A 57111-nucleotide genomic window follows, 5' to 3' on the forward strand; every position below is an offset into this window, starting at 1 on the left:
GGATTTAAATTGAACATTTGAAAAGCCAATTTATAATTGCCATCTCAAATGTTCAATTGGAATGCCCTCATGCATCAAATCCTCGATAGCCATAAGGAAGAGCAAATCGTCCCGCTGTTCCGCTTGGGGTTCCGACCCTTCTTCTTGTTCGGGGCTCTGTTTGCTGCCGTCGCCATGTTGCTCTGGCTGGGGCAGCTCAACGGTTGGCTAACCTTGCCAGGGATTGCCAACCCAATCTGGTGGCATGGTCATGAGATGCTGTTTGGTTTCGGGACTGCCATCGTCGCGGGTTTTCTGCTCACCGCGGTGCAGAACTGGACGGCCCATCCCGGTGTTCGGAGCTGGCCATTGGTAATGGTGGTGGGGGTGTGGATGTTGCCAAGGACCTTGTTACCCTGGCTGGGTGAAGAGAATATGCTTCTGATGTTGGCAGACCTGCTCTGGTTGCCGCTTTGCGCCTGGTTCCTTGCCAAGCCTATCTTGATAACCCGGCAATGGCGCAACCTCTTCTTCGTGCCCCTGTTGCTGATACTGACCTTGCTCAATGGTGCCAGCTGGTTATGGCAGGCCGATTGGACCACCGTTGAGCACATATTGATCACCACTGTGCTGTTGTTTACCACCCTGATCGCCGTGATGGGTGGAAGGGTGATTCCGTTCTTCACCGCCCGAACAACCGGTCAGGAGAAAGCTGCACCTCGACTCTGGCTAGAACGGACTGCGCTCGCGACACAGTGGCTTATCTTGCTCTGCTGGTTGCTGCTCCCCACCCAATGGGTCACCAGCATATATATAGTGCCTCTCTATATAGTGGCGGCGAGTTTGCATCTGTGGCGGCAACTACGTTGGCATCTGCCATCGACCCTTGCGCATCCCCTGCTGTGGTCACTCCATCTCGCCTATCTGTTTATCCCTCTTGGCCTGCTCTCCCTTGCGGCACATAGCGCGGGTCTGCCCATCACGTTGTCGATGGCCAGTCACCTGCTCAGCGCAGGCTGTATGGGCACCATGATCCTGGGCATGATTGCGCGAGTCTCCCTCGGCCATAGCGGTCGGGCCTTGCAGGTAGGACGCAGGATCACTGGCGCATTCGCCCTGGTTATCGCTGCCGCCACAATGCGGGTAGCGATTCCGCTGTTCTGGCCTGCTTATACACTGCATGGCTGGAACCTCAGCGCGCTTGCCTGGATCGCTGCCTATGGTCTGTTTGTCTGGGTCTATACCCCGATACTGATCCGCCCCAGAGCAGATGGTCGACCGGGTTGATGACTGCGGAACATGTTCAGGGTGTTGCCAGCGGATAGTGGATCAGGTTGTGGAAGATCGCCGGGGCTATGCCCAGATTCCGATAACCGTGGGGACGATCGGCAGCAAAACGCACCGCCTCCCCTTGCACCAGTGAGCGCCACTCCCCTTCCACCAGCACCTCCATCATGCCGCTGATGACGATGACATGCTCGGTCACTCCCGGCTCATGGGACTCGGACTCACGCTGGTAACCCGGCAACAGGGTCAGTTCAAGCAACTCGAAACCAAACCGGTTTTCATAAGGGAAGAGCGGCGCCACTTGCATGCCCTCTCCCGCAGGCTGCTGGCGAATGGCATCGGCGGTGCGATAGAGCACCTCTTCCTGCGTGGCGGGTGTGGGCTCAATAAAACTGGAAAATGAGACTCGAAAACCGGTGGCTATCTTCCATAGCGTCGCCACCGTCGGGCTGGACTCTCCCCGCTCAATCTGCCCCAGCATCGCTTTGCTGACACCCGTTTCGCGCGCGGCGGCATCCAGGCTCCAGCCTCGCTCGCTGCGCAGCTCCTTCAGTCGAGCAGCCAGATGCTGACTCATCTCTTGCATAACTGCCTCTTTATTACTCTTGCACGATGCACCTTGTGCGCTATAGCGCACAGCATTATAGTCAAAGCTGTATTGTACGTAATAACGCACAGCGCGTCACAACGCCAAGAGGAAGAGTCATGCCCTTCGCACTCCCCCATCTGGTCGCAGGCTTTATCGCCGTGATGGTCGGCTACACCAGCTCCGTCATCCTGATCATCCAGGCCGCCACGGCAGCAGGTGCTGATACTGCTCAAGTCGCCTCCTGGCTCTGGACGCTGGGGATCGGCATGGGGGTGAGCTGCATCGGCCTCTCTCTCTATTACCGCATACCCATACTAACCGCCTGGTCCACACCGGGCGCGGCACTGCTGATCACCACGTTGGGCAGCTTCACTCTGGCGGAAGCCATCGGCGCCTTTGTGATCTCCTCCCTGCTGATCACGCTGTGTGGCATCAGCGGCTGGTTCGACCGTTTGATGAAACATATCCCGGCTCCACTGGCCGCCGCCATGCTCGCTGGCGTGCTGCTCAGATTCGGATTGGATCTGTTCAAGGTCGCCCCGCAAGATCCCTTGCTGCTTGGCACCCTGCTGCTGACCTTCCTGCTGGGTCGTCATCTCTGGCCCCGCTATACCATGGTGCTGGTACTGGGAGTGGGGATGCTGATCTGCAGCGTGCGGGGGGATTTGCAACTGGGCACCCTTCACTGGCAACTCGCCAGCCCGGTCTGGACATGGCCAGCCTTCTCCCTTGATGCTCTGTTTGGTATCGCACTACCGCTGTTCATTGTCACCATGACATCGCAAAACATGCCGGGGATTGCCATCTTGCGAGCCCATGGCTATCAGCCTTCCACCTCCTCGCTAATCAGCTGGACCGGCCTGACCGGCCTGCTGCTCGCCCCTTTTGGCGGCTATGCCTTCAATCTGGCCGCCATCACTGCCGCCATCTGCATGGGAAAAGAGGTCGACCCGGATACCAAGCGCCGCTGGCCTGCTGCGGTTTGGGCGGGTTGCTTTTATCTCGTGACCGGCTGCTTCGGTGCGACCGTCACAGCCCTGTTTAGCGCCTTTCCGGCAGCCCTTGTCACCTGCGTCGCTGGTTTGGCCCTGCTAGGTACCATCGGCGGCAGCCTGCACTCTGCCTTGCAAGAGGATCAAGCGCGAGAAGCTGCGCTGCTCACCTTTATCATTACCGCGTCCGGGATCAGCCTGCTCGGCATCGCGGCAGCCTGCTGGGGTCTGCTGATTGGTCTGGCTATCTATCAGTTCCAATCATATCGACAAAGGAATCAATTGAACCTCAAATCGTGAGCCTCTGCACACTATCCAGATAAAATGATTCACAAGTGAAACTAATTTCCTTCTAGTGGTGCCAGGGCACCAATCTTCCCGGACGTGTTGCCCTGTCAGGTTCCATGCAACGGAGAATAAAAATGAAAAATCAGGCTGTCTTGTTACTACTGGCCATACTGGGTGCTACGAGCGTCCAGGCTGCCGATACGGATCGAGAGCTGGCTCGCCAGCTCGCACTTCAGCAGAAAAACCTGCTGCCCCTGCTGAGCAATCAGCAATACCAGAGCCCGCTTCCCAACCTGCTGCAAAAAGCCAGCCCGCGCCTTAAACGGCAGGCGAGCGATGCCAACCAGGCGGCCATCAGCCGGCAAGGTCTGGATGGCGAGGTCAAGCAACTGATGCAGTTGCGGCTGGCCAACACCGATCAGGCCGCCGCACTGCAGCAGGGCGTCGAACCGCTGGTCGCCTATGTTCCAAGTGGGGATGAGAAGAGCTGGAGCGCCATTGAAGCGTTCGACAGCGCTGGCAATCCCGTCTATCTGGATGTGGACAAGGCTCCGGCCCGGCCGGTTCTGGTAGTCGAAGCCGATCCCGTCAAAGCCAAAAACGCAGGCTTGAAGGTGATGCGCAAAGCGCTGGCCGATGCGGATCTGCAAAGCGCCCCGCGAGTGGCGGCCAGCACGGCGCCGCTCAAGACCAGTATCCTGAAAAAGATCAGACTGAAGGATGATCAGGAGCCCTGGCTGCTCGGCGCAGCCGAAGTGTATGCGGTGGTCGCAGGAGTCAATCCCAGTCGGGATGAGCCAGTGGTCGATATTGTCGACATGCCCTACCTCGACTATGACAACACAGACTACACCCCCAACCAGATCCTGGTTTACTGGGATCGCTATCGCTGGGGTGCCGTCGATGTGGTGATGATGGAGCAGGATGACAACGTCAACTATAAGGAGCTGAGCGCCATGCTGATTGAAGCTCTCAAACTCGGCTTTACTGCGGGTGGCGTGCCGGAAGCCCTGCCCTTCCTCGATCTCGGCGGTCGCATCGTCAAGGCGCTGCCCGACTCCTGGATGACCAATAACGACGACTATCTGGATACCTTCTATACACTGGAGCAGGATCAGGTCTATCACCAGTATCCGGGGGCTGCCGGTAATGCGGTTATCGATCTTGAGCCAAAAGAGATCGCCCCGACCAGACCTTGATAATCGGCCATAACGAAAAAGCCAATGAGCAACTCATTGGCTTTTTGCTTTTATCGCGGTGACCACCGGTCAACCCTTGGGACGAACCCCCAGAGTATGGCAGATGGCATAAGTCAGCTCGGAGCGGTTCAGGGTATAGAAGTGGAAATCCTTCACCCCTTCCTGACTCAGCACGCGCACCTGATCGATGGCGATGCTAGCCCCCACCAGATTGCGGGTCATCTGATCGTTATCCAGCCCCTCGAAACGCTGATGCATCCAACGCGGGATCTTCACGTTGGTAAAACCGGCAAACTTGGCCAGGGTCTGATAGTTGGAGACCGGCAGGATCCCCGGCACGATTTCAGCATCAATACCGATGGCGGCGCAGCGATCCCGAAAGCGCAAATACGTTTCCACATCGAAGAAGAACTGGGTGATAGCACGGTTGGCACCGGCATCGATCTTGCGCTTGAGGTTGAGCAGGTCGGATTGCGCACTCTTGGCCTCCGGGTGCCCTTCCGGATAGGCGGCAACCGAGATATCAAAGTCAGCCTCCGACTTGAGCAGGGCAACCAGATCGGTGGCATACATATCCGGCTTCTTCAACCCCTGCGGCAAATCACCGCGCAGAGCCACAATATGACGAATACCGCTATTCCAGTAGTCGCGGGCGATGGTGCGCAGCTCGTCGCGACTGGCATCGATACAGGTCAGGTGCGGCGCCGCAATCAGGCCGGTCCGTTCCTTGATGTCCTTGATCACCTTGTGGGTGCGATCACGGGTGCCAGAGTTGGCGCCATAGGTGACGGAGACGAACTTGGGTTCCAGCACTTTCAGCCGTTCGATGGACTGCCAGAGAGTATTCTCCATCCCTTCACTGTTGGGCGGAAAAAACTCGAAACTGACCGATATATCGCCATTCAAATCTGCCAAGCTCTGGTTGAGCGCCTCAACCTGACGTGCACTGTGAAATCCCATCTGCTCTTCTCCCTGTCCTGCAATCCATCTGCCTACGTCAAAACGGATGTTTGGACGTCTAAACGTCTTTATATTTATGAGTAAAACGACACAAAGTCAACAGGGATTTACCTCACATCCGATCTGACGAACTTCATATTTACAAAATTAACGGTACGTAACCGAAAAGTGCCCATCCCAAAATTGCCCCAGTCGAGTTATGATGGGGGCAGATCGTCCTGGACGTTCTGAATCTGCGTGTGATTGTTTGGCCGGAGGTTTCTCCGGCCCCTTTTCATCTATTTCCCACTCCTGCCGATAACAGAATGAGTCTTTGCAGGAGCACCATCATGGATACCCACCCCGGCTTTGCCACCGACTTGCTGTTTGATCGCTACCAGGGCGAGGTCATCCAGCATGAGCAGTTTTGGGCGGTTCGCACGCCGGATGCTCCCGACTACTACTTCGGCAACTACCTGCTACTCCCCACCCCGCCCAGCGACCATGACAAAGGCTGGCTGGAAGCCACATTTGATCAGCTGATCGGCCAGGATCCTCGAGTGCGCCACCGCACCTTCCAATGGCCACTAGCAGCCGGGCAAAACAGCCGGATCGCCGGTTTTGTCGCAACGGGATACCAATATATGGAGTGCGTGGTGCTGGCGCTGGATGAGCAGAGCTGCCCACCCCCTCACGACGACATGAACAAGGTTAAGGCGCGTACTTTCACCACTGCTGATTGGCCTGAGTGGCTCGACTTCGAACTCCATGAGCGGGATGAGGGACACTCGGAACAGAGCTATCTCCCCTATCTGCGATCCCGCCAGGCGCTCTATCAGGCCATGATTGCCGATGGTCTCGGGGACTGGTGGGGGATCTGGAAAGAGGGACAACTGGTCGCCAGCTGTGGCCTCTTCTTCTGCGGCACACTTGGGCGCTTCCAGTTGGTACGCACGCACCATGCGTGGCGCAACCAGGGGTTATGCCGCCAGCTGCTGAGTCAAGTGGCTCGCGCAGGATTATCCCGCGCCAAGCAGCTAATCATAGTGGCTGACGAGCATTACCATGCCCAGCGCATTTACCGCTCTCTGGGGTTTGCCCCGGTTGCCCGCATCGGCAGCCTCTGCCGCTGGCCCCACGAAGCACAATAAAGCGATACATGCTGGCCACGAGCCATAAAAAAAACGGGAGGCTGATACCTCCCGTTTTTATTGATGCCGATGACCTATTGCTGTGGCTGCTGTGGCGCCTCCAGCTCGTTGGAGAGCGCCTGCTCCACCTCATCCGACGGCGCCGGTAATGGGGCAGCGGCCGCTGCTGCGGGTTCTGCGGGAGTCACAGCCGGTGACACCACGGCCGATGTTTCACTGGTCGCGGGAGCTGCGGACACCTCAGTCGTCGGCGCCGAAACAGGAGCAGGGGCAACCGCATCACACTGACAATCCGCGCTCTTGGCCTTATTGCCCTGATGAGGGGCATACCACCCCTTCAAGCCACCTTCCAGTCGATCCGCGGCAGCCTTGGGCTCCATCTTGCCAAGCAGCACAGCCTGACTCACCTCGGCCAGCTCATCCCCCAACTTGGGCGTACCACGGGAGAGGATCTGGGTCGCCACCCGAATGGTCGAGTCACACTGATCGCGCCACTCCATCATCTCTTTGGCCGCCGGATTGGTGACATCGAAGAAGTGGTTGGAGAGGGAGAAGAATCCCGGCAGCGAGTTGGTATAGAGCTCGGCAAATTGCGGCGTCGTCAGCCACTGCAGGAAAGCCATTGCTCCCTCTTTATTCTTGCTGGCCGGATTCATCCCCATACCGATATCGGTGTGGTCGGTAAAGAAACAGCCATCACCCTGTTTGGCCACCGGCGGACGCATGACGCCAAAATCGACCTTGCCGGTGAAGGGGGCAATCTCCCAGGAGCCCGCCACGTAGAAGGCGGCCTTGCCCGAGGTGAACAGCTCGTTACTGGTCGCATAATCGCGGCTCTCGCCACCTTCACCGAGGTAGGAACGCCAGCGGGCCAGCTCATCGAACACCTTCACATATTGGGGGTTGTCCAACCGCTCCTGCCCGCCAATCAGAGCCAGACGACCATCTTCCCCTTTCCAGTAATTGGGACCAATGTTCTGGAACCCCAGTTCGGAGGCAACCCAGCTCTCGGAACCACTCATGGCCAGCGGCACATAGCGACCGTCGGCCTTGATCTTGTCCAGCACGGCGAAGAACTGATCGCGGGTTTGCGGCAAGGTGAGCCCCAACTCACTGAAAATCTTCTTGTTATAGAAGAAGCCATGGATCACCGAGGCCATGGGTACACAGAAGGTCTGGGCACCGGAATCCGTCTGCCAGGGTGACTGGGCAAAACTCGGGAAGTTCTCCATCCCCGCCATCTCGGTCAGCTCGGCCAGATGGCCCGCCTTGAACAGGGCGAGCGAGTCATCAAACGGACGACAAGTAATGAGATCCCCCGCTTTGTCCCCTTTCAGGCTCTCCCACAGGGTGGGCATGTAGTTGACGTTCTGCACCGGATGAAAACTCACCTTGATACCGGGATGCGCCGCTTCAAACGCAGGGATAATCTTCTGCTCCCACAACGCCTTGTCATCGGTTCGCCAGCTTTCAATCACCAGCTCGCTGGCCATCAGCTGGCCACACAACAGGAGACTCAGGGCTCCAATCCACTTTTTAGACATAAGCCCTCCTAGACCTTGAAATGTGCGATCAATTGCTGCTGTTTGGCGACCAGGTCGGCCAGCACTTCGCTGCTGCTGGCGGATTCCCGCGCCTCCCGCTCGGTCTCGTATGCCACATCGGCAATACCGGCGATATGACGAGCGACCCCCTGACTGACGGAGATCTGCTCCTGAGCGGCATGGGCCACCTGATCCGCCATCGACTTGATGGCACCCATCCGATCGGCAATGGATTGCAGCGCCACATCCATCTCGCGAGTCTGCTCGACACAGCTCTGGGTCTGCTCCTGGCTACGCCCCATCACTTCAACCACATGCTTGCTGGAGCTTTGAAGGTTCTCAATCATCCCTTGGATCTCTTCGGTCGAAGTCTGGGTGCGATTGGCCAGTGCCCGCACCTCATCGGCCACCACCGCAAAACCTCGACCTGCATCGCCAGCACGGGCCGCTTCGATGGCGGCGTTCAAGGCCAGCAGGTTGGTTTGCTCGGCAATACTGCGGATCACATCGAGAATGCTGCCGATGTTGTTGCTGAATTCGCCCAGCTTGTAGGTGATGCCGACCGCCTCTTCCATGGCGCCAGCCAGCTGCTCGGTGATCCGGCGAGTGGTGGCCACTTTCTGGCGACCATTGCGCGCCTCTTCATCGGCCAGATCCACTTCCCGCTTGGTGCCATCGGTAGAGCGGGCCACCTCGGTGGCGCTCACTTCCAGCTCGGTAATGGCGGCGGCCACCTGATCGGTCTGGCTCTTCTGCTCCTGTACCCGGGACATGGCCCGTTCGCTGATCTCGGCGGCGCGGCTCGCCTCATCCACCAGATGACGGGAGCCCGCATTGATTTGAGAGAGCAGCTCGCCGGTCTTGCCCGCCAGCGTATCGATAGAGCGAGAGAGACTGCCAAATTCGCAACTGCTGCGGTAGTTGATGCGGCGGGTCATGTCACCGGCCGCCATGTAATCGAGCTCCTTGTTGATCATCTGCAACGGGCGCTGAATGCTGCGCGCCGTGGTATAGCCGATCACCAGTGCGGCAGCGGCAGACATCGCGGCAACCACCAGGATCCAGAAGCTGGCGCTACTGACCGCTGCATCGGCATTGATCCGGCTATCGCTGGCGATGGCTCCGGCAGACTTGCCCATCTCATCGAGCAAATTGAGGCTGTTGACCAGACTGGCATCCAGCTGCTGATTTTGCGTGGCCAGCGACAGCGCCAGTTGCTGAGCCTGTCGCATGGTCGCCAGCAAGCCCTGAGCGCCGAGCGCCAGCTCCTGCATCCGATCCAGATTGGAGACAAAGCGCGCTTTCACATCATCGGGCACCAGCACCCGCTCCAACCGCTTGCGGGCCATCTCGATATCCTTGCTGAGTACCTTTTCCAGCTCGTTCAGGTCGGTTTTGGCATCGGCACGACGGATATTCTTCAGGTCGCGGGCGATACCCGAGGTAATAAGCTCCGCCTTGTTGCGCATGGAGCGTTTGCTGGCGGTCTGTTGCAGCAGCAAATCCGCCGCCCACTGGTAGGTATCCTCAAGGCGGATAAATTCCATCTCCAGCTTGTGGCGCTGATCCAGCGCACTGACCCACTGTCGATGCTGTGCCAACACCTGATCCGCCAAGCCATAAAATTGGGTGGTAGCACTCTCGACCTGCTGGAAGCGGGCACGAGCATCCGCTACGTCGGTAAATTTACCCATCTCCTGACTCAGCTGGGCGAAGCGGTTCTGCTGCTCCTTGAACTGATTGGCCAGCTGCGGCAACTGGGCGGCATCTTCACTGGTGCGGTAGACCAGCACCCAGCGGTTACTATCCTGCAGTGCCCCCTTGAGACCTGCGACAGCAACTACCAGCGGGGTTGCCCGGTCAGATACGGCAGAGAGGCCGTCATTTATACCCTTGATTTTAAAGGTACTGATCACACCAAGCAGGATCAGCAACAGCAGCATCAACACGAATCCGGCGATGATCCGCTGCACGATAGATAAACCCATGGAGACATCCTCACTCATTGGGGGAAGGTAAAGTGAACATAGTCACTATCGGCAGGGGTGGCGAATAACTGAAATAAAGCGGCAGGTATTTAATTGATTTGTATCGGGTTGGATCACAGTACAGACAAAATCAGCCATACGAAAAAAGCCCGGCACAAGCCGGGCTGAAAGAGACGTACTTTGCTATCTTCCGCGATCCGTTCAGAACCGCAGTCAGAATCATTAGAAGCGGTAGCCAACACCCACCATAAAGGCCATCGGGTCGACCTTGGTATTAATGGTGCCAATCGCTGTATGCACATCGGTATCGATATCCATGATCCAGGCTGAACCGTTGACAAACCAGCGGTCAGTGATCGCCATATCGATACCAACTTGTCCGGCAACACCCCAGGAGTCATCGACTTTGACATCGGTCCCGGCCAATGCACCACGGCCCTCTTCATCAAAGAAGGTGGTGTAGTTCACGCCAATACCAACATACGGGCGAACCTTGCTCTGGGCATCGCCAAAATAGTACTGACCCATCAGAGTCGGCGGCAGATGCTTGATCTTTGCAACTTCAGAGCCACCCAGTTTGACTGAATGAGAGAAAGGGGTTGCGGCCAGCAATTCGACACCCCAGTTATCAGTAATCATGTAAGAGAGAGTCAATCCCAATTGCATGTTGTCATTAATTTCCAGCTCTACAGGCGTGCTGCTTTCCTGCGGCGATACGAATGCCAAACCACCACGAACCAGAATATCACCAGCCTGATGGGCCATGGCGAATGGAGAGGTCACTGCAGCGGCAATCATCAGAGGAAGTAATTTTTTCATCACGTAATCCCTTTTTTTGTTTTCATTTGATGCTGTAAGCCCGCTGACTATATGCCCTTGTAAATGCAAAGTTATTGACTTGGAGCAAAGGTTGCACAGAAATAAATCGATTGGTGTGACATCTTTGCGCGCCATCCCAATCTCGTTGAGTCCCCAGACAACAAGCCGAAATACCTGTTTCGACAGGTTGTAACTACCCGCATCCAGCGCCAAAAGGTGCAAGCAAACCACATCTTATTGCACGGCAGTGCGGCTATTAATTGTTGTTTATATGGGTAAATCAGCGTATTTTTTGCGCCATACAAGTTACTGGGAAGTAATGGTTTATTTATGAAAAATGAGTCGAAATGGCAAAAGGTGGGGGCCTTTCTCGCGGCCGTGTGGGGAATCGGATCCTTTCTCTTTATCCTGCTCGGTTTTATTGTCGCCCTGGCCTATCTGGTATTGGTACGGCAGGGTTAATCCGGGTTGACAGAGTGCAGCAGGGTGATATTCCTCCCTTCGGCAAGCTGTTCCGGAGTCTGGCCCATTCCCTCCGCAGAGAGGGTACCAGCGTAGCCAAACCACCGATTTCGCCCACCGACTTTGGCCTGATACAGTGCCATGTCCGCCAGTTTGAAGCTGTGACTCCAGAATGAATCCGGACACTCCGGGTGCAACGGATAGCGGCAGAACCCCAGCGACACCGTCAACCAGAGTGGCGCATCCTCTCTGCCAAAGCGGTGCTGAGCGACACGCTGGCGCAGATATTCGACCCGCAGCGCCAACTCTTGCTCGTCATCCACTTGTAGCAGCAACAAGAACTCCTCCCCGCCCAACCGGATGATCGGCTCGCGCTCTCCTGTCACCACCTTGCGCAGCAGATCCGCCAGCTGTTTCAGCACCAGATCCCCGACGTCATGGCCAAGGCGGTCATTGATCCGCTTGAAATGATCCAGATCCAGCAGCAATAACAGACAAGGTTTGGCCCGGTTGGCCTGCAACCAACCATCGAGATAGCGACGATTGAAACAACGGGTCAAGGGGTCGGTGAATGCAGCCATCTCCATCAGGCTGGATTTTTCCAACAAATCATCGTGTTGCTGACTGACCTTGCTGGCCATCTCCTTGAACTTGCCGCTCAGGGTCGCCATCTCGGCGCTGCTGTCGATATAGGGGATCAAGGTGGCATCTGGCCGATCGCCAAAGCGTTGCAGCGCCGACACCAGCTGTTGCAACGGGGTGAGCACAATGCTGTTGAGCCGGTACATGGCGATCATGACGCAGATAAAACTGATAAACAGCATGCCGATAAAGGTCCAGAGCGCCCCCTCCATGACGCCACTCAAGATCTTTCTCTCCTCCTCAATCACCAGAGTCAGCACCGGCTGGTTATCGCTGTTGAGCAGTCGCACCTCTCCCCTGAGCCGGGTGAGCCCAAGGTCAATCAGGCGATACGTTATTTGCGGTTTCAGTGGTTTGAAGGTAGCGGTGACATCCAGATTGGCGTGGGAAATCGCCAGAGGCAGCGCGGTACGCTCCGATACCTGCTCGAGATAGGCCTTGTCGAGCCAACGTACAACCAGCAAGAAACCGTTGAACGGTGCCGACTCGTCACTGTTTCTGATCGGCTGCCACGAGTACATCAGCGGCCCCCACTGGGAAGCACGGATCCCGTGCAGATTGATGCCCCCTTGCGCCACCGAGCGTGCTCTTAACTGCTTTTTCAGTTCATCAAGGAAGTAGGGAAACTGATCCGGATTGATCCCCGGCGCATCGGGTAGCAGGGTGCGCGTCCAGATTTCGTAGCCGGTGAGATCCATAAAACTCATCATGTTGAGACTAAAATCCCGCATCGGCATATCACTGAACAAGTTGGATTCGATGTACGCCCTGCTTTTGTTGTCTATAAAACGGTGACTGTCATCCCAGATGCCCCAATCCCGACTGAATGCATCCAGAGCAGCCACATCCGCCTGCACCGCCTTGGTCACGCGCAGCAGATGCTCCTTCATTCGTTGCTCTTCAATCCGGCTGGCAGCCGGGATCTGGGCCCACGCCAGCAGGACCAGCAATAGCAGGATCGCCCCCAGCCAGATGGGGAACATGGAGTAAGCCAACTGATGATCAATCGTGCGCGGAGCCTGAGCCATAACCCGATATATCCATTACCATGACGCTAAGATGCCAAGCCTGCCCCACTTGACGAGCTTCCCCCTATGCTCCCGATTTTTATAACAAAAAGGGGCCAAAGGCCCCTCGATTATAACGGCTTATCGCGCCAATAGCGGTCGTAAAAAACGAGCTGTATGAGACTCTTTATTGGTGCAAATCTCTTCCGGCGTCCCTGTCACCAGAATGCGGCCACCACCGGCGCCTCCCTCCGGTCCCAGATCGACGATCCAGTCGGCAGTTTTTACCACATCAAGGTTGTGCTCGATGATGACGATGGTGTTACCGCGATCCCGCAGCTGGTGCAGCACCTTGAGCAATTGCTGGATATCGTGGAAGTGCAACCCGGTGGTCGGCTCGTCCAGAATATAGAGGGTCTGACCGGTATCCCGCTTGGAGAGCTCCCGCGCCAGCTTGACCCGCTGCGCCTCCCCGCCCGACAAGGTAGTAGCAGACTGGCCGAGACGGATATAGGAGAGGCCCACATCCATCAGGGTCTGCAGCTTGCGCGCAACTGCCGGCACCGGATCGAAGAACTCGCGGGCATCTTCCACCGTCATCTCGAGGATCTCGTGGATGTTCTTGCCCTTGTACTTCACCTCCAGGGTCTCGCGGTTGTAGCGCTTGCCCTTGCAGACATCGCACGGCACGTAGACATCCGGCAGGAAGTGCATCTCTACCTTGATGACCCCATCACCCTGGCACGCCTCGCAGCGCCCCCCTTTCACGTTGAAAGAGAAACGGCCCGGCTGGTAGCCGCGGGAACGCGCCTCCTGGGTGCCGGAGAGCAGCTCGCGGATCGGGGTAAACAGGCCGGTGTAGGTGGCCGGGTTGGAGCGCGGGGTACGACCGATGGGGCTCTGGTCGATATCCACTACCTTGTCCAGATGCTCCAGCCCCTCGACGCTGCGATAGGGTGCCGGGGTGGACTCGGTCGCCTTGTTAAGCTCGCGATGAGCGATGCGGAACAGGGTGTCGTTGATCAGGGTCGACTTGCCGGAGCCGGAGACGCCGGTGACGCAGGTCATCACCCCGATGGGCAGATCCAGGTTGACGTTGCGCAGGTTGTTGCCGCTTGCCCCCTTGAGTTTCAGCCACTTGCCGGTGAGCGGGGTGCGCTCGGCCGGAATGGCGATCTGCTTGCGACCGGAGAGGTAGTCACCGGTCAGCGATTCCGGATTGTCGATAATCTGCTGGGGGGTGCCCTGCGCAACAATCTCGCCACCGTGTACACCCGCCCCCGGGCCGATATCGAGCACGTGGTCGGCGAGTCGAATGGCATCCTCGTCGTGCTCCACCACGATCACCGTGTTGCCGAGATCGCGCAGATGGGTGAGGGTCTTGAGCAACCGCTCGTTGTCGCGCTGATGCAGACCGATGGAGGGCTCGTCCAGTACGTACATAACCCCCACCAGACCGGCACCAATCTGGCTGGCCAGCCGGATCCGCTGCGCTTCGCCGCCGGAGAGGGTCTCGGCACTGCGGGACAGGCTCAGGTAGTTGAGACCGACGTTCACCAGGAAGCCGAGCCGCTCGACGATCTCTTTCAAGATCTTCTCGGCAATCTGGGCGCGCTGGCCAGTGAGGTTAAGCCCCTCGAAGAAGGCGAGCGCATCGCCGATGGACTGCTCGGCAATGGCCGGCAGGTTGCGGTTGTCGACGAAGACGTGACGCGCCTCTTCCCGCAGTCGGCTGCCACCGCAGCTGGTACAGGATTTGTTGGCTATGTACTTGGAGAGCTCTTCACGCACCGAGTTGGACTCGGTTTCGCGGTAGCGCCGCTCCATGTTGTGCAGGATCCCCTCGAACGGGTGCTTGCGCACCACCACATCGCCGCGATCGTTCATGTAACGGAACTCGATCTCGGTACGACCCGAGCCGCGCAGGATCACCTCCTGGGTCTTGACCGGCAGATCCCCCCACGGCGTCTCCAGATCGAACTTGTAGTGTTCGGAGAGGGATTTCAGCATCTGGAAGTAGTAGAAGCTGCGCTTGTCCCAACCTCGGATGGCGCCGTTGGCCAGACTGATGGCCGGATCGCCGATCACCTTGGCCGGATCGAAATATTGCTGCACCCCGAGGCCGTCGCAGGTCGGGCAGGCACCGGCCGGATTGTTGAAGGAGAAGATGCGCGGCTCCAGCTCCGACATGGAGTAGCCACACTCCGGGCAGGCGAAGTTGGCGGAGAAGGTCATGGGGGCAACCCCCTCCTCCCCGTCCATTGGCACTACCAGCACGATGCCGCCGGAGAGGGTCAGCGCCGTCTCAAACGACTCGGCCAAACGCAGCGCCAGATCCTCGCGCACCTTGAAGCGATCCACTACCACCTCGATAGTGTGCTTCTTATGCAGCTCCAGAGTCGGAGGATCGGAGAGATCGCACACCTCGCCGTCGATACGGGCACGGATATAGCCCTGGGCCGCCAGATTCTCCAGAAGCTTGGTGTGTTCCCCCTTGCGATCGCGCACCACCGGGGCCAGCAGCATCAGCTTGCTCCCCTCCGGCTGAGCCAGCACCTGATCCACCATCTGGCTGATGGTCTGGGCGGCGAGCGGAATGGCGTGAGTCGGGCAGCGCGGCTCACCGACCCGGGCGAACAGCAGACGCAGGTAGTCGTAGATCTCGGTGATGGTACCGACGGTCGAGCGCGGGTTGTGGGAGGTGGACTTCTGCTCGATGGAAATAGCGGGCGAGAGCCCCTCGATATGGTCGACGTCCGGCTTCTCCATCAGGGAGAGGAACTGGCGGGCATAGGCGGAGAGGGACTCCACATAGCGGCGCTGCCCCTCGGCATAGAGGGTATCGAACGCCAGAGAGGATTTGCCCGAACCTGAGAGACCGGTGACCACGATCAGCTTGTCGCGGGGCAGGGTCAGATTGATGTTCTTGAGGTTGTGGGTGCGAGCACCCCGGACCACGATCTTTTCCATCTTGTTGCACGCTCGATACAGAAACCTGAGCGAGTCAGTATGGCATAGAGACTACTGGATGAATAGACAGTCATGAGAGGAAATGCGCATCATCCTGCGCACGCCATCTGCTCTTTTTTCTCCACCAGCAGCCGCTCGTTTTGCCATATCCGGGCGGTGACCTCGACCCGATAGGGGCAACGCAAACCCAGCCCTATTTTGCCAGCCGCCATGACCACTCCAGCCTGCAGCGACAGATTACGGCTCTGGCGCTGAGTCGTGCTCCCGGCGGCCCCTTCGCCATACACCAGCAACCTGAAGCTCACCTTCAAGTTGCGCTTGCTGAGCAGCGTCGGTGCAAGTGACAGCCCCTGTTCGCTCTGCACCATATTGAGGGACAAGCGGATCGACGGATCGGGTTCTATCTCGGTTTCCCTTGCAGTTGCTGGTGAAGGAACGCGATAAACCAGCATCAACCCACAGAGCAGCACCAATAAAAGAGGGGCCCGCAGGCCCCTGAATCCGGAGATGACCATCAGTTGCTACCAGAACCCTGATAGACATAGGCCATGTTATCGCTGCCATAGACAGTCACATTGGCAGTGTTGAGGCTGTCGGTTTGTGCTACGTCGACTTCATTATTGCCACCGCCCATGCCGCCATTGACGTAAACGTTGGCCACGTGTTTTTCACCGAACTGGCTCACGGTGAGCGTGTTGTCGCTCCCCAGATAGGATTCGACCTTGGCGCTGTTCAGTTTCCCATCCTGAGTCACTGTCACCACAGAGTCAGAGTGAGACGCATCGGCATAAGCCCAGTTGTCAGTGCCTTTCTGAGCCACGACCAGCTCGTTGTCCGAGCCCCAGGTCCAGGCTCCTTTGCCCTCAACGCCACGCGCGGCGGCAACTTGGTTGCCAGTGCCGTTCTGGTCAATATCGACCTTGTTGCGACTACCCTCCTCTTGCACTGCATTGGCATAGTTGTCGCTACCCAACTGATCGATAGTGACAGACCCACCCACGCTGGTGGCCAGCTGATCAACCACTGCCTGGTTATTGCTGCCATTCTGAGTGACCTGTGCAGTGTTGCCAGACCCCTGCTGGTTGGTATCGGCCTGGTTGCCATTACCCAGCTGAGTCACGACCGCCGTTTCACCAGTTCCGCTCTGTCTGGCATTGGCGATGTTGTCGTTACCATTCTGGGTGATGGTCAACAGATCCTCAGAACCTCTCTGCTCAGAGTCGATCTGGTTACGACTCCCGGTCTGGGTCAGAAGGGCGGTTTCACCGGAACCAGCCTGCTTGGCCAGCAGGTTATTCCCTTGTCCGGCGGTTGCACCAGACTGCTGGGCTGTCACGCTGCCAGCGGTCCCGCTTTGCTCCACCGCCGCCACGTTGGCCAGCCCCAAATGAGTAACCTCGGCAGTGTTGTCATTGCCACTTTGCTTGACGACCGCAGAGGTGCCCTCGTTTGCGCCGTAACCGAAGTTGCTTGTACGTTGTGCGACTAAGGCCGTGTTATTGCCACCCTCTTGAGCCACGCTGGCAACGGCACCATCGGATTCGCGTTGATCGACATCCGCAATATGCCCACCTTCTCCTGACTGGGTAATGGTCGCGCTGGCATAATCAGACCAGTAGTTATTGATCTGCGCGCTGTTACCATCCGCTTGCTGCTCAATCACTGAAATGGCGCCGTTACCATCATCCTGTTTAATGAGAGCATTGTTACTGTCACCGAGCTGGCTCACCCGGGCCGTGGCCTCACCGTTGTAGTACTGCTGGGTAATCGAGGCCTTGTTCAGTTGCCCGTTGGTATCAATGGTCGCGGTCGATTTATTGGTCACCCCCTGCTGCAATACCTCCCCTTCGTTCTGACCACCGGCTTGCTTGATATCAGCAGTGGAAGCACCGGTATTGCGCTGCTCGGTCGAGGCGAGGTTGTCGTTACCCTGTTGATAGATCGCCGCCTTGTTAGCCGTGCTCTCCTCGACCTGCTGGATGTACGCCAGGTTGCCGCTGGAGAATTGAGCCTGAGTCACCTCAGCCTGATTGCCAGTAGATGCCGCCCAAGCGGTGCTGGTCGCCAGAAGAACTGCCGAGGCAATGATGGTACGTTTAAACATGATTTCCCTCTCGTGCTAATGGTTGAGCCTAGGCTCAGTTGGTTTGAACGACATTTACTTGCTGATTGGCTCCCGTCTGAATAACGGTTGCCGCCAATCCGTTACCGTTTTGCTCGATGCTGGCCTGATTGCCATCACCCAGCTGGATCGCCCGGGCCTGATTGTTTGCCCCTTGCTGACTGATCCAGGCTTCATTGCCGCTGCCTTGTTGCAGCAGCCAAATCCGGTTATTGATGCCCGCCTGATAGAGCTCGGCGCTATTGCCCTCGCCCAGTTGCGCGCCATTGACCCAGTTCTCATCTCCAACCTGGGAGAGCGCCAACTCATTGGCCCAACCCTGTTGCAGCAGACGCGCCTGATTCAGCTCCCCTTGCTGGGTGAGGTGCAGTTGCTGCTCGCTACCGAGTTGCCACAACAGCGCCTGATTCCCATCGTTCTGCAGACCGGAATCCAGCTCGCTTGCCATCGCCAGCTCGTCGAAGATGGCAGGCTCTGCGGCGAGTTGCGGGGCGCCCGATATCAGCAGAAAAAAGAGAGCACTCAACAGGTGTTTCATCGCGCCATCGCCTTGTTGGAAAACGCCCACAGTATCCCTGTCAGACCAAAGGCGGCCTATCAGGCACTCCGCTGATTCGAGGATGAAAAGCGCCGCCCTGTCGCTGAGCAGAAAGTCTTAATTCGTATTCGATGGAGGCCAAAAAAAATGCCCTCCACCAGGGAGGGCATTGCACGAGCGGGAAAACTCAAAGTAGCGGGGCATTGTCTTGCAGGTACTCCTGCAGGATCGGATTGTCGATATCCCGCTGGTCAGCCAGTTGCCACAGATTGTCCCGCACGCCATTGGCTATCAGCCGGATCACCCCGGACTCGATAGCCGACATGACACACATCTGTACCGGTTCATTGGTGCTGAAACCGGCCTCGGCCTCCAGCAGGCGCTTGTACTCGACGAAACGGAATACCCCGGCCTGCACCTGTTGTGACAGTACTGTCTTGGAGGTGGTGACACTGTTCAGGATCCGGCCTGAACGGATATCGACGGCTCGCAGATTGACCGTCACCTGATCGACGCGGTACTCCCCGCTGGCGCCGATGCCAAAATACTTGGCCCCCGCCCCGCCGGTTCGCACATTGCTGTCATAGGCGACTATCCCCCCCTCGATCAGGATGTTGGCGGCAACCAGCGAGGGCAGTTGATTGGCATTGTTGCCGGGAACATTGGGCTTGTTCTGGGCCGCCCGCACAATCTTGCGTTCGGTCAGCAGGTTCTGCAGCCCTTCCCGCTCCAGCGGCACAAACCATTGGGAATCCCACAAAGCCGTACTCAGCATGGCGACCCCACCCTGGGTGACCGCCGTGGAGAAGTTGGACGCCGGTGCAGGCAGGTACTGACCGGTCTGGTCGCGAAAATCGTAGACGGCCGCGACAATTTTCCCTTTTGGCTTGGGCAGACTGATCAGCTCCTTGTAAGAGACGGATCGCGGCATCAGGGTTGCCTTCTCATCGGCAACGGGTGAGCCGATATGGGTCGCACAGCCAGCCAGCGCAAGCAGGGGCACTATCAATAACAGTTGTCGTTTCATCGCGCCCTCAGTCGGCAATCAGGCCATTTACTTCGATCATGGTGGTCTGGTTGGTCACCCGGTCGGTGATCGAAACCACCAGGGTGCCATCTTCATCCACCACATTGATGGCAAAATCATCGGTCACCAGACTGCCGCTCTGGCTGCCATCCTTGCCGATATCGGCCAGCAGCTGGCTGATCAGGCGGGATTGCAGGTTGGAGGTCAGGCGATCCAGCGCCGAGGTGCCGCTGCTACCGTTGCCACTGGCGGGATCCTTGTAATCATTCTGCGCATTGGCGGTGCCAAGCAGATGACTGCTGTTGAGAGGGTTACCCCCAAAGCTGGGGTTGACGGGGCGATAGACAAGCTCCGACGCATGGAGCGTTGGCGCTATCAGTGCAGCAACTAGCCATAACCGGGCACGCATGAGAAATATCCTTATAGTTCATCATGTTCCAAATCGAAGGTATCCATGAACAGGGTCGCGATCTTCTGCTGTTCGAGGGTCTGCCTGACCTGTGACCAAGCCAGTTTGGCGCTCTGCTCCTGCTGATTGCGGCCGGGAGAGAGCGCGGTTTTAAAAATCACCTTCCGGTTATGAGTGATCCAGATCAGGCTGCCCCAGCGGGCTGTCGGGCGCTCATGAATCGTCAGAGTTTCTCTGGCATCCGGATCTTCATCGCTGCGCAACCGGGTAAATTCGTTATAAAAGCCCTGACCGAAACGGGTAAAAGTGCGATCCAGCACCAGACCATCCACATCCAGCCGATCACTCTCCTGCTCCGGCTGCACCGACTCCAGCGGTGCATCAGCCTCGCCCGCCACAACGCTCGTGCAGCCCCAGAGCAGCGCGAGGCAACACGCCACAGAGAGCGCTTTCATCAGTGAGAGTCCGGAGCATCGAGATACTCTTTGGCCCAGCTCACCGCCTGGATCCGGTTCTTCACATTCAGCTTTTTAAAGACGTTATAGAGGTGGGATTTGACGGTGTGCTCGCTGACAAACAGGCTGTCGGCGATCTCGACATTGGAGGCGCCCGTCATCAGATAACGGATGATCTCCTGCTCTCTGGCGGTCAGCAGAGTGTCGTTACGCTGCAGATAACTGTTGCCCTGGCGATAGTATTCGACCAGCTCGCACAGCAGGTGGCGCGGCATCCAGTACTCGCCCAACAGGATTTTCTGCAACCCGGCAACCAGTCTGTCGAGCGGATCCTGACGGAAAAACAGACCGCAGATCTGCGGCCACATCAGCAGCAGGTCGCGATCCGTCGCAGTGGGAGCATTGAGCAGCACAGTGGTCGCCATGCCAAAGCGTTCGGAGATCGCCCGGTTCCAGCCCAATGACTGGCCAGAGCGGATATAGTCGAGATCGATGAGAAACAGCGTGCCGTCACACTGGTTATCTAGCTGATTAATCTCGTGGATTAGCTGGACGGGACGGCTCAAATGAGAGATGAGGTATGCAGCAAATGTGCTGGCCTGCACATTATTTTCAGTGACCAGTGCGATCGGGCATGCGGCTTTCATTGTGTGCTCTTCCTTGAACCTGTAAACCACCTAATCTGGCCGACTGAGTCTACCAAGGAGGTATGGGAGCACAATATTAAAAAAGTATGAGAATGGATCTCATAAATATCGTAACCATATGTTTTTAGTCGATTTAAAAACCGATTACAATTCGCCAATCAGCCAGCATAACAGGAATATATGGCAGAAATGTGATGCCGGACGCGCCGGAAACAGCTGCAACCCGACCATCACTGCAGCAGGAGCCAACAGTTACCTTTGGCACATCAAGCCGGTTAAGGATGCTGCCAATCCGCTTCGCAACTGTTACTATGACCGTCACATGCGTCTGCGGGACATTGCGCCCCGCACACAGCAACTAATCAGGTATCTAGTCGTGTTGGACCAGGTTTCGACCTGGCCGGTAAATAAGGTGGAAGAGAGATTATGGCCAGTCGAGGCATCAATAAAGTCATTCTGATCGGTAACCTCGGGCAAGACCCGGAAGTACGCTACATGCCGAGTGGCGGTGCTGTGACCAACATTACTCTGGCTACCTCCGAAACCTGGCGCGACAAGCAGACCGGTGAGCAGAAAGAGCGTACCGAATGGCACCGTGTTGTCTTCATGGGCAAGCTGGCAGAAGTGGCTGGCGAGTACCTGAAGAAAGGCTCCCAGGTCTATGTGGAAGGCAAACTGCAAACCCGCAAATGGCAGGATCAGAGCGGCCAGGAGCGCTACACCACTGAAGTGCTGGTCGACAGCTTCACTGGCGTGATGCAGATGCTGGGTGGTCGTCCGCAAGGCGGTCAGGGTATGGGCCAGAACATGGGTGGCCAATCCCAGGGTAACTGGGGTCAGCCGCAGCAGAGCATGCCTGCCCAGCAGCCGATGAACCAGCAGCGCCCGGCACCGGCTCCGCAGCAGAACATGCAGCCACAAGGCGGTTATGGCCGTCCTGCCCAGCAGCCGCAATCTGCGCCGCCGGTATATAACGAGCCGCCGATGGATTTCGACGACGATATCCCGTTCTAGGGCCGGATTTTTTAAAATGTAAAGCACTTTGTAAAGCAAAATGCCTAAAAACCCCGATATTTCGGGGTTTTTTCATTTCTAAACATGTAAAGATTGCACATTCTGAAAGCACGGAGTATACATTAGGGATGGGTGTATAAAAGTGTAAAGGAGTGATGCAGTGAAGCTCAGAACGGTCAACATGAAGCAGTACAATGAACGTAAGTATCTAATCGTTGATGAGAACGGACTCCCCATCCCAAGGCTATGTGAGTTCACACTGACACACCTGTATGGTGCGGAAAAAACACAGGAGAATAATGCAAACCACCTAATCCATATCGAACGATGGGCAGCAATGCTAAAAGTAGATCTAGCAGAAATTGTTGCTGACACAGGGTTTGCTGATACGGGCTTATACCAGAGTTTTCTCAAACACCTTGAACATCACTCATATGATATCAACGGAGCAAGACCCCTCCGGCCAGATATTGTTAGTCCTGATTATTTCAATCAACGCCTTGACCTAGTATTGGTTTACTTTCAATTTTTAGCCGACAAAGCAATTTCCAAGCGCCGTAATACAGACCCTCTATTCCATCAAATACCCAAGATGATGGAAAAACTTCAAGTAAAACTAGCCAAGCTGAGAAGACCAAAGACAGCTCAAGGCCGCGCCCTTGGTTTGTCATTAGTCCAACAAGCAACACTGTATGATGTCATGGAAATGCCAAGTTTGCTTGGCTGGAATAAAGCTACTCAGTTACGTAACAAGCTAATTCTTAGATTACTTTTAGAAACAGGAATTAGGAAAGGTGAACTGCTATCACTTACAACATCAAACTGCCATACGAGCAAGCTGGTACATGGAGTTTATCCGTTTATCCTGACACAACAGAATGTCGAGCATAACGATCCTCGTGGTAGATCACCTCGCGAAAAAACAGTTGGCCGGATCATACCTATTTCATTTCCTCTAGCATCACTGATTGATGAATATAAACAGGCCAGAAAATCTATTGGCGACTCAGCTATGAAGAGCCCTTATCTACTCTTAGCGACAACCAAACCACATAATCCGCTATCAATAGCAGCACTGGATGATGTTTTCTCAAGTATTAAGAATAAGATTTTAGAGTTGTCAGATATCCACCCGCATAAATTAAGACATACCCTCTTTGAAAATCTTGACAGAATGCTCACCAAAATGGGAATTGATGCAGCTCAACAGAAAAAGCTAAAAAATAATGTTGGGGGGTGGACGTATAACTCAGATAGTAGTCTAATATATGAAACTGGTTCAATAATGGAACAATGCAACTTAGTTCTAAACCAACTTCATGCTGAAATGGAATCACATAGAAAACTATCATAATATGATTGCCGAGGTGCTGGCTATGCCGACAAAAAAATTAGATAAAAACGATATTATGTTGGTACAAATAGACCAGCATCCACGATTTGCTTATGACCCATATCCTGTAAGTCAGTCAGGCCAACAGCTGGATTTAACACAAGGTAAAGTAGTTCTGGAACCGGAGAGGGAGACCCTATTCTTTGACAAAATCTCTCCCCAACTAAGAGAGCATGCCCGTGCATGGATTTCTTATGCTTGTCATATCTACTCTAACTATGCTCTTTTCTCACATCAACATTGCTGGCGATTAATAAACATCCCTGACGATATTGCAGCAGAAGACATCGCTGAAAAGATGCAAGAGATCTACAGAGAACTTATGAGTTCTGAACGTAGTGCGAGCACTAAATCTATTTTAAGAATGATGTATAAATGGTGCGTTGAAGAAGGTCACCCATACTTTGACGAAGACTTTTATGATTACTACCTAGCCAATATAAAGTTTGGTACAGACGAAGGTAAAGGTCTTGATGTCATTATGGAAATCCCTGACCGTGGCCCACTCACGATCAAGGAAGAACGCATCTTCATCTCCACATTAAACGCCATTTCTCCAGAAACACTAACCACGCATGCATTACAGGGATTGGTGTCACTGAAATGCGCGCAGGTTCTTGGCATGAGAAATATTCAAGTGATGAGGCTGAAGTTCTCTGACTTACAGCTCTCAGACAAAGGTGCATATACACTAAACGTTTTGAGGGCAAAACAAAGAGGGCAGGCCAATAATAATGTATATAAAATTCGCCCCATAACAAAAACACTTGCAAGACTACTATCATTAATGAAAGCACGTTACGAAGATATACTAGGTACAAAAATTACTGATGATTGGCCTGTTATCTCAGAGTACTATAGTGTTAGAGATGAATTAGTTAAGCAGCAAGTAAAGATAACAAAGATGACATACATCACCAATCTGTTCAGAATGGTTGTTGGATTGGACTTCAAGGTAACAAACCGTAGACTTCGTAAAACCTTCTGCTCACGGTTAATCGCCAAAGGCACTCCTATGTCTGTTGTTGCTGAACTAATGGATCATAGTGATTTACAACAACTAGAAGTTTATTATAGACAATCGCATACTGTTGCCAAAAAACTAGATGATGTACTGCGAAGTGAAGCCATGGATATACTCGATGCATTTGCAGGTAAAGTTGTCACGCCTGATAATGCCTCTAAGCGAGGACAAGGCATTTTCGCGCCATCGAAAAATTTAAATCTTGTTCAAATTGGTAGCTGCGGTAGCGCGACCCCATGTTCTCTGCAACCCCCACTTTCTTGTTACAACTGCTCTTCTCTAGAAGCCTTTGAAGACGTTGACCATAAGGCAGTTGTAGATACGATGGTAGAGGAAGTAAAAACAGCATTTGGTGATGCTCACGCCATAAATATTCTTCAACATAAAAACTTTTTAGCTGCTCGCAAGTTTGCTGACATGTTTGACAGGGGTGAACTATGAATACCAGTCTACAATTATTACCATCAATTGGTGTAGATGCTGATAGCAATCTGGCTCAATTAGTTCACTTTTACAAAAAAAACACTCCCTTTGCAACATTAGAAGGTTGGGAATGGGATGCCTTTAGCTGGGATGCTAAAGGTATTTGTAAGACTCAAGCTAGAAAATCTGGAAATAATATATCAGTCAATTTTAGTCGAGATAACAATCTAGGTAAAAAAGTTAAATCATCACGTGATGCCATGAAGGCATTTCACAATCTAGATTTATCTGACATAGCTAAATGTCATATTTCAGCCTTGCAAATTGAGAAGTCAAAAGATGTAGGAACACTCAATTTCTATATTGTTGCATATCGGTATTTAGATAATGCGATGCTAAAAAGAAATATTACAACAAGCACTCTGACTACTTATGACTTCAAAGTCGCAGAGGCGGAAGCACACGATAAACTAGAAAGTTCTACCTTTTACCGTATTGGTCAGAGACTAGAATCCATTGCGAAATTCATTAACCAGAAGCGGCTCTCCATCCAAAAAATTGTCTTCAAAAAGACATCTAGACGCGGAGAAACCCATACCGCTAGTGATACAAGAATCGATTTTGAGTCAACTACCAAACGGCATGAGAAGCTACCTACCCATGAAAGTCTCATTGCAGTAGCAACACTTTCTAACTCTAATCTAGAAGGTGATGATGCACTGTTTCAGGCGATGGTAGAAATCATGTTTGCAACGGGTCTGCGATTTGATGAGGTGATCTGCCTGGATGTCGACTGCTTACAGGTTAGGGAGGTTGAGGAGCAAAACGTCTTCACAGGTGAAATGGACATATTATCCATTAATGAGATCCGCTACCGAGCCAAAAAGGGGGCTGGATATCAAACCAAACCAATAACCGAAAGCCTGTTACCAATCTTAAAGAAAGGTCTGACTAGCGCCCTTGAAATATTAGCACCTGTACGTAACACGATTAAATGCGTTGCTAATGGGAAATACGACTTCTTCCCAATTATCACTGAGGATTGTGAGTTGTTTGTCACTGATATTTGGGAAAGATTAAACTGGTCATCACGTCCAAATCTCACATCCTACCTAAAGAAAAGAAATATCAACCTGACGAATAAACGGAATCCAAACACAGGTAAAATTGCGGTCGCATTCCACCCATCAGACTTAAAGGGAAAGGCATTTTCATTAGCGCAGGAGTCTATCGATCAGTTATGGAAACAGATTTCAGAGTTAACTGTGGCTGATTCCCTAGATAAACTAATATTTGTTACCCAACATCAGCAACATCATTCTGAGAAGAGAGCTGAGCCCTGGGAATTCACAATGATAACGTATACTCAAATATCAGACTATATTGCTGGCCGTCCTGAATATGGTATAAAGAATGTATTTGAACGCAAAAACCTGTGCTATCAAGGTGAACAGATCCGGCTGACATCACATCAATTCCGTCACTTTCTAGACACTATGCTAGAGCTCTCAGATTCAGTAACCCCTATAGAGGTTGCTCGATACTTTGGGCGAAAGTATACTCCAGACAATATAGCCTATGACCACACTAATCCAGCTAAAAGAGTCATGGATAACGCAGACATACTCTTTGCCGCCTCAAATATAACACCAGAGCAAGCAAAAGAGGCATCCGTGATCTTTACACTGGTTGACCGTGATGAGGTTCTTGAAACGATAGAAGACATTGGTACAACACTCATCACTGCAATTGGCTTATGCAAACATGACTATAGTGACTCTCCATGTGGAAAATACTATGCATGCGTCCGTGGATGCTCTGAGTATTATCGTATAAAAGGAAATCAGGAAGAGATCATCCATTTACAAAAACTTCAAGCTGAACAAGAAACTCGAATTCAACATGTTAAAGCAGCAGTTGACGCTGAATATCATGGTTCCAATAACTGGCTACGCTCTCATGAAGAACTATTAAATGGTTGTCGTATAGCCCTCGCCATTGAGCAGGATAATTCAATTTCAGATGGTGAATTAGTGCAAGTTTTCCCTAATGGTAATAATGGGTGCGTTGCAATATGAAAAAAGAACAGAAACAAATTACAGCGGCACTAGAACAAGACTTCTGCAAACTCATCGTAATCCTAGCTGCCCGCAGTGGGAAGAATAAAGTCACTTGGAAGGAACTAGAACAGGAGACAGGATTTACTCGGCAAGCATTGTCAAAAAAAGAAGCTATCGTTAAGGCTTATAAAGAAGCCAATCAAAGTAGCAACATATTAGAAGATATCGGCAGGCGTGCAGAAGAAACCCAATCAAAACTTGATAAAATAAAAGAAGAAAATATCAAGTTAAAAAAACTATTAGCTGACTATGATGAGACTTTTGTTCGCTGGTTCGCCAATGCTACAAGTAGAGGTATGTCCATTGAGGAGTTGGAAGCACCGCTCCCACACTCTATGAAGACAAAAGCCAGATTGAAAGATCTTAAAAAATGAATAAAGCATTCAGTATTAGCCATGAACTGGAAGATTTTGAACTTGATAAAATGCATGCCAAGGCGCGTGAAAATCTTGTTAAGGTGGCTAATTTGGTCGGGCCACTTGACCTTGCTGAATGGCAAAATTTCATAGAAAATGGCAGTTTAAATGCAACTGCCATAATAAAAGAGATTGGTATATCTCGCTCTAGCTATTACCAAAATAAGTACATTGTTGCGTACCTTAAAAGTAAGGCTCAATGGCTAGCTGAGCAGAATACCTTGCAGGAGCTTCCCTACCAGGCTAGGGATACTTCAAAAGCACCCGCAAAGCGATACAGCCCGCAAGAAAAGAGCATTCAAGAGAAAGATAAAATGATTCGCCAATTACAGCTACGGGTTGCAGAACTTGAATCTCATTTAGAAGGCTTAAAGCAAGAATATAAATCTCTTCAATCAAATTCACATCGAGAACAGCATCGTATGGAATTGCTAGAAATATTTAAGCGGGTGCCTAGATGAATGACTTCGAGCAAGAGAATTTTTTTCGCATCACGAGACCACCATATTCATCCAGAAAAGGTCGCTCATTTCATGCTGTGCAGATAGATCCTGACACTCTACGTAATTGCAATTACAAGCGTAATTACATCATTCACATAATTGAAAATAACAGTGATCGCCTGTCACTAATATTAGCGAAGGGTGCATTGGTTAAATTAGCTGTCAAAAAGCAGTATAGTAGACGTGTAGAGCACGGAGGCATTCTCACTGTAATCACCCCTCAATACCTAGATCTAATTAGGCCATCAGGGGAGCAAATCGTAATCATGTTAGGCAGTCACGCCAGATTTAAAGGTGTTGGCCCAGTAAAAGCCCGTACATTATGGTCTACATTTGGTGAGTCCTTATTTGAAATCTTGGACAATGGTGATATTGTAAGCCTGCGTAAGATATTAAGTGAAAACACCGCAAAAAATACTATCGATGCATGGCGTAGCTATATAAATATTGATGCTATGCGTTTCTGCAATGCACATTTGGGATTATCAGTATCCACCTCATTTTTGGTATCAGATTATTATCAACAGGAAACCATAAGTAAGGTAAGCGAAGACCCTTACCGATTATTAGCGTTTGGTGTTGATTTTAATGAATGTGATCGAATCTCAGTGGCTCTAGGATTTCAATTGGATGCTCCTATTAGGCTCGCAGCAGCAGCCGAGGAGGCATTGTACTGTCACCTTTCTAGCGGGAGTACATTAGCAACACGATATGATCTAGACATATGGCTGAAACACATCTTACATATCCCCAATAATCAAGAGAAAACAGAGTGCTATGTTAATCAAGCATTCGCACTCGCCACATCGTGTGAAAATATCCTTGATGTTGGTGACAATGAATTACAGAGCGCAGGTGCTTTCACCATGGAAGCATATGTTGCTCAGCGATTGGTGAACCTCATCACAAACCCAAGTAAATTATCCATCGATGAAAAAAGGATAAACTTTTATATCAATCAATACGAAAGTAAAAAGTGTTTTAACTTAAACTCTCTTCAAAAAGAAGCTATCTTTGGGGCTATAAAACATCGCTTTTTAATTATTAATGGTGGTGCAGGTGTAGGTAAAACTACATTATTAGATGCGCTTTATTCAGTGTTTCATAAGTTAGATATAATACCAGTACAAGTTGCACTTGCAGGCAAAGCAGCAAAAAGGATGGCAGAGGCAACAAATCAAGAGGCTCATACTATCGCAAGATTTATTAAAAACTTCAATGCTAATAATTATGAAGGCAGACAACTTGTTATTGTTGTCGATGAAAGCTCAATGGTAGACTTGCCTAGTATGTACCGCCTATTGAGATGTGTTCCTAATTCTGCACATGTAATCATGTTAGGCGATATTGGGCAGCTTCCACCTGTAGATTTCGGTCTTGTTTTCCATGAACTAGTGCCAATGCACGATATTCCAAAAATCACATTAACAGAGGTTCGTCGACAAGATAAACACTCAAACATCCCTGCTATTTCAGCTTCTATCCGTAATGGTATTCTTCCAACATTTAGCTACGATGATGTCGTCCATATCGATATCAATGGAGCCAATGCAATTCAAAAGAGAGCAGTCTCATTATATTTAGAAAAACCTGATGAAACACAAATAATTTGCGCTACAACTAAAATGGTTAATGATATCAATAAACGCTGCGTAGCATTGAATAACAGTAAACCATTAAAGGTATTTATAGAAGAAGCAAATCACTATTTAGATACTGAGTTTAAACTACATGACAAAGTAATGTGTTGCTCCAACCTTTATGCTCATGACCTGATGAATGGTTCCATAGGAACCATTTGCCAAGTTTACAACGTAATGAAAATTATAAATAATGATGACAACGATGAGCCTTTGTCTAGCTTTGGCAAGATTCTATGGGATGACGGCATAGAACGAGAGATCTCGTTGGATATAATCAATGCCCTTCGCCACGCTTATGCTATGACGATTCACAAGAGTCAGGGTTCACAGTTTAAGCAAGTCATCATTGTTCTGGATAAGGCCCCAAATATTGATCGAACAATGTGTTATACCGCGATTACACGAGCCGTAGAAAAGGTCTACTTGATCGGGCCTCTGAATATTCTGAGCCAAGCACTAACACATGAGTCAGCGAGCAAACGAAATGTTGATCTTGGACATAAGGTTAAAGCGTTGCTAATACAAGCAATGGCTGATTCTCCTTTAGCTGCTGATAGATAACGGCTTGAAATTACTAGCCCTTTGATTCTGAGACACGTCTATCGATTCTGGCCGTTCATCAAGAGGCACTTCTAAACGCAATCAACCCCCTCAAAAGCCTCTCCACGGCCTCCAGCCTGCCCCGCAAATCGCGTTTCTCTGCAACGGTATTGCTGATGGCACTTTCAATCGCTGGATCCAATATGGAGAAGTCCACTCTTAATTGCTGGTACTCAGCGAGCATTGAATCACATTCCTGCAACCCCTTACGGTAGTGCTGTGCTCTTGCGATCAGCCCTTCCAGGACGGATTCATACGTTTCCGACTTACGCTCCTTACCCGATTCCGTTACAAGCGCACAAGGCCCAATAAATTCCTCTTTGAAATGCACTTCATCGAACTTGGGAGTCCTGATGAAATGAGAACAGCGCTTCCCATCATCAACATGCTTCCTTTTTAGAAGTCCCTGATTTACGAGCTTGATCAGATGCCGATAAATGAAGGTATAACGATAACGCCGCTGACCTATCTGCGATTCTGCTTTGTCACCAAAAATGGCATTTACAAATCCTATCGCAGTGAAGTCATCCATCTGCCATCGAATGAGTGCGGTGTAGAGCGCGGTTGGTAACCACACGGTCTGGGAGCTCATAAGTAATCCTGGGCCTCGAACGAAAACACTTAGTGGAAATCTAAACTCGTTTGCGGATTATAATCCGTGGTCGTTAGCCAGACAACCAGAGATAGTGCTCGCCAGCGAGAGGCGAGACATGCAAGAGCTAGCAAAAAAATTTGGTGATGCTGTACGTGATAGACGGCTTCAATTGGGCGTATCGCAAGATGCACTCGCATATGCGGCCGAAATTGATAGAAGCTACGTAGGACGAATTGAGCGTGGTGAGGTCAATGTCACCCTGGAAAAGGCTTATCGTCTTGCCAGGGTTATGGGGTGTGACATTCGCGATCTGCTGCCATAGATATATTTGCCAAATAATTATCTCTTTACCCAGATAAAACTAAATTTCCCTATAATTATTCACAGTGATGGCATAGCGAGTACCATCAGGCATATGAGTGAGCAGACCTAAGGGCATCTGCGTGTGCGTGGCTTCATGCAGCGCAAGCTGCAAGCTCCCAAAAAGCATTCGAAACGAAAACGAGCTCCCGCCTTGTCTATCTACTGGTTGCTGTAGCGCCACACAGCAGCAATAAATCCAGTTTTTCATTAGCTCCGGTCTGAGATTTTCAGCCTGGATCTCCATCCTCATCACCAGCTCTACCAGCTCTACCAGCTCTACCAGCTCTACCAGCTCTACCAGCTCTACCAGCTCTGCTGTTCTGCTGCATGTGTTATATTCGGCTCAAACATTGAGCCGAATGATGGGCTGGGTCGGCTCATTATTGAGACCCTAGCACGTTGGATGAGGAAATAATGGAACCATTTTGGATTTGGCAACAAGCTGATTGGCCCCATTTTCGTTGGCAGGATAGCGAGATATTGCCCAGATTACGGCATGCTCAACGCAGGCTGGGAATGCTAATAGGTAGTCATTCCAGATTGGGGAACTCCGACCAAACGTTGGATACGTTACTGGCTAACATCATCTCCTCATCCGCTATTGAGGGTGAGCGTCTCAATGCCCAATCCGTGCGTTCCTCCTTGGCTAGGCGGTTAGGGGGATCAGAAACTCCGTCCTATCCCGTGTCAGATCGCTCAGAGGGGCTCGCGGCCATGATGCTGGACGCCATCGACAATCATGGACAGCCATTGACGATTGAGCGGCTTTACCAATGGCATCGTTGGCTGTTCCCCGCCAACGAATGGTCGGTGCAGCCAGTGAACGTAGGGCAGTTGCGAGGAGATGAGCCGATGCAGGTTGTCTCTGGGCGTGTTGATCGCCCCACCGTGCATTTTGAGGCACCGCCCAGAGCAACACTGGACGATCAACTGGCCGAGTTCATCCCCTGGTTTAACCAGACTCGGCATGACCCCACGATGGATCCCCTTCTTCGTGCGGCAATCATCCATTTCTGGTTCGTGACCCTGCATCCCGTTGATGATGGTAATGGGCGGCTCACGCGGGCATTGACCGATCTCGCGCTGTCACAGGCTGACAGCCAAAGTATCCGGCTGTATGCCATGTCAGTTGCAATTCTCGAACGGCGGGATCACTACTATCGGGCGCTTGAGTCAGCGCAGAGGGGCCCGCTAGGGAAGGTGCTAACAAGTCACTTGGCACAAAAACACACCATTCTAAGGAAGGTGCGAATAAGTCATATGGCACGAGAGCATTTACTGGTAACCCATTGATATTAAATGATTAAAATTTTCATTTTTTGTTCGTGGGATACTTGTTCGCACTTTCCCTAAATTATTGATATTAAATGGCTAAACTTTTTAGTTTTGGCACATAGGGTACTTATTCGCACCTTCCCTAGTTGTTCACATACATTCATCTGGCGTTCATGATCTTGCCCTGTTATCAGATCTGCTTGCACACCGAGGGAGTTTGAACAAGCTTCGCCACAGGGTGTTATTTTCATTTGGTAGATAAAATCTGCGATTAACGTACCAATGACGATCTTTAGTTAAATATTGACACCATGATGAGTACCGTCAGGCATATGAACGAATAAACTTAACCGACAGTCATGGCTCTCAACTGATTTTTTGAGCGACAACAAACTATCGAGAACATCGGGATCTATTGCAGGAACATCACCTGTACCGAGATTTGAAAGCAATTTGGTTATACTGAGACGTACCAGTTGTTATTCGGCAAGAGCCTTGGCTCTCTGGACAACCTCGGGTGATTCGGATGAGATGATGTCCTTTAATGTTCTCCCCATACGGGCTCCTACTAAAAACAGAATGAAAGGCCCACGCAATACTGCATGGGCTATCAGTATTAGATCAGGAAATCTTCCAGCGCTTTACCACCTTCAACAGCTGCCGCGATAGCTTTAGGCATACGACCCTGACCAGTCCAGGTCTTCTCCTGACCATCCTCGGTATAGCGGTATTTTGCTGGACGAGGAGTGCGTTTCGCTTTAGCTGAACCGTCAGCCTTCGCCGGAGCGGCAGTACCAACAAGCTCACTCGGATCGATGCCAGCCTCTTTCAGCATCTCGGTGAACTCAGCCAGTTTTTGCAGACGCTCGGCAGACTCCTCCCTCAATTTAGTTTCTTGCTGCTCACGCTCTGCATAAATCTCGTCAAATTTCTCTTTAGCCTCGATCAACTGCTCAAATGACAACTCACGCAATGCAGCTCGCAGACTACGGATATTCAATAAAATTTTCAAAAAATCGTTCATTTTTATCCTCATGTATCACATTTTTATATCAATGAAATTATCTCTCAACCCCAGTATTAGCACCACTGTTTTTGGCACCAAGATGATTATAGAAATAGCATTATTCAAAAAGACGTGAGCGAAATCGCGTTTGGATCTGCTTGGTGAGCGAGCTCCAATCTTATATGAAACTGTGCAGCTAATAAATTAATATAGGTGGTAGTGAGCGTTGAGACCACCTCACCAGATGAGCCGATGAACGATCTTGATCGGCTCACGAAATGAGCCGATAGGACAATATCATTGGCTCACAGAATGAGTCGATGATAAGAAATTTTAGATTTGCCCCTTGAGGATCCAGACACTTCGCCCCTCTTAACTTAAGAGGTAGTCTTGGATGACTAGGCCACTACACATCCATGTCTCCAGAAAGCAAAAAACCCCGCAACGAGGCAGGGTTTCAGCATTTTTTTCAACTTCGCACTCAGGGTAGCGACTCTCCCTTGTTTCAACTTCGCACTTAGGGTAGCGACTCTCCCTATGTCTTGATCCTATGACAAGGTGAAGCCGTTAGTCAACAGTCACAGGTAACCACTTCGATTTCGGGTTCAAGGTGGCCCCCCCAACGACTCCTTCGTGGCAACGAGAACCTTTTGGTTCCTGATTGCTAAGTATGCAACTTTATAACTTAGTGTGACTCTTTATTACTTGACGTGAAACAGCCTCAAAAAAATCTTTCATATTAGCGGTATTGCAGATGATAAGAAACATTTCTCTCCACACAAACTAGAGTATGGGAGTATATTACTCATATTATTTCCCTATTAGAATAATCACGCCCAAATGTGTCTGGGTTTGCAGCCTCATAGTCATCGTCAAACATATGTTCCCCGCGATGCATCTCCCTCATTGTTGCGAGTATACCGAAAAAACACATTTCACACAGATGCACCTTATAACGTTCACCATCGTGACGGGAACCATAGCCAAAATCCGCCGATAACGAGCCGTATTGGTTGGTTCCAAAATTCGTTTTTGTACTACGACCACAGACATCACAGAGAATGTCAACGACCTGTTCTGTTGGCACAATTTCTTTTACGAGCATGCTAAGATCCTTATTTAAGGCTTTATGAAAACTATAATATCTTCTGCTTTTGATGTGGGAGTAACCTGGGCTGGCTATTTATCACTGGCATAACCAGTATTGAACTCTCATTTGTTATTTTTGGATGTCTTTGCACTCAAATTTTGGAGGTGTTTTCCAACTTGTAACGCGCCCGCTGCGTTTGTTGATCCTGCGGTATTCATTCCCCAACAGGATTTCCCATTCAGAGCCGTTCTCCGATAGAACCTGAAAAGTAGTCCCAAGCTCAATGCCTAAACCTGGTTCAGTACAGACCAACTCGGTCATCAGTCCTCCTCAATGCAGGGGCATTCTGTGTTAATGTTCCACTCAACATGACAGTTTGGGGTAGGATAGCTCATGAGAGGTCGTGTTTGTACAATGAGGAATGCTACATGATGCCCTATGCAACCTATCATCCTAGTAGTGACGCAGCTAATACGAACTGTCTCCTGGAAGCTCTTGGTATTCCTCGTGACCCACTAGGAGCACATCAATGGATCGTGGCTGGCGTAGCACCGGACATACTCTATCGGTTCGCTGAATTGATGAAGACTGATGTGGGGATGGTTTGCCAGTGGGTGGGTATTAGCCGGAGTACACTGGCCCGCAAGCTGCGGATTACAGCCCCCCTATCAATATCGCAGGGTGCCAGGGTATACGGAGTTGCACAGGCTCTCGATGTGGTTCTCGCCTTTCACAGGAACGATACCGTCAAGACACTGTCTTGGTTAAACCGCACAGCCTGGGGCCTAGGTGGTGTAGCCCCAGCTAAGTTGTTGGCTACACAAATGGGGGTTCAGGCTGTTGTCGATCTGGTGGGACGGATTCAGCATGGGGTGTGCCTATAAATTTAGGCAGCCTGTGGCGTCATCTTTCAGTTCAAAAAAACATCACGACAGTTTTTTTGCAAATTTTTTCATTTTAGCCACTTGAAAAATTCTGAAAACTGTCCATTTACTAATTATGAGAACAAAAGACTTTTTTAAACATTCCGCTGCTTCGCAGCGAAGATAAACCAGTTTCACTACTTCCCCACATACTATTTTATTAGAAGCGACACTCGCATTAGCATTGCAAACATGTCAAACGTTTAATACGCAGGTTCAAACCTCATGTTGTCATTACTTAACTAAGTGTCAATTCTCGTATGAGTAGAATCAAGACAGAAAAACAGCCATAATAAAATATGGTTATTTTCGCACCTATGGTGCGGGCTAAACAGACAAAAGTTCCACCTTATAATTAGCATCTATTGTTTTTCATTAAACAGCCACAATTTATGGTGGCTGCCATGAATAATTAAAAATATTATTGATGATAACACTACCACCAGGCTAATAAATTACGCCCTGTCAATGCACCCCACACTATGGCATTCAACATCAGAGCAATGAAGACAGCCGCAGAGCCCATGTCTTTAGCTCGACCAGAAAGCTCATGATGCTCTGACCCTATTCTGTCTACTACTGCTTCAATAGCTGAGTTCAGGATCTCTACAATCACAACCAGCCAACTTATAACCATTAGGAGTAGTATTTGATTTAAACCATCTCCGACAAAAAACGCCAGAGGCATCAACAGCACAATGAGTAGCAGTTCCTGACGAAAAGCCGCTTCATGTCTCCAAGCTGAAGAAAGCCCCTTCATACTATAATTGGTGGCATGAATGATTCGGGTAATTCCAGTTGCACCAGGCTTTGCCATTTTAGCTTCCTCTTTCTGATTTGCCCGTTAAAAATTTCAACCATGAAATACACGGACAATAGTAATAAACCTATTATTTAACAGATTATTGGGGGCCTGAGCCCCCAATAATGTAATTTATTGAACATTACGACATTGACTGAAAATATCTAGACCCTTTTCGTAAACTGATGTTTTGACGTCCCAGATACCCAATACAGATGAGAAAATATTATCGTGTGAGTAACGAGTATCAGCGGCTTTCTGCTGCAAACACGCCATATCAACGCCTTTCTCTTTGGTAAATCCAGGTGACATCCACACCTGCATAGGAACACGGGTCTGATCATCCGGTGCAAACTTGTACGGTGTACCGTGTAGGTAAAGCCCTAATGCTCCCAGTGATTCACCATGATCGGAGACGTAGAGCAACGCGGTGTTGTACTTATCTTCGTAGGTTTTCAACTTGGCAATCATCTCTCCAATCACGAAATCGGTGTAGCGGATGGTGTTGTCATAGGTGTTGGTGAGCTCTTCATCTGTGCAGTTTTCAATATCACTGCGTGGACAGTCAGGGGTGAACTGACGATGAGCATCAGGGTAGCGCTTGTAGTAGGTTGGGCCATGGCTACCTATCAGGTGGAAGCCAACCAGCTTATCCCCTTTCATTTGAGCAATTTCACTATCGAGGTCTTGAAGGACAACCTCGTCATAGCATGTGTTTTTATCGCAGAACTTAGGGTGATCCTTTGGTTCGATTTCGATGTTAGGTACTCGGTCGCAGACGCCTTTGCAGCCTCCATCGTTCTCCTTCCAAAAAATGGAGATCCCCGTTTTTTGCAACACATCTAGCAGGCCCTCGCTATTGCGAGCGCGATTATCATCAAACTCCTTTCTCCCCATATTGGAGAACATGCAGGGGACGGATACAGCGGTTGCTGTCCCGCAGGAGCGGACATCGTTAAAGGAGATCACACCACCAGACTTACTTGTGAATGGGTTGGTATCTTTCTCATAGCCATTCATTGAAAAGTTCTTACCACGAGCAGTCTCACCAACAACCAGGAACATCAATGTTGGTTTGTCCTTTTTCGTAACCCGTGTGGCATCATCACCTAAAGTAACAAAAGGGATGGGCTCTGCCATATAGCGTCTATACAGGTACTTACTGGTGCTATACATGAAGTTAGCTGGAACGATTTCACGATTTAGAGTCTGATTGTTACGACCAATTGATGCGTAATCTTGGTAGTACAAGGCAGCAATTATCCCAACTATTACCAAAGAGAAAAACATAGATAACAATCGCTGGGCGATACCTTTGTACCAGGTAGATGCATACTCAATTTTCACAAAAAATATCAATGCTGCGGGTAAAAAACCGGTCAAAAGAACCCAGATTATTATTGGAGCGTTAACGTATGCAAATGCTTCGCTTTGGTTTGTTTCAAATATATTCTGGATCATATCACCATCAAACAACACACGATATTTCATCATGGTGTAACTGGCGATAGAACCTGTAACAAACAGGAATGCAAAGAACGGCTTCATCAGAAAGCGGATCGAGAATGGCATGAAGACGAAGTTTAATGCGGCAACAAGTAGGAATGGGATTGAAACTACAAACCCTATTTTAAAGTGCTCGATGTTAGACAATATGTCATAGAAATGGAGCAGAACGGGCCAGTTCAGCAAAAATGCGAAGACCAAAGCCAATAGCAGTACAAATGGAACAACTTTTATTCTGACAGCTGAAAACATAATAATTACCTGTTAAACGTCTATTTCTATAAAAACCACTTCATTAAAATATCCACGATTCGCAACTCAATTATTCCGACATTGCTTAAAGATATCTAATTCTTGTTTGTAGATAGCCGTCTTCACATCCCATATTCCCAGGACAGAAGAAAATATGTTGTCATGAGAATAGCGATTGGCTGCGGCATTTTTCTGCAAACATTCCATATTCATGCCTTTTTCTTTGATGAAACCAGGTGACATCCACACCTGCATAGGTACGCGGGTCTGATCATCCGGTGCAAATTTGTACGGTGTACCGTGCAGGTAAAGCCCCATAGCTCCCAGTGATTCACCATGATCGGAGACGTAGAGCAACGCGGTGTTGTACTTATCTTCGTAGGTTTTCAACTTGGCAATCATCTCTGCAATCACGAAATCGGTGTAGCGGATGGTGTTGTCATAGGTGTTGGTAAGCTCTTCATCTGTGCAGTTTTCAATATCACTGCGTGGACAGTCAGGAGTGAACTGACGATGAGCATCAGGGTAGCGTTTGTAGTAGGTTGGGCCATGGCTACCTATCAGGTGGAAGCCAACCAGCTTATCCCCTTTCATTTGAGCAATTTCACTGTCGAGGTCTTGAAGGACAACCTCGTCATAGCATGTGTTTTTATCGCAGAACTTTGGGTAATCCTTCGGTTTGATCTCGATGTTAGGAACTCGGTCGCAGACGCCTTTGCAACCGCCATCATTCTCCTTCCAAAAAATGGAGACCCCCGTTTTCTGCAACACATCTAACAAGCCCTCGCTATTACGAGCGAGATTGTCATCAAACTCCTTTCTCCCCATATTGGAGAACATGCAGGGGACAGATACAGCGGTTGCAGTCCCACACGAACGAACATCATTGAAGGAGATCACGCCACCAGATTTACTGGTAAATGGATTGGTGTCTTTCTCATAGCCATTCATTGAGAAATTTTTACCACGAGCGGTTTCACCAACGACCAGAAACATCAACGTGGGCTTACTTTGATTAGTATCCCGTGTGGCATCATTACCTAAAGTTGTAAATGGGATTGGTTCAGCAAGATAACGATTGTAAACGTATTTAACGGTACTATTAACGAAATTGGCTGGAACAATTTCACGCTGGAGGTTTGAATTGTTGCGCCCCACTGACACATAATCTTGATAGTATAGTGCTGCAATAACCGCAATCACTATAAGTGATGCAAACATCGATAGGGCACGAGTTAGAATCCCTTTGAACCATTTTTCCTCATATTCAATTTCAACAAAGAAAAGTAAAATGGCAGGGATAAAGCCAGCAATAGTAACCCATCCTATAATTGGTAAGCTTAAATATGCTAACGCCTCATTTTGATTGGTTTCAAAAATATTCTGAATCATGTTTTGATCAAACAAGACTCTATACTTCATCATTGTGTAACTAACGATTGCACTAAGTGCGATCAGAAGTGCAAAAAAAGGCTTTATTAAATACCGTATCGAAAATGGAACAAATACAAAGTTAAGCGCTGCAACAAGCAATATTGGTAATGAAATGGCGAAACCAAACTTAAAGTCTTCTAATTTGTAAAGGATTTCGTAAAAATGGAGAACGCCACGCCAGTTCAGCATAAATGCAAAATACAGTGCCAAAAAAAATATAAGCGGAACAATTTTTATTTTTATAAGGGAAGGCATACTTACTCCATTAATAGCCCAACAATCACTTTCTAACGAGACATCTTGTCTTTATGTTGAAAATGAATGGTAACAAAGCTGTACGTGAGCTTAATTGGCATTTTGTCATTTACTGATAAAAATGTGATCTTAATCACAAATGTCTTATCCGAAATGATACACAGCTAAAATTAAGGAAGTCTTAAGATGCGCTTCGTTCAGCTTTCTATCGCTTGAAAGCCAATAGCAAGACACCGCCAGCGATCATGCCAATGCCCAACCATTCTCTGATCGATGGCCGTTCACCAAGGAAAGTGAAAGCAAAAATTGCAACCAGGACAAGGCTGAGCTTGTCTACTGGGGCAACCTTAAAAGCCTCACCAATCTTTAGTGCTCGAAAGTAACAGACCCAAGAAGCGCCTGTTGCTAAACCTGACAGAGTAAGGAAAATCCAAGTTTTTGGTGTTAGACCAAAAGGGTTGGCCCACTTCCCTGTGTAAGCAATAAATGCCGATAAAACAACGATGATCACTCCTGTGCGGATCAAAGTTGCAAGGTCAGAATCAACACCCTCCACCCCTACCTTCGCAAAAATTGCAGTCAGAGCAGCAAAAATTGCAGACAAGAAAGCCCAGTAAAACCACCCAGTTTGTGAGTCCATTTGACACTCCACGATTCGCTACGCATCAATGTTAAATTTTTTCGCATGGCGCCATCCAGCTTAAGTGTTTCTTAATAAATCCCTGACACTCTTTCATGGACGGCGATTCGTCTAACCAAAGGATAGGGTGAACTATGCATAGCAACACCGATAACATCGTAAGCAAGGTGCCAGAAATCACACTGGCCTTTTGGATGATTAAAATTTTAGCAACAACGCTTGGTGAGACAGGCGGAGATGCGTTATCGATGTCGATGGATCTAGGCTACCTGGTGAGTACAGCAATTTTTGCAGTCATTTTTTTTGTTGCTGTCAGTGCTCAGATATCCGCTAAGTCTTATAACCCTACGCTGTATTGGGTCACGATCATCGCAACCACCACGGTGGGTACAACGTTGGCTGACTTTGCAGACCGTTCTTTGGGAATTGGTTATGCAGGTGGTTCGACCATACTCTTCCTTTTGTTACTTGGTTCCTTTGGGGTGTGGTATCGAGCGCAAGGAGAGATATCATCCAGTGTAATTTCGTCACCCAGAACAGAAATGTTCTACTGGATCACCATCATGTTTTCACAAACCCTTGGTACAGCCTTGGGTGACTGGACTGCCGATGATGCCGGATTCGGGTATGCAGGGAGTTCCGTTGTATTCGGTGGCATGTTGCTTGCCATAGTCGCAGCCTACTTATGGACTAAGATCTCTCGTACATTCTTGTTTTGGGCTGCCTTTATTATCACACGCCCCCTTGGCGCTGTTGTTGGAGACTTCCTGGATAAGCCATTGAGCAAAGGTGGGTTGGAACTTAGCCGCTATTCCGCCTCAGCTGCATTACTATTAGCAATTGCTGTGCTGGTATTCATATCAAGTACAAGAAGCAAACAAAACAGTACTGTAGCATTGGATTTAGATACTGATAACTAAGTGCATGAAATTATAGCGTTGGAGCAGAGTCATATGTTACATATGCCTGCTCCAATTATAGTTAGTAAAAATAGATAGTGGTGATTTATAGTAGGCACGATAAATAGGTAATCATATGAATAATATCAATGTGTCGGCAAAGGGTTTATTTAATAAGGTTCCAGAAGTAACAATGGCTTTCTGGATTATTAAAATGATGTCCACTACCGTTGGGGAAACGGCAGCTGATTATTTGATATTTAACATGAGGCTTGGGCTAACAGTTACATCTATTATCATGGGGGGGATTTTAGTCATTACCTTGGTGATGCAACTTCACTCTAATAAATATGTCCCATGGAAGTATTGGTTAGCAGTAGTGCTTGTTAGTATCTTTGGCACCTTGGTCACTGATAACCTAACAGATCAAGTTGGCGTTCCATTGGAAGTTTCAACAATCGTTTTTACAATTATTCTTCTTGCTACATTTTGGCTCTGGCACTCCCAGGAAAAGACTTTATCAATACGGTCTATCGATACACCTAAGCGGGAGTTGTTTTACTGGAGTGCTATATTGGTGACTTTTGCGCTGGGAACCGCTGCGGGTGATTGGGTCTCAGAGGGTATGGATATAGGATACATGAATTCAGTCTTTTTGTTTGGGGGACTCATATTTATCATATATACAGCCTACTTGATTTTAAAAACGAACGTCGTTTTAACCTTTTGGATTATTTATGTTTTAACTCGCCCGCTGGGTGCTTCTATAGGCGATTTGTTGTCACAATCTGAAAAAAATGGTGGGTTTGGATTTGGGGTGACAAGCACTAGCATCGTATTCTTTGTATTTATTTTCGTTCTTGTTTTGTATCAATCATATAAAGTATACATAAGCAATAAAATGAATCAAAATAGTTTATAGAAGATTAATCAAACGTCACTAAGGGAAGGTGCGAATAAGTCATATGGCACGAGAGCATTTACTGGTAACCCATTGATATTAAATGACTAAAATTTTCATTTTTTGTTCTTGGGATACTTGTTCGCACTTTCCCTTGACCGCTTTGAAACAGGCCAATCCATCGGATATCACCGCGCTACCACTGGCAATATGCCGTTTTGCCCAATCAGCAACGGACTTGGTTTTGAAACCATCGACCACCGTCATCCGCATCTTGATTGGATGTCCTTCCTTGTTCAGAGCCACTGCTGCCACAAACGGCGTCTTGCCTGCCGCGCCCCGACCCCGTTTGCCACCACGGCGCTCGCCACCTCAGTAGACATCATCGAGCTGAATGATGCCGCTGATGGGCTGCTTGTCATCGGACTCTTTCATGGCTTGCAGCAGCTTGTGCTTGAGCATCCAGGCGGTGTCATATTTGACGCCCAACTGGCGCTTTAGCTCCATCGCTGACAAGCCTGTTTTGGTTTGTGACAACAGGTGCATTGCCAGAAACCACTTGGTCAGTGGGAGCTTGGTGTTTGCGAAAATCGTGTTTCCAGTCAATGACATCTGGTGACGGCAGTGATTGCATTGCAGCACGCGTGGCCGACTTTTCAGGCGACAGCAGGTCTTGTTGGCGCACTCAGGACAGATGAAACCGTTCGGAAAACGCCAAGCAAGCAGCGCGTTTTCGCACTGCGCTTCAGTGCCATAGTCCTTGAAAAAATCAAACAGGCTGTAGCCTTTCTGGAATTGGACTTTGCTTTTGGCCATGATCTCGTACCTCAGTAACTGTACGTAAGATCAGTATAGCTCGTGGTGACTGCTAATCATGGGTAATCAGGAAAAGTTTAGCCATTTAATATCAATAATTTAGAATGGTGTGTTTTTGTGCCAAGTGACTTGTTAGCACCTTCCCTAACAACATTGCAATAAATTTCATCATGCCATGCCCCTTAAGATATATTCAAAATATGGAAAACCAGGTGGTGTAAAATCATCTCTCATACCCCAATAGGGTGAATCATACATACTTGCCCTCTTAAAGATCTATATCCTTACGGTAATGTAATCTTGCTGACAGCAGCATGTAATGTTGATTGTATATAGTGATTAGCGATAACCGTGCAATAACAACGAAATGAGGTAATCCAATGAAAATCAAGACCATCTTAGCTGCGCTCACCATGTTGATTAGTAGTTCAGCGGCTTTCGCTAATGCCCCAATGCCTTTCGATCTTAGAGCAGGGCATGGAGTAGTCTATGTAGAATGGAAAATATCTGCATTGCCTACTGACTCCGTGGACGTATCCACCCCCGATGGCACGAAACTGGGCGTTGTGAAGGCTCTCCCTGGTAAGACCAAGCAGTTAACACTTCCTTCTGATAAAAATATTACAGAAGTTATCGTGGACTATAAAGGAACCATTCATAACGTCTCTCTCCCGCATGGTATGGGAAGCGGTAGTAACCGTTAAGATCTTCCACATGTAAAAAACGGCCAGCTTATGCTGGCCGTTTTTTAAACATTAAAAATAATCATTCTATATTTTATAATTTCGATATAACCTTCATTGAAACTCTTGATGCAGCTGGATTTTTTTTATTTTTTAGTGTATGTAGTAGCATAGACTACTGACTATCTTAATACTGCATATTGGAGAACATAATGAATATTTTAGTTGTTGAAGATGAGCCAAAGATAGGTGAGTATTTAAAGAAAGGACTCACTGAGTCAGGCTACATTGTTACTCTCGCCACAAATGGAATTGATGGTCGCTTTTATATACTTAGCCATGAATTTGACTTAATAATACTAGATATTATGTTACCTGGGATTAACGGATGGCAGCTTCTTGAGGAAATTAGAAATATAAACATTCAAGTACCTGTCATGTTCCTGACGGCAAAAGATGGTGTCGGAGATAGAGTAAAGGGGCTAGAGTCTGGAGCTGATGATTATCTTTCAAAACCATTTGCATTCACTGAACTACTAGCCAGAATAAAAAACCTTCTTAGGCGATCCAAAGACAATCATATTGAAGAGGTTATATCAATTTCAGATTTGATTATAAACATCAAATCAAGAACAGTTAAGCGGTCGGGTAAAAAACTACATCTCACCCCTAAAGAATATCTATTACTTGAGTTATTAGCTCGGCGGCATGGTGAAGTATTACCTCGCTCATTAATTGCCTCTTTGGTATGGGATATGAATTTTGACAGCGATACAAATGTAATAGATGTTGCAATCAGAAGATTAAGAGCCAAGGTTGATGATGATTATCAAATAAAATTAATTCATACTATTCGAGGAATGGGATATAAATTAGAAGGTGCTGGCGATGAAGAGTAACATGCCTATAACTATACGTGCTATGCTTTTTGTTTCTGTCGCCATAACGATCAGTATGATTTCCTTGTTATTTTTGGTAGAGACATCTATCAAAAATCATTTCTTAGACCTTGATAATGAAACGATAGATAACAAAACGATTATTATCGAGCAGTTTTCAAAGCGCATAGATGCAGTTCAAAGAATTATCAATTGGGATACAATCAATCCTGACTCTAACTTTTATATCGAGATATTAAAAGATGGTAAAAATATATATAGGAGTAAACGAGACAGCTTTAATTTGAGAAAGTTCAGCAATACACTAATTCATGTATCTGAAACTGACACTTCCGCTCCACATAAATATCTCAGTAAAAACATTAATTTTAAAAAAAATGATAACTCCTATTCAGTTGTGTTCTATTTAGACTCAAGTATTCACTCTCATTTTTTGTCTGACTTTAGGATGCAGCTATTAATCATAGTCTTTGGTGTTTGGGCGATCATAATATTGTCTACATACTTGGGTATAAGGCAAGGCCACAAACCTATTTATATATTAAGCAAACATATGTCGACTATTCAGGCTGAACAGTTGAACTCAACATTAGAACCCAACCAATATCCGAGAGAGTTAAGGGAGTTGGTTGACTCATTCAATACCATGCTATCTAAACTAAACAATAGTTTCGTTAAGTTATCTGATTTTTCAGATGATGTAGCGCATGAACTAAGAACCCCATTAACCAATATAATCATGCAGGCTCAAGTTGGGTTAAATCAAGACAGGAGCATCTCCGAATATAAAGAGTTCCTATATTCAATTCTGGAAGAGCTTGAGCGTTTGGCAAAGATGGTTAGCGATATGCTGTGGATTGCCAGGTCAGACAAAGGTTTGATTTCTGCAAATAAAGAATTTTTAGATTCAGAGAATGAACTTTCTTCTATTTTAGATTTCTTTATGTATTTAGCAGAAGAAAAAAGCCTTACGTTTAACGTTGCAAATACTAATAAGCTTGTATTTGCTGACAAAATAATGTTTCGTCGTTCGATATCCAATCTGATATCTAACGCAATAAAATACTCAGAGAGTAACTCTGTCATTAGCATCTCGATATCAAACGATGAAGGAAATAATTCTATTGTTGAAATAAAGAACAAATGCAAAGGTATATCTTACGATGACTCTTTGAGAATGTTTGACCGATTTTATAGGGCAGATTTATCAAGATCTAGCAATAACGATAGTGTCGGACTGGGTCTATCGATTGTTAAATCGATAACCGAAGTTAATGGAGGGAAGGCATGGAACAAATTAAGTGGTGATTATATTTCATTTTATTTATTATTCCCAGCCAAATAGCTTTTAGGGAAAGTGCGAACAAGTATCCCACGAACAAAAAATGAAAATTTTAGTCATTTAATATCAATGGGTTACCAGTAAATGCTCTCGTGCCATATGACTTATTCGCACCTTCCTTAGATGCTGTAGACAACTCATTTTCTCTCAGCACCACGTCCTGTACTCACTCACCCAATAAGTCACACTATCTGAGTGATGCGGTATTTTTTACTTAATATTAAGTATAGTTATACTGCCGAGCATTAATTGGTATTTAGATCTTTTTGTGTCAGCAGATCATCAAACTGTGATATTGGCAAAACTTTTTAACTAAAAACACAAAAAATCAAACAAAAAAAGAGGGGAGCCCCCTCTTTTTTTGTTTGAAAAGTGGATTATTTCACTACCACTTCACCAAGCATTCCAGCCTCCATATGCCCAGGTACAAGACAAGCAAATGATACTGTACCTGCTTTATCAAATTTCCATAGCACTGCACTCTTCTGACTGGGTGCAAGAGAGAATCATGTTTGGCATGCTATGTTTCATCTGCATACCTTGCATTTGTTGCATCATTCCCGCATGCTCTTTGAGCTCTGAGGTTGTTCCGAGAACGAACTCATGTGGTAGTTTTCCATTATTCTTTATAAAGAATCGGATTGTTTCACCTTGTTTGACCGATATCGTTTTCGGTGTAAACCGCATGGTGTCATCCATAGATACGTCAATGGTTCTAGACACATCTTTGGCAACACCAGGGGAACCAGCCATACTCCCCATGTCATGCCCCATAGGAGCTGGATTCCCCTTCATTGAACTCATGTCATGGTTCATGCCATTCTTCATTGAGTTCATGTCATGACCTTGCTCAGAAGCCATCACACCCGTAGAAATTACTATCACAGCAGCAGTAATCATTTTGAATTTCATACATTACCTTCCTTATGTAATCAGAACCAGAATCTGGCACCTGCAATAAATCTCGTATCAGATGTACTCTCCCCATGATCTTTTGCTAGATCGTATGTATTGCCAGCGAGAGTTTTCCATTCAACGCCTATGTAAGGAGCAAACTGCCTACTTATTTCATAACGTAACCGCAAGCCAGTGCTGATGTCTGAGATACCTCGCCCAACAGACATATCATCATTATCTTTACTGTAAATATTCATTGCAGCTTGGGGCTGTAGTATCAATTTCTGAGTAAGTAAGAGGTCATATTCCGCCTCTAGGCTTAAAAGCATTAGACCATGCTGATCTACAAATAAAGAGGAGTCAACCTCAAACCAATATGGCGCTAATCCTTGTAGGCCAAGGGCAAGCCATCCTTTATCGCTTCTAGATTGATATGTATCATATCTTGCTCCAAAAAGGATGTCCCAGTATGCAGATGTAGCATACCCATAAAGAACTTGGTTTTCTGTATCCTGTAATGAATTTTTATATTCACCTTCAGATTTAAACCATATTTTTTGATAGTCTTTCCCTACCCAAGCAAGGGCTTTGTAGGAAGCATAATTTTCCTCTCGTCCATTTGAATATTCAAGCCTGTCAATTAACAGAGAAGAAAAGGTATGTTCATCTGCTAAGGAAAGCTGCTCTCTGCCTTCAAAAAGGCTTGGGCCTGAACTAAGTGTGAGTCCATCAGAATATTCATCAGGGCTTCTTTGTTCGCTATCCTCAGATGCGGTTAAATCAGGGTGATAGCCGCTAACAGCATCTTTTGACTCCTCAGAAAAAGAAAGAGAAGCAAATAACCCAAGGCTGATCAACCATATTCCATTTTTTACTATACTTTGAATTAGCATTATTTATTTCCTCAAGAAACCACTACTTCACGGAACATTCCAGCATCCATATGGAACATAATATGACAGTGCCAAGCCCAACGGCCAATGGCATCAGCGGTCACAAGAAAACTAATTCGTTGTGCTGGCTGCACAGGTATTGTGTGCTTTCTTGCCAAAAAGGAGCCATCTTCATTCTCAAGTTCACTCCACATACCATGTAAATGCATGGGATGGGTCATCATGGTGTCATTGTGGAGAGTAATTCTAACTCTTTCTCCATAATTAAAATGAATTGGTGTTGATTTACCGAACTCAACGCCATCAAACGACCATGTATAGCGTTCCATATTTCCAGTCAAATGAAGTTCAATTTCGCGTTCTGCTGGTCTTGGATCTATGGGCCCACCTTTAGTTTTCAGGTCTGCTAACGTAAGCACTCTTCTCCCATTATTACGTAGCCCTACACCAGGGTCATTCAGATTGCGTCTTGGTGTATCTACCCTCGCATCAACACTGGGCCCAAACTCTGTACTGGCATGCCTAACCTTGCTTGGCGGTGTAGCATTACTCATACCAGCCATAGAACCATGATCCATACCAGCCATGGAGCTATGATCCATCGTTGGCATTGCCCCCGATGCCATGCCAGGCATTGAGCCATGATCCATACCTGCCATAGAGCTATGATCCATCGCTGGCATTGCCCCCGATGCCATGCCAGGCATTGAGCCATGATCCATACCTGCCATAGAGCTATGATCCATCGCTGGCATTGCACCTGATGCCATACCAGGCATTGAGCCATGATCCATACCTGCCATGGAGCCGTGATCCATTCCGTCCATGGAGCCCATCATATCTTCCATTGAAAGAGGCTCAGGTTTGTCTACAGTAGGAATCGGAGCTGAAAGGCCAATCGCCGTCGACAACGTACCTCGGGCAAAACCAGTACGATCCATCGACTGTGCGAAAATCGTATGGGCGTTATCGATGGGTTGAACAATGACATCGTAAGTTTCACCAGGGCCGAAACGAAACTCATCTACGTCTATAGGTTCAATATCAACACCATCGGTTTGTACAACCGTCATTTTTATGCCTGGAATTCTGACATCGTAAAAAGACCCTCCAGCACCATTTATAAATCTAAGTCTGATCTTCTCACCTTTATTAAAGACACCAGTCCAATTTCCATTAGGGGTTGTCCCATTCATTAGATAGGTTAAAGTTGCGGAGGATAAGTCAGCCAAATCTGTAGAATTCATTCTCATTTCATTCCACATCTGGCGTTTGGTGAAGGCAACTTTTAATCCACTGTTGCTGACATCGTTAATGAAGTCGATAGCTGTAGGCTGATTAAAATTATAGTAATCACTTTGCGATTTCAATTTTGATAAAATTCGCATCGGGTGCTCATCTGTCCAGTCTGACAAGAGAACAACATAATCTCTATCGGCTGATATAATCTCGCCTTCTTTTGGCTCTATAATTAAAGCGCCATACATTCCCGTCTGTTCTTGAGAACCAGAGTGAGAGTGATACCAATATGTACCGGACTGTTCCAACGTGAATTTATATGTGAATGTCTCTCCTGGTTTAATACCATTGAAACTAATACCAGGTACGCCATCCATTTCAAATGGGAGTATTATACCATGCCAATGAATAGAGGTAGGCTCACTGAGCTTATTGGTAACACGAAGAGTAACCTCATCGCCTTCCTTTAAGCGTAATGTCGGTGCAGGTATGGAGCGATTGACAACCGTGGCAATTCTTGTACTTCCAGTAAAGTTGACAACAACTTCTTCAACTACCAGATCGATTACTGTTCCACTTAAAACTGAGCTGTAAACCTTTTGCGGCAGTTCTTCTTTAGCGTTAATTGACATAGGAATCGATGCCACAACTCCGCCAGCAGCAATCCCTTGAACAAACTTTCTTCTTGAGATAGAAGGATTAAATCCATTTTTACTATGAACATCATTCATAAGCGCCTCCATTTCATCACAGCTGTGATGTGTGATGATGCTCATTATAGAAATCAATGTACAATTACAATACTGTCATTTTTCTCAATGCGTAGAAAGAAATGCGCCAAACTTACGTTAAGCGCATGATTTTATTTGCTTTATCTGTTTCGCCCACTACCCATTCCATGCTGAAGTGCAATCACATGGACATCACCGTTGTAGCTGACTTTGACTGTGTTGATACTTTTGCCCATGGGGAGTTGCAGTTGCTTTGTCTTCCCAGGAGTAGCCATTACAGTACCCAGTTTAGTGTCATCCAGGGTAGATACACTCACAGTGTCGGTACTAAGTGCGTTGGCACTCCAATCCATATATATAATGTTGTGCCCAGCACGAACGTTATAAGGCACCGGAGCCTGAGCAAAAGCGGAGAAGCTTCCGACGACCAGCGTACATGCCATTAATGCACCAATTTTAATATTCATAAACCACCTCATTTAATTATGACTCAAGTTACGTGACTAACTATAAACTCTGAGTCATTACATGAAGCTGTCACAAAAATTACAAATTAGTAATAAACCTATTGAAGAGTGTTTGGGGAACGCTGGATGCCTTAAATCAGGACATACCCTATTTTTTGACCTGCTCAGATAGAGATTCGGTTCATGCAGCATGAATCGCCCGGCTTCTCTAGGGAAGGTGCGAATAAGTCATATGGCACGAGAGCATTTAATGGTAACCCATTGATATTAAATGACTAAAATTTTCATTTTTTGTTCGTGGGATACTTGTTCGCACTTTCCTTAGTTATACCTGACAGAACGATAATTATCGAAAACGCCATGCACACCCATAAGAATTCCATTGTGGTGGTACTGTTGGGCTTCCATGCACTATGCCGCCCGAAACTCAAGGGGCTGGAATGTGACTGGGTGATGGTCAGCAAGTGACGAGCCCAAACGCCCGCATGCACAAGCCAAATAGGTCTTGAGCTGGTATCAGGGTTGAAGCAATACTGCTGCAAGGGTATGTGGTGCCAGTGGTTTGCCAGCATGCGGTAGAGGTGGGTTGCAACCTTATAGTGATGGGGGCTTACGGTCACTCACGGATCAGGCAGTTCATTGTGGGAAGCACGACAGCGGGGATACTGAAAACGACCAAAGCCTCTCTGCTGTTGCTGAGGTAATTTAGTAGCAGGGGCGGGATAACCTGCCCCTGCGTGTATCAGAACCAGCTTTGCACCGCCTCTCTGGCAGGTATCCCACCGGCATGTACTACCTTGTCATCGATGACGACTGCTGGCGTAGACATCACCTTGTACTTCATTATCTCGGGCAACCTGATTACCCATGACCCTCAGCCAGCTTCAAGAGCCGATATGGCATCGGAGGGCTTGCCACGACTGCATGCCCCAATTCAACCTGCCACCAAGATCAGCAACACAACAATGATCGCTATGAAGGAAGCCTTTCTATAGAAATCCATACAATCCCTACACTAATGTAAAACTAGCTTTGGCGGTTCCCTTGTGCCATCACTGTCAAGATACTTTTCATATTCGGCCATAAAGACAGAGAGGTTTTGGTTGAATCTGCGCAGGTCGTACCCCCGTAATTCAATACCACCTAGTAGTGACTGTGCGATACTTAACGCATGCGTATCTGTACTGATCTGATCAATCAAGAATCCCTGTTTTGCTAGATGTTGGTGCATCCAATTGATGTCACCAGCACTCTTATACAAACACCAATGGAAGAAAAATATTAGTGCGCCACATTCATAGATGAAGCGGAAAGGATCAGTTGCACTCCCCTCCGTTTTTGCAATCATCAGCCCTAGTTCGTTACCACACTCAGGCCCAAGATCCCCCATCATACGTGATACCAATGATGGGTTAACCCCTAGAGTACGTGACAATATGTCCACTGCCTTTCTTACTGTTTTTGCTTCGGTGAATAGTTGAGAAATGAGCTTGAGCATTTTTTTAAGTACTCCAAGTGCATTGCTGACGATTTTGTGAGCTAAGTTAGCACGCTGTTATTGCAAAGAGCTATTGTCACTCTTTATTGAGTAACACCATTAGGGCTCACATTACTATTCATCGTCGCTAAAGCAATGCCTTTGTATTCAGGAAGGATAACCCACGTCCCCAGAAGTTAACGGAAATCACAGTATCCGCTGCCAGATCCAACAACCGCCGCTCCCATAGCTCCAAGGCTCGCCGCTTCTCTGGCAGGTATTCATAGCGGTCATAGTGCTTGCTGGATACGTCATTCAGGGCGTGATTCTGTAGGCGGTCGCGCAGATCTTTGGCTATGCCCAGCTCGCCCATCAGAGTTTTACAGGTTCGGCGGAAATCACGGGGGATAAAGTGCGCCATCTCGGCGCGTTTGCGGTAACGATCAATCGCTTGGCTAAGTGAAGCCATCGGCATTGGTTCGCTCGGCTTGGTGGCGTGGGCAAAGATAAAGGGACTATCCCCCGTTGCCGCTTGCTGCTCTCTCAACACCCGCAAGGCGCTATCAGTGAGTGGGATCAAGTGAGGGCGGCCATTCTTGGAAAGCTCGGCGGTAATGGTCAAGGGAGGGTGCGAATAAGCACCCTCCACAATGAAACTGAAAAAATTAGTTCATTAAATTCAAATACTTACAAAGGCGCATTTTTATGTTTGGTGACTTATTCGCACCTTCCTTAGAACTAATGGCTGGGCTCTTTTTTTCACTTGACTATTGTTTGAACTATCACTGTCTTACCTCAGGGGCGACATTGCTCCGATCGTGTGTACCAATCCCGTAGGCCATGACTTTATTCTGGAGGTATGCCTGATGGTGAAGCCATGTAGTGGGGTGATTACAGCGGCAGTTATGCGGTAGGGGCTTATTTGAGCTGTAACCCTGGCACCAGTCTGTGACTTTCCAGCCCATACAGTCATAGGTCATTCCGCTAGCCGATGACGTTATCTCATACGTCACCTGCTATTCGGTTCAGCTCGGTGTCTTCGACCAGCTCCTGGTAGCAGACAAAGATATAGGGTGACAAGCAGTTGAAGGCGGGGTAGTTACCGTTCAGGATGGCAACATCAGACCCGTTACCCTTTTTCAGGAAACGCCCCATAGGGAGGCGAACAATGAAGCCAAAAACCACCTTCGATTTTCAGCATCACAGCCCCTAGACATCAGAACTGGTGTAGTATGACCTCAGTAATCAGAGGAAGACGTTCGAAGAGTTGTGTAAACTTTTTTATCGTATAAGCATCAGATGTTGACACGAACAGCGTTAATGATAGGTTTAATGCGATTTATAGGCATATGGGTGAGATAACAAGGTGGATAGAAGCTGTGGATACTTGCCTTGCACTCAATCAACTCACACACACAGCGGCATTTACACTGAAATGTTCCTGCCCTTCCGTTCTAAGAACAGAATATTGAAAAGGCCCTGATAACTCAGGGTCTTTTTTTATGCACTCAGCCTCGAAAGGGATGAGACGTTTTATGACTGCCTCCCCTACAGTGATGGATATTCTCCACAGGAGCGCTTTGTGAAAAGTGCAATGAAACTGCTCACCCCTTTATTGCTAATGCTGACCAGCATGCTCTCCGGCCAGTTGCAGGCAAAGCCACTCAAGGTCGGGGTCAGCTTTGCCATCCCCCCTTATGTCATCGAAGGCGAGAATCGCGGCATTGAGCTGGATCTGTTGAAAGCGGCGTTCGCCAGCAGCGACTATGAGCCCAGCTTTGAATTTCTGCCGCTGGAGCGTACCTTCCGCCTGTTCGAGTCAGGAAAGCTGGATGCCATCATCAACGTCAGACCCGGTATGGTTGATCCTCACGTTCTGACCCAGCCCGTTATCACCTTCCATAACCGGATCTTCACCCTGCGCAGCACCCACATCAATACTCTGGACGACCTGCATTCAAAACGGGTCACAGCCTTTCAACGGGCAACGATCATTCTGGGGGGCGCGTTCGCCACCATGGCCAACCAGAATCCCCACTATGAGGAGGTAGCCAAGCAGCAGGTGCAGGTGCACCAACTGATGCGCGGCAGGGTGGATGCAGTCGTACTGGAGGAGCGGGTGTTCTACTACTACCTCGACCAGCTGATCGCCACCGCCCAGGCAGGCGAGCACTACGAGCGCAATCAGGTCAGGCAAGCAGACCTCTTCCCGCCCACCGTCTATCACTTTGCCTTCCGAACGGCCGATGCCCGAAATCTGTTTGATAAGCGCCTTGAGGCGATGCGTCAGGATGGTCGTTATCACCAGATTTTCGCGGCTTACGGCGCCACACCGTGAGCCACAAACATAAAAGCCAGCCGGTAAGGGCTGGCTTTGTACTGGCTCCGAAGGAACAGCAGTAGGGGAGCGTTACTTCATTGCGCTGCCGTTTTTCAGTTCTGCTTTCTGACGTTTGGCTTCGCGTTTCTCTTTCAGTGACATCTGCGGTTTTTTCTTGGCATCTTTGCCGTTGTGATGTTCTTTGTTACTCATCATCAAACTCCAAAAATGTTACCCAGACAGTTGGTTCCCAGCGGGAGCCAGCATGCCATCCGAATCATCAACTTCAGTACGCTTGGTGGGATGGTGCAAGACCATCACCAGACCCAGCATACCCTCCAGCGGCATCCGGATCCAGCCTCATTCTCGTCCAAAAAATGTCGCGCGCAGCCCCTTGAGCGGGGAGGCCAAACGACCTCGACAGGAAAGACCAAAAAAGAGTAATTCGCATTATTAAATGTTGTCACGCTTATATTAAGCCATCGTTACCTGGATATTTTCACGGATAAATATAAATCCCTCTCATTATTTATTGCCACGCAAGAGGTCACCATTTTAATAAGCATTCGCAATACCATCGGAAACATCAGGTTACAACACCGAATAGGTTATTTCCGGTCAGCCGGATATAATGCGCGCCGCACCGAAATATCCGTTTTTATTCAGGAAGCTGTGACATGAACAGAAAAACCAGAGCCGCCATGGTGTCGGTCTGCTCCAATATCAGTCTGATCATCATGAAAATGGTGGCCGGGTTCGCCAGCGGCTCGGTCAGTATCATCTCGGAGGCGATCCACTCCGCCATGGATCTGGTGGCGGCCCTGATCGCCCTGTTCGCGGTGAAAAAGTCCGATCTCCCGCCTGATGAACGCCACCCCTATGGTCACGACAAGATTGAAAATGTCTCCGGCGTCATCGAAGCACTGCTTATCTTGCTGGCCGCGGGCTGGATCATCTTCGAAGTCGTCGACAAGCTGATCACCCCCAGCCCGATTGAAAGCATTGGCTGGGGCGTGCTGGTGATGGTGATCTCGGCGCTGGTCAACAGCGGTGTCTCGGCCTACCTCTACAAGGTGGCCCGAGAGGAAGAGTCGGTCGCCCTGGCGGCCGATGCGCTTCATCTCAAGGCGGATGTGCTCACCTCCGCCGGGGTCGCCGTCGGTCTTGGCGGGATCTGGCTGGCCGGTCTGTTCGGCTACTCCCTCGCCATCCTCGACCCGCTGGTCGCCATTGCGGTCGCCATCTTTATTGTCAGAGAGGCGATCAGCATGCTCAACGAGGCCTTCCAGCCGCTGATCGACCAGAGCATGAGCCCGGAAGAGCTGGCGATGACCAGCCGCATCATCACCGAATGCTGCCCTGCCGCCAGCGGTTTTCACGATCTGCGCAGCCGTCGTGCCGGTCGTCGTCGCCATATCGACTTCCATCTCACCCTGCCCCCGGAGATGAGCATCGGCGAAGCCCACGATATCTGTGATCGCATCGAACACGCCATCATGGCGCAGTTGCCCCACGCCATCGTGCTGATCCACGTCGAGCCGGAGGAGCAAGAGCTGTCCTCACCGCTCGCCATAAATTGAAATGTGGCAAACAGGCGGGAAAGTGGCAGCGAAATAACGGAAAGTTGGCACAAACCCGCATTTTTACTGCCGGAAAGCCGATTGCATAAGAAGTGATCGGCACAACTGTGTTAGGGTGTCTAACCACCCTGCCGCAGGAGCGCGCCGTGAAAAAGCTGGAAATGAAAGATCTGACCGAGGCCGAAAAAGCCGAGATAGCCTTGTTATTGCAAAAGGCACAAGCCAATGCAGACCACCAGCTGACCAACGGAGAGCGGAACAAGATCCGCGAAGAGGGTCGCCTGAAAATTGTGGCGGACCGCGCCGAAGCAGCCAAGGCTGCCTCCAAGCTGGCTCGCGAGAAAGCCAAAGAGCGTGCCAAGAACCAGGTACTGCCGGAAACCTTCAGCTGGATTGATTCGGTCAGCAACAAGTTTCGCAGCAAGCGCTGATCCCTTCTTGCAAAACGCCCGCTGGCACTTGGTGCCAGCGGGCGTTTGCATGTCTGGACGATGCTCGATGCGCCAGATTTGGCGCTGCCATTGATTTGCAGCCCAGAAGCTAATCGCAGCAGCAAAGAAGTGATTTACATTGTGAGTTAGAGAAAACGCCAACTGACAATCCACGTCTCTCGCCACCTTTTCATTTTTTCTCATATTTTTTGCCAGAACTGGCTACATAGTCAGGACAAAAAAGCCGAATCTGACTTGCCACAGGGTGATATGAGTCCGCACTGATTTTTCTATGCCGTTGAAATGCATCATGTTTACTATAAAAAATGATATTTTTGGCTGTTACAAAACATTAATATCGAGATAAAGTTTGCTTTAAAAATGAGAGCGTGTTTTAATCTTTCTCGATGGTTCGGCAGTTCAGACCTGATTATGTTAGGCAGTCATTTTAGTAAAGCAGTGATTAGCATAAGCGTTATCCTCGGATAATTCTTATCAAATAATTCTCCTTCTTTAGTGCTCCCCATACGTATTGCTGACGAAAAATCAAAAATTGCCATTTAGGTGGCATTCAACACTATTTAAGGAAATTATTATGTCTAACAAAATGACTGGTACCGTTAAGTTCTTCAACGCTGAGAAAGGTTTTGGTTTCATCTCCCCGGCTGACGGCAGCAAAGACGTGTTCGTACACTTCTCCGCTATCCAGTCCACCAGCTTCAAAACCCTGGACGAAGGTCAGCGCGTTGAGTTCACCATCGAGCAAGGCCAGAAAGGCCCGGCTGCTGCCAACGTAGTTGGTCTGTAATTCAAGCCGGAGCATGCTGCTGATGGCTCATGCCAACTGCTGACAGCTCTGCAAGAATTTAAAAAAACCCGCTTAGGCGGGTTTTTTGTTTTTCCCCGCTTTTTCCTCACAGATCTCCCCTCCCCCGACCGCTTGATACCTCCCTTACACGCTCTCACCGCTTGAGTCTTAGAATGAGCTCCGAATGGACTCAAAATGTAAAATAGTGACGAAAAAGTCAGGTTATCCGCTGTATTTGCCGCGAATTCTTGCTATTTTGCGCGCCACCAACGCAAACGATTTCCTTCACACTTTCAGGATTAGTTATGGCAAAGCAAGATATGGCCGCCCAAACAGGGACAGGCGGCTTTCTGGACTCTTATTTTTCCATTTCTGCGCGCGGCAGCAGCGTGCGTCA

At 48.9% G+C, this 57111-nt stretch carries 57 protein-coding genes and 2 pseudogenes (1 of these 59 only partly in view); 27 read left to right on the plus strand and 32 right to left on the minus strand.

What is annotated here, in order from left to right; translation table 11 throughout:
- Window positions 1–69: 69 nt before the first annotated feature.
- Window positions 70–1266 (plus strand): NnrS family protein, encoded by a 1197-nt coding sequence (locus tag ACTG2T_RS06870; RefSeq protein WP_330125711.1) that lies wholly within the window; start codon window positions 70–72, stop codon window positions 1264–1266.
- 16 nt (window positions 1267–1282) lie between these two features.
- Here the strand turns inward: ACTG2T_RS06870 and ACTG2T_RS06875 are convergent, their stop codons facing one another.
- Window positions 1283–1852 carry a helix-turn-helix domain-containing protein gene (locus tag ACTG2T_RS06875; protein ID WP_330125710.1) on the minus strand — a complete coding sequence of 190 codons (570 nt, stop codon included), beginning with the start codon at window positions 1850–1852 and terminating at the stop codon, window positions 1283–1285.
- A gap of 119 nt (window positions 1853–1971) precedes the next feature.
- Between ACTG2T_RS06875 and ACTG2T_RS06880 the strand changes: the two genes are divergently transcribed.
- Together ACTG2T_RS06880 and ACTG2T_RS06885 are read left to right on the plus strand one after the other, a co-directional pair.
- Window positions 1972–3147 carry a benzoate/H(+) symporter BenE family transporter gene (locus ACTG2T_RS06880; RefSeq protein WP_231721472.1) on the plus strand — a complete coding sequence of 392 codons (1176 nt, stop codon included), beginning with the start codon at window positions 1972–1974 and terminating at the stop codon, window positions 3145–3147.
- A gap of 122 nt (window positions 3148–3269) precedes the next feature.
- Window positions 3270–4334, plus strand: a complete 1065-nt coding sequence (locus ACTG2T_RS06885) for a DUF3103 family protein (RefSeq protein ID WP_160882374.1) — start codon at window positions 3270–3272, stop codon at window positions 4332–4334.
- A 69-nt stretch (window positions 4335–4403) separates the two neighbouring features.
- Here ACTG2T_RS06885 and metF read toward each other — a convergent pair whose 3' ends face one another.
- The gene (gene metF, locus ACTG2T_RS06890) at window positions 4404–5294 is read right to left on the minus strand and encodes a methylenetetrahydrofolate reductase (RefSeq protein WP_330125709.1); all 891 of its coding nucleotides are present in this window, start codon (window positions 5292–5294) and stop codon (window positions 4404–4406) included.
- A 329-nt stretch (window positions 5295–5623) separates the two neighbouring features.
- Here metF and ACTG2T_RS06895 point away from each other — a divergent pair, with 329 nt between their 5' ends.
- Window positions 5624–6424, plus strand: coding sequence for a GNAT family N-acetyltransferase (locus tag ACTG2T_RS06895; RefSeq protein WP_330125708.1), 801 nt, complete (start codon window positions 5624–5626; stop codon window positions 6422–6424).
- Window positions 6425–6498: 74 nt separating this feature from the next.
- On the opposite strand, the gene ACTG2T_RS06900 is transcribed toward ACTG2T_RS06895, so the two are convergent.
- The 3 genes from ACTG2T_RS06900 to ACTG2T_RS06910 all read right to left on the minus strand — a co-directional run bounded on the left by ACTG2T_RS06900 (window position 6499) and on the right by ACTG2T_RS06910 (window position 10775).
- Window positions 6499–7968 carry an ABC transporter substrate-binding protein gene (locus tag ACTG2T_RS06900; protein WP_330125707.1) on the minus strand — a complete coding sequence of 490 codons (1470 nt, stop codon included), beginning with the start codon at window positions 7966–7968 and terminating at the stop codon, window positions 6499–6501.
- Window positions 7969–7976: 8 nt separating this feature from the next.
- The gene (locus ACTG2T_RS06905) at window positions 7977–9956 is read right to left on the minus strand and encodes a HAMP domain-containing methyl-accepting chemotaxis protein (RefSeq protein WP_213390503.1); all 1980 of its coding nucleotides are present in this window, start codon (window positions 9954–9956) and stop codon (window positions 7977–7979) included.
- A gap of 222 nt (window positions 9957–10178) precedes the next feature.
- Window positions 10179–10775: an OmpW family outer membrane protein gene (locus ACTG2T_RS06910; protein WP_127008721.1), complete on the minus strand. Its 597-nt coding sequence runs from the start codon at window positions 10773–10775 to the stop codon at window positions 10179–10181.
- Window positions 10776–11105: 330 nt separating this feature from the next.
- Here ACTG2T_RS06910 and ACTG2T_RS06915 point away from each other — a divergent pair, with 330 nt between their 5' ends.
- Entirely contained in the window at window positions 11106–11237 is a 132-nt protein-coding gene (locus tag ACTG2T_RS06915) for a hypothetical protein (RefSeq protein WP_019445201.1), read from the plus strand.
- Here ACTG2T_RS06915 and ACTG2T_RS06920 read toward each other — a convergent pair.
- The 9 genes from ACTG2T_RS06920 to ACTG2T_RS06960 form a co-directional block, all read right to left on the minus strand.
- Window positions 11234–12907 carry a diguanylate cyclase gene (locus ACTG2T_RS06920; RefSeq protein ID WP_330125706.1) on the minus strand — a complete coding sequence of 558 codons (1674 nt, stop codon included), beginning with the start codon at window positions 12905–12907 and terminating at the stop codon, window positions 11234–11236. The two genes, ACTG2T_RS06915 and ACTG2T_RS06920, sit on opposite strands and share 4 nt — an antisense overlap.
- Before the next feature lie 120 nt (window positions 12908–13027).
- On the minus strand, window positions 13028–15856 hold the full coding sequence (uvrA, locus tag ACTG2T_RS06925) for an excinuclease ABC subunit UvrA (protein ID WP_139403472.1): 2829 nt from the start codon (window positions 15854–15856) through the stop codon (window positions 13028–13030).
- An 89-nt stretch (window positions 15857–15945) separates the two neighbouring features.
- A complete protein-coding gene (locus ACTG2T_RS06930) occupies window positions 15946–16371 on the minus strand; it encodes a hypothetical protein (protein WP_330125705.1) in 426 nt (141 codons plus the stop codon).
- Window positions 16371–17960 carry a curlin gene (locus ACTG2T_RS06935; protein ID WP_330125704.1) on the minus strand — a complete coding sequence of 530 codons (1590 nt, stop codon included), beginning with the start codon at window positions 17958–17960 and terminating at the stop codon, window positions 16371–16373. The genes ACTG2T_RS06930 and ACTG2T_RS06935 overlap by 1 nt, the downstream gene beginning before the upstream one ends.
- Window positions 17961–17994: 34 nt before the next feature.
- Window positions 17995–18516, minus strand: a complete 522-nt coding sequence (locus ACTG2T_RS06940) for a curlin (protein ID WP_330125703.1) — start codon at window positions 18514–18516, stop codon at window positions 17995–17997.
- Window positions 18517–18703: 187 nt separating this feature from the next.
- Complete coding sequence (locus ACTG2T_RS06945) at window positions 18704–19543, minus strand: CsgG/HfaB family protein (RefSeq protein ID WP_005355003.1); 840 nt, start codon at window positions 19541–19543, stop codon at window positions 18704–18706.
- Between the two features lie 7 nt (window positions 19544–19550).
- Window positions 19551–19952 carry a curli assembly protein CsgF gene (locus tag ACTG2T_RS06950; RefSeq protein ID WP_150389798.1) on the minus strand — a complete coding sequence of 134 codons (402 nt, stop codon included), beginning with the start codon at window positions 19950–19952 and terminating at the stop codon, window positions 19551–19553.
- 11 nt (window positions 19953–19963) lie between these two features.
- Complete coding sequence (locus ACTG2T_RS06955; protein WP_330125702.1) at window positions 19964–20407, minus strand: curli production assembly/transport protein CsgE; 444 nt, start codon at window positions 20405–20407, stop codon at window positions 19964–19966.
- The gene (locus ACTG2T_RS06960) at window positions 20407–21054 is read right to left on the minus strand and encodes a LuxR C-terminal-related transcriptional regulator (RefSeq protein WP_005355006.1); all 648 of its coding nucleotides are present in this window, start codon (window positions 21052–21054) and stop codon (window positions 20407–20409) included. The genes ACTG2T_RS06955 and ACTG2T_RS06960 overlap by 1 nt, the downstream gene beginning before the upstream one ends.
- 426 nt (window positions 21055–21480) lie before the next feature.
- On the opposite strand from ACTG2T_RS06960, the gene ACTG2T_RS06965 reads away from it, so the two are divergent.
- The 7 genes from ACTG2T_RS06965 to ACTG2T_RS06995 all read left to right on the plus strand — a co-directional run bounded on the left by ACTG2T_RS06965 (window position 21481) and on the right by ACTG2T_RS06995 (window position 30151).
- The gene (locus ACTG2T_RS06965) at window positions 21481–22068 is read left to right on the plus strand and encodes a single-stranded DNA-binding protein (RefSeq protein ID WP_005340181.1); all 588 of its coding nucleotides are present in this window, start codon (window positions 21481–21483) and stop codon (window positions 22066–22068) included.
- 160 nt (window positions 22069–22228) lie between these two features.
- Window positions 22229–23422, plus strand: coding sequence for a site-specific integrase (locus ACTG2T_RS06970; protein ID WP_330125701.1), 1194 nt, complete (start codon window positions 22229–22231; stop codon window positions 23420–23422).
- Window positions 23388–24926, plus strand: coding sequence for a site-specific integrase (locus ACTG2T_RS06975; protein WP_265216436.1), 1539 nt, complete (start codon window positions 23388–23390; stop codon window positions 24924–24926). The genes ACTG2T_RS06970 and ACTG2T_RS06975 overlap by 35 nt, the downstream gene beginning before the upstream one ends.
- Window positions 24923–26986, plus strand: coding sequence for an integrase (locus ACTG2T_RS06980; RefSeq protein WP_227656100.1), 2064 nt, complete (start codon window positions 24923–24925; stop codon window positions 26984–26986). Before ACTG2T_RS06975 ends, ACTG2T_RS06980 begins: the two co-directional genes overlap by 4 nt.
- Window positions 26983–27402 (plus strand): hypothetical protein, encoded by a 420-nt coding sequence (locus tag ACTG2T_RS06985; RefSeq protein WP_005895563.1) that lies wholly within the window; start codon window positions 26983–26985, stop codon window positions 27400–27402. Before ACTG2T_RS06980 ends, ACTG2T_RS06985 begins: the two co-directional genes overlap by 4 nt.
- Window positions 27399–27905: a hypothetical protein gene (locus ACTG2T_RS06990; RefSeq protein WP_010676173.1), complete on the plus strand. Its 507-nt coding sequence runs from the start codon at window positions 27399–27401 to the stop codon at window positions 27903–27905. Before ACTG2T_RS06985 ends, ACTG2T_RS06990 begins: the two co-directional genes overlap by 4 nt.
- Window positions 27902–30151, plus strand: a complete 2250-nt coding sequence (locus tag ACTG2T_RS06995) for an AAA family ATPase (protein WP_330125699.1) — start codon at window positions 27902–27904, stop codon at window positions 30149–30151. The genes ACTG2T_RS06990 and ACTG2T_RS06995 overlap by 4 nt, the downstream gene beginning before the upstream one ends.
- A 58-nt stretch (window positions 30152–30209) precedes the next feature.
- On the opposite strand, the gene ACTG2T_RS07000 is transcribed toward ACTG2T_RS06995, so the two are convergent.
- On the minus strand, window positions 30210–30782 hold the full coding sequence (locus ACTG2T_RS07000) for a hypothetical protein (protein WP_128313342.1): 573 nt from the start codon (window positions 30780–30782) through the stop codon (window positions 30210–30212).
- A 118-nt stretch (window positions 30783–30900) separates the two neighbouring features.
- On the opposite strand from ACTG2T_RS07000, the gene ACTG2T_RS07005 reads away from it, so the two are divergent.
- The 3 genes and pseudogenes from ACTG2T_RS07005 (at window position 30901) to ACTG2T_RS07015 (ending at window position 32441) form a co-directional block, all read left to right on the plus strand.
- Window positions 30901–31107 carry a helix-turn-helix domain-containing protein gene (locus tag ACTG2T_RS07005; RefSeq protein WP_005895552.1) on the plus strand — a complete coding sequence of 69 codons (207 nt, stop codon included), beginning with the start codon at window positions 30901–30903 and terminating at the stop codon, window positions 31105–31107.
- Between the two features lie 455 nt (window positions 31108–31562).
- Window positions 31563–31796, plus strand: a pseudogene (locus ACTG2T_RS07010) (DUF4172 domain-containing protein); the annotation flags it as partial.
- 66 nt (window positions 31797–31862) lie between these two features.
- Window positions 31863–32441, plus strand: coding sequence for a Fic family protein (locus ACTG2T_RS07015; RefSeq protein ID WP_236749320.1), 579 nt, complete (start codon window positions 31863–31865; stop codon window positions 32439–32441).
- A 598-nt stretch (window positions 32442–33039) separates the two neighbouring features.
- Here ACTG2T_RS07015 and ACTG2T_RS07020 read toward each other — a convergent pair.
- From ACTG2T_RS07020 to ACTG2T_RS07030, 3 genes are all read right to left on the minus strand, one after another.
- A complete protein-coding gene (locus ACTG2T_RS07020; protein WP_330125698.1) occupies window positions 33040–33447 on the minus strand; it encodes an H-NS family histone-like protein in 408 nt (135 codons plus the stop codon).
- A 787-nt stretch (window positions 33448–34234) separates the two neighbouring features.
- Complete coding sequence (locus tag ACTG2T_RS07025; RefSeq protein WP_053288698.1) at window positions 34235–34534, minus strand: hypothetical protein; 300 nt, start codon at window positions 34532–34534, stop codon at window positions 34235–34237.
- A 114-nt stretch (window positions 34535–34648) separates the two neighbouring features.
- The gene (locus tag ACTG2T_RS07030; RefSeq protein ID WP_330125697.1) at window positions 34649–34840 is read right to left on the minus strand and encodes a hypothetical protein; all 192 of its coding nucleotides are present in this window, start codon (window positions 34838–34840) and stop codon (window positions 34649–34651) included.
- 110 nt (window positions 34841–34950) lie between these two features.
- Here ACTG2T_RS07030 and ACTG2T_RS07035 point away from each other — a divergent pair, with 110 nt between their 5' ends.
- On the plus strand, window positions 34951–35403 hold the full coding sequence (locus tag ACTG2T_RS07035) for an antitoxin Xre/MbcA/ParS toxin-binding domain-containing protein (protein ID WP_439973822.1): 453 nt from the start codon (window positions 34951–34953) through the stop codon (window positions 35401–35403).
- 475 nt (window positions 35404–35878) lie between these two features.
- Here ACTG2T_RS07035 and ACTG2T_RS07040 read toward each other — a convergent pair whose 3' ends face one another.
- The 4 genes from ACTG2T_RS07040 to ACTG2T_RS07055 form a co-directional block, all read right to left on the minus strand.
- Window positions 35879–36259, minus strand: a complete 381-nt coding sequence (locus ACTG2T_RS07040; RefSeq protein WP_103252529.1) for a diacylglycerol kinase — start codon at window positions 36257–36259, stop codon at window positions 35879–35881.
- Window positions 36260–36376: 117 nt separating this feature from the next.
- Entirely contained in the window at window positions 36377–38002 is a 1626-nt protein-coding gene (locus ACTG2T_RS07045; protein ID WP_330125695.1) for an MCR-3-related phosphoethanolamine--lipid A transferase, read from the minus strand.
- Window positions 38003–38068: 66 nt separating this feature from the next.
- The gene (gene mcr-3, locus ACTG2T_RS07050; RefSeq protein ID WP_330125694.1) at window positions 38069–39691 is read right to left on the minus strand and encodes an MCR-3 family phosphoethanolamine--lipid A transferase; all 1623 of its coding nucleotides are present in this window, start codon (window positions 39689–39691) and stop codon (window positions 38069–38071) included.
- A 205-nt stretch (window positions 39692–39896) separates the two neighbouring features.
- Complete coding sequence (locus tag ACTG2T_RS07055) at window positions 39897–40331, minus strand: EamA family transporter (protein WP_330125693.1); 435 nt, start codon at window positions 40329–40331, stop codon at window positions 39897–39899.
- 134 nt (window positions 40332–40465) lie between these two features.
- Here ACTG2T_RS07055 and ACTG2T_RS07060 point away from each other — a divergent pair, with 134 nt between their 5' ends.
- Window positions 40466–41251 carry a COG4705 family protein gene (locus tag ACTG2T_RS07060; protein WP_113721948.1) on the plus strand — a complete coding sequence of 262 codons (786 nt, stop codon included), beginning with the start codon at window positions 40466–40468 and terminating at the stop codon, window positions 41249–41251.
- Window positions 41252–41366: 115 nt separating this feature from the next.
- Window positions 41367–42152 (plus strand): COG4705 family protein, encoded by a 786-nt coding sequence (locus ACTG2T_RS07065; RefSeq protein WP_330125692.1) that lies wholly within the window; start codon window positions 41367–41369, stop codon window positions 42150–42152.
- 114 nt (window positions 42153–42266) lie between these two features.
- Here ACTG2T_RS07065 and ACTG2T_RS07070 read toward each other — a convergent pair.
- A pseudogene (locus tag ACTG2T_RS07070) lies at window positions 42267–42947 on the minus strand (IS1595 family transposase); the annotation flags it as partial.
- Window positions 42948–43327: 380 nt separating this feature from the next.
- Here ACTG2T_RS07070 and ACTG2T_RS07075 point away from each other — a divergent pair.
- From ACTG2T_RS07075 to ACTG2T_RS07085, 3 genes are all read left to right on the plus strand, one after another.
- Window positions 43328–43651 (plus strand): hypothetical protein, encoded by a 324-nt coding sequence (locus ACTG2T_RS07075; protein WP_021140715.1) that lies wholly within the window; start codon window positions 43328–43330, stop codon window positions 43649–43651.
- 191 nt (window positions 43652–43842) lie between these two features.
- Entirely contained in the window at window positions 43843–44529 is a 687-nt protein-coding gene (locus ACTG2T_RS07080; protein WP_021140716.1) for a heavy metal response regulator transcription factor, read from the plus strand.
- Entirely contained in the window at window positions 44519–45874 is a 1356-nt protein-coding gene (locus ACTG2T_RS07085) for a heavy metal sensor histidine kinase (RefSeq protein ID WP_118854327.1), read from the plus strand. The genes ACTG2T_RS07080 and ACTG2T_RS07085 overlap by 11 nt, the downstream gene beginning before the upstream one ends.
- 374 nt (window positions 45875–46248) lie before the next feature.
- Here ACTG2T_RS07085 and ACTG2T_RS07090 read toward each other — a convergent pair whose 3' ends face one another.
- The 5 genes from ACTG2T_RS07090 to ACTG2T_RS07110 form a co-directional block, all read right to left on the minus strand.
- A complete protein-coding gene (locus ACTG2T_RS07090; protein ID WP_336584092.1) occupies window positions 46249–46347 on the minus strand; it encodes a plastocyanin/azurin family copper-binding protein in 99 nt (32 codons plus the stop codon).
- Window positions 46331–46783 (minus strand): cupredoxin domain-containing protein, encoded by a 453-nt coding sequence (locus tag ACTG2T_RS07095; protein WP_439973777.1) that lies wholly within the window; start codon window positions 46781–46783, stop codon window positions 46331–46333. Before ACTG2T_RS07095 ends, ACTG2T_RS07090 begins: the two co-directional genes overlap by 17 nt.
- 20 nt (window positions 46784–46803) lie before the next feature.
- Window positions 46804–47661, minus strand: coding sequence for a copper resistance protein B (locus ACTG2T_RS07100; RefSeq protein ID WP_005303868.1), 858 nt, complete (start codon window positions 47659–47661; stop codon window positions 46804–46806).
- Between the two features lie 11 nt (window positions 47662–47672).
- Window positions 47673–49676, minus strand: a complete 2004-nt coding sequence (locus ACTG2T_RS07105) for a copper resistance system multicopper oxidase (protein WP_427210471.1) — start codon at window positions 49674–49676, stop codon at window positions 47673–47675.
- A 95-nt stretch (window positions 49677–49771) separates the two neighbouring features.
- The gene (locus tag ACTG2T_RS07110; protein WP_017778717.1) at window positions 49772–50098 is read right to left on the minus strand and encodes a hypothetical protein; all 327 of its coding nucleotides are present in this window, start codon (window positions 50096–50098) and stop codon (window positions 49772–49774) included.
- Window positions 50099–50613: 515 nt separating this feature from the next.
- Between ACTG2T_RS07110 and ACTG2T_RS07115 the strand changes: the two genes are divergently transcribed.
- Window positions 50614–50802, plus strand: coding sequence for a universal stress protein (locus ACTG2T_RS07115; protein ID WP_118854329.1), 189 nt, complete (start codon window positions 50614–50616; stop codon window positions 50800–50802).
- A 38-nt stretch (window positions 50803–50840) separates the two neighbouring features.
- Here ACTG2T_RS07115 and ACTG2T_RS07120 read toward each other — a convergent pair whose 3' ends face one another.
- The 3 genes from ACTG2T_RS07120 to ACTG2T_RS07130 form a co-directional block, all read right to left on the minus strand.
- Complete coding sequence (locus ACTG2T_RS07120; protein WP_234829615.1) at window positions 50841–50942, minus strand: thioredoxin family protein; 102 nt, start codon at window positions 50940–50942, stop codon at window positions 50841–50843.
- Window positions 50943–51113: 171 nt separating this feature from the next.
- The gene (locus ACTG2T_RS07125; RefSeq protein WP_118854330.1) at window positions 51114–51596 is read right to left on the minus strand and encodes a hypothetical protein; all 483 of its coding nucleotides are present in this window, start codon (window positions 51594–51596) and stop codon (window positions 51114–51116) included.
- A 127-nt stretch (window positions 51597–51723) separates the two neighbouring features.
- The gene (locus ACTG2T_RS07130; RefSeq protein WP_205422031.1) at window positions 51724–52197 is read right to left on the minus strand and encodes a site-specific integrase; all 474 of its coding nucleotides are present in this window, start codon (window positions 52195–52197) and stop codon (window positions 51724–51726) included.
- A 972-nt stretch (window positions 52198–53169) separates the two neighbouring features.
- On the opposite strand from ACTG2T_RS07130, the gene ACTG2T_RS07135 reads away from it, so the two are divergent.
- Window positions 53170–53913: a substrate-binding periplasmic protein gene (locus tag ACTG2T_RS07135; RefSeq protein WP_330125433.1), complete on the plus strand. Its 744-nt coding sequence runs from the start codon at window positions 53170–53172 to the stop codon at window positions 53911–53913.
- A 72-nt stretch (window positions 53914–53985) separates the two neighbouring features.
- Here ACTG2T_RS07135 and ACTG2T_RS07140 read toward each other — a convergent pair whose 3' ends face one another.
- The gene (locus ACTG2T_RS07140) at window positions 53986–54111 is read right to left on the minus strand and encodes a hypothetical protein (protein ID WP_019445191.1); all 126 of its coding nucleotides are present in this window, start codon (window positions 54109–54111) and stop codon (window positions 53986–53988) included.
- 461 nt (window positions 54112–54572) lie between these two features.
- Here ACTG2T_RS07140 and ACTG2T_RS07145 point away from each other — a divergent pair, with 461 nt between their 5' ends.
- The 4 genes from ACTG2T_RS07145 to ACTG2T_RS07160 all read left to right on the plus strand — a co-directional run.
- Window positions 54573–55475 carry a cation diffusion facilitator family transporter gene (locus tag ACTG2T_RS07145; protein ID WP_330125430.1) on the plus strand — a complete coding sequence of 301 codons (903 nt, stop codon included), beginning with the start codon at window positions 54573–54575 and terminating at the stop codon, window positions 55473–55475.
- Between the two features lie 146 nt (window positions 55476–55621).
- A complete protein-coding gene (gene yjbD, locus ACTG2T_RS07150) occupies window positions 55622–55906 on the plus strand; it encodes a DUF3811 domain-containing protein (RefSeq protein WP_005340165.1) in 285 nt (94 codons plus the stop codon).
- A 595-nt stretch (window positions 55907–56501) separates the two neighbouring features.
- Window positions 56502–56714: a transcription antiterminator/RNA stability regulator CspE gene (gene cspE / locus ACTG2T_RS07155; RefSeq protein WP_005316548.1), complete on the plus strand. Its 213-nt coding sequence runs from the start codon at window positions 56502–56504 to the stop codon at window positions 56712–56714.
- 305 nt (window positions 56715–57019) lie between these two features.
- On the plus strand, window positions 57020–57111 hold the 5' end (the start) of the coding sequence (locus ACTG2T_RS07160; protein WP_206829893.1) for an NCS2 family permease. 1267 nt of this gene lie beyond the right edge of the window; 92 of the gene's 1359 nt are visible here — the first part of the coding sequence; the start codon lies at window positions 57020–57022; its stop codon lies off the right edge, out of view.

Origin of the sequence: Aeromonas sp. 75A, assembly GCF_051919425.1 — a bacterium.
In the GTDB taxonomy this organism is placed as follows: Bacteria; Pseudomonadota; Gammaproteobacteria; order Enterobacterales; family Aeromonadaceae; genus Aeromonas; species Aeromonas veronii.

Bases quoted from the DNA above. Each gene is read 5' to 3' on its own strand.
- ACTG2T_RS06920 (WP_330125706.1), bottom strand. From the start codon at position 12,907: ATGGCTCAGGCTCCGCGCACGATTGATCATCAGTTGGCTTACTCCATG.
- ACTG2T_RS06885 (WP_160882374.1), top strand. From the start codon at position 3,270: ATGAAAAATCAGGCTGTCTTGTTACTACTGGCCATACTGGGTGCTACG.
- ACTG2T_RS07095 (WP_439973777.1), bottom strand. From the start codon at position 46,783: ATGAAATTCAAAATGATTACTGCTGCTGTGATAGTAATTTCTACGGGT.
- ACTG2T_RS06985 (WP_005895563.1), top strand. From the start codon at position 26,983: ATGAAAAAAGAACAGAAACAAATTACAGCGGCACTAGAACAAGACTTC.
- ACTG2T_RS07140 (WP_019445191.1), bottom strand. From the start codon at position 54,111: ATGATGAGTAACAAAGAACATCACAACGGCAAAGATGCCAAGAAAAAA.
- ACTG2T_RS07060 (WP_113721948.1), top strand. From the start codon at position 40,466: ATGCATAGCAACACCGATAACATCGTAAGCAAGGTGCCAGAAATCACA.
- ACTG2T_RS06945 (WP_005355003.1), bottom strand. From the start codon at position 19,543: ATGAAACGACAACTGTTATTGATAGTGCCCCTGCTTGCGCTGGCTGGC.
- ACTG2T_RS06975 (WP_265216436.1), top strand. From the start codon at position 23,388: ATGCTGAAATGGAATCACATAGAAAACTATCATAATATGATTGCCGAG.
- ACTG2T_RS06940 (WP_330125703.1), bottom strand. From the start codon at position 18,516: ATGAAACACCTGTTGAGTGCTCTCTTTTTTCTGCTGATATCGGGCGCC.
- ACTG2T_RS06995 (WP_330125699.1), top strand. From the start codon at position 27,902: ATGAATGACTTCGAGCAAGAGAATTTTTTTCGCATCACGAGACCACCA.
- ACTG2T_RS06955 (WP_330125702.1), bottom strand. From the start codon at position 20,407: ATGAAAGCGCTCTCTGTGGCGTGTTGCCTCGCGCTGCTCTGGGGCTGC.
- ACTG2T_RS06870 (WP_330125711.1), top strand. From the start codon at position 70: ATGCATCAAATCCTCGATAGCCATAAGGAAGAGCAAATCGTCCCGCTG.
- ACTG2T_RS07030 (WP_330125697.1), bottom strand. From the start codon at position 34,840: ATGACCGAGTTGGTCTGTACTGAACCAGGTTTAGGCATTGAGCTTGGG.
- ACTG2T_RS06965 (WP_005340181.1), top strand. From the start codon at position 21,481: ATGGCCAGTCGAGGCATCAATAAAGTCATTCTGATCGGTAACCTCGGG.
- ACTG2T_RS06915 (WP_019445201.1), top strand. From the start codon at position 11,106: ATGAAAAATGAGTCGAAATGGCAAAAGGTGGGGGCCTTTCTCGCGGCC.
- mcr-3 (WP_330125694.1), bottom strand. From the start codon at position 39,691: ATGCCTTCCCTTATAAAAATAAAAATTGTTCCGCTTATATTTTTTTTG.
- ACTG2T_RS06935 (WP_330125704.1), bottom strand. From the start codon at position 17,960: ATGTTTAAACGTACCATCATTGCCTCGGCAGTTCTTCTGGCGACCAGC.
- ACTG2T_RS07000 (WP_128313342.1), bottom strand. From the start codon at position 30,782: ATGAGCTCCCAGACCGTGTGGTTACCAACCGCGCTCTACACCGCACTC.
- ACTG2T_RS06880 (WP_231721472.1), top strand. From the start codon at position 1,972: ATGCCCTTCGCACTCCCCCATCTGGTCGCAGGCTTTATCGCCGTGATG.
- ACTG2T_RS07045 (WP_330125695.1), bottom strand. From the start codon at position 38,002: ATGTTTTCAGCTGTCAGAATAAAAGTTGTTCCATTTGTACTGCTATTG.
- uvrA (WP_139403472.1), bottom strand. From the start codon at position 15,856: ATGGAAAAGATCGTGGTCCGGGGTGCTCGCACCCACAACCTCAAGAAC.
- ACTG2T_RS07105 (WP_427210471.1), bottom strand. From the start codon at position 49,676: ATGAGCATCATCACACATCACAGCTGTGATGAAATGGAGGCGCTTATG.
- ACTG2T_RS07125 (WP_118854330.1), bottom strand. From the start codon at position 51,596: ATGCTCAAGCTCATTTCTCAACTATTCACCGAAGCAAAAACAGTAAGA.
- ACTG2T_RS07055 (WP_330125693.1), bottom strand. From the start codon at position 40,331: ATGGACTCACAAACTGGGTGGTTTTACTGGGCTTTCTTGTCTGCAATT.
- ACTG2T_RS06980 (WP_227656100.1), top strand. From the start codon at position 24,923: ATGAATACCAGTCTACAATTATTACCATCAATTGGTGTAGATGCTGAT.
- ACTG2T_RS06910 (WP_127008721.1), bottom strand. From the start codon at position 10,775: ATGAAAAAATTACTTCCTCTGATGATTGCCGCTGCAGTGACCTCTCCA.
- ACTG2T_RS07025 (WP_053288698.1), bottom strand. From the start codon at position 34,534: ATGCTCGTAAAAGAAATTGTGCCAACAGAACAGGTCGTTGACATTCTC.
- ACTG2T_RS07020 (WP_330125698.1), bottom strand. From the start codon at position 33,447: ATGAACGATTTTTTGAAAATTTTATTGAATATCCGTAGTCTGCGAGCT.
- ACTG2T_RS07085 (WP_118854327.1), top strand. From the start codon at position 44,519: ATGAAGAGTAACATGCCTATAACTATACGTGCTATGCTTTTTGTTTCT.
- ACTG2T_RS07145 (WP_330125430.1), top strand. From the start codon at position 54,573: ATGAACAGAAAAACCAGAGCCGCCATGGTGTCGGTCTGCTCCAATATC.
- ACTG2T_RS06905 (WP_213390503.1), bottom strand. From the start codon at position 9,956: ATGGGTTTATCTATCGTGCAGCGGATCATCGCCGGATTCGTGTTGATG.
- ACTG2T_RS07015 (WP_236749320.1), top strand. From the start codon at position 31,863: ATGATGCTGGACGCCATCGACAATCATGGACAGCCATTGACGATTGAG.
- ACTG2T_RS07120 (WP_234829615.1), bottom strand. From the start codon at position 50,942: ATGAAGTACAAGGTGATGTCTACGCCAGCAGTCGTCATCGATGACAAG.
- ACTG2T_RS07075 (WP_021140715.1), top strand. From the start codon at position 43,328: ATGAAAATCAAGACCATCTTAGCTGCGCTCACCATGTTGATTAGTAGT.
- ACTG2T_RS06875 (WP_330125710.1), bottom strand. From the start codon at position 1,852: ATGCAAGAGATGAGTCAGCATCTGGCTGCTCGACTGAAGGAGCTGCGC.
- cspE (WP_005316548.1), top strand. From the start codon at position 56,502: ATGTCTAACAAAATGACTGGTACCGTTAAGTTCTTCAACGCTGAGAAA.
- ACTG2T_RS07040 (WP_103252529.1), bottom strand. From the start codon at position 36,259: ATGGCAAAGCCTGGTGCAACTGGAATTACCCGAATCATTCATGCCACC.
- ACTG2T_RS06930 (WP_330125705.1), bottom strand. From the start codon at position 16,371: ATGGTCATCTCCGGATTCAGGGGCCTGCGGGCCCCTCTTTTATTGGTG.
- ACTG2T_RS07100 (WP_005303868.1), bottom strand. From the start codon at position 47,661: ATGCTAATTCAAAGTATAGTAAAAAATGGAATATGGTTGATCAGCCTT.
- ACTG2T_RS07135 (WP_330125433.1), top strand. From the start codon at position 53,170: ATGAAACTGCTCACCCCTTTATTGCTAATGCTGACCAGCATGCTCTCC.
- ACTG2T_RS06895 (WP_330125708.1), top strand. From the start codon at position 5,624: ATGGATACCCACCCCGGCTTTGCCACCGACTTGCTGTTTGATCGCTAC.
- ACTG2T_RS07110 (WP_017778717.1), bottom strand. From the start codon at position 50,098: ATGAATATTAAAATTGGTGCATTAATGGCATGTACGCTGGTCGTCGGA.
- ACTG2T_RS07080 (WP_021140716.1), top strand. From the start codon at position 43,843: ATGAATATTTTAGTTGTTGAAGATGAGCCAAAGATAGGTGAGTATTTA.
- ACTG2T_RS06900 (WP_330125707.1), bottom strand. From the start codon at position 7,968: ATGTCTAAAAAGTGGATTGGAGCCCTGAGTCTCCTGTTGTGTGGCCAG.
- ACTG2T_RS06960 (WP_005355006.1), bottom strand. From the start codon at position 21,054: ATGAAAGCCGCATGCCCGATCGCACTGGTCACTGAAAATAATGTGCAG.
- ACTG2T_RS07035 (WP_439973822.1), top strand. From the start codon at position 34,951: ATGCCCTATGCAACCTATCATCCTAGTAGTGACGCAGCTAATACGAAC.
- ACTG2T_RS07065 (WP_330125692.1), top strand. From the start codon at position 41,367: ATGAATAATATCAATGTGTCGGCAAAGGGTTTATTTAATAAGGTTCCA.
- ACTG2T_RS06950 (WP_150389798.1), bottom strand. From the start codon at position 19,952: ATGCGTGCCCGGTTATGGCTAGTTGCTGCACTGATAGCGCCAACGCTC.
- ACTG2T_RS06990 (WP_010676173.1), top strand. From the start codon at position 27,399: ATGAATAAAGCATTCAGTATTAGCCATGAACTGGAAGATTTTGAACTT.
- ACTG2T_RS07005 (WP_005895552.1), top strand. From the start codon at position 30,901: ATGCAAGAGCTAGCAAAAAAATTTGGTGATGCTGTACGTGATAGACGG.
- metF (WP_330125709.1), bottom strand. From the start codon at position 5,294: ATGGGATTTCACAGTGCACGTCAGGTTGAGGCGCTCAACCAGAGCTTG.